This window comes from Pseudomonas sp. S2_B07 (assembly GCF_054668435.1).
This window is the reverse complement of sequence record NZ_CP162769.1, coordinates 3,472,501-3,527,306: the sequence shown is the minus strand read 5'-3', so window position 1 is coordinate 3,527,306 and position 54,806 is coordinate 3,472,501. Positions and strand designations below refer to the sequence as shown.

Here is a 54,806-nt window from a genome sequence, read left to right as displayed (position 1 = left end):
AAGGACGGTGTCACGGTCCAGCTGATCCGGCACGCCCATGTAGGAATGGGTCAGCGGGATGTAGGCCGCTTCGTTGGCTTGTACAGCGAAAGACAGGCCGACCAATTGCGCCTGCTGCGCATCAATGCCGGTGGTTTCGGTGTCGAAGGCGATCAGCTTGGCGTCGTTGAGTTTCTTCAGCCACAGGTCGAATTCAGCTTGGGTGAGGATGGTTGTGTAGTTGAGTTCAGTCTCGGTGGCGACTTCTTCAGCTACCGGCGCGGTGACTTCCTGCCCGGAACGCTTGGCGTCGCGCTGGTTGTCTTCGAACCAGCTCTTGAACTCCAGCAGGGTGTACAACTCGGCGAGCTTGTCGTGGTCCGGTTTGCCCATTTGCAGGTCATCGAGACCGATGTCCAGCGGCACGTCGATCTTGATGGTCGCCAGTTGATAGGAGAGGAAAGCCATCTCCCTGTGCTCTTCAAGCTTGGCCGGCAAGGTTTTCGCGCCGCGAATCGGCAGGGTCGGGACGATGTCGAGCTGTGCATACAACTCGGTCAGGCCGCCATTCACGCCCACCAGCAGGCCCGAAGCGGTCTTCGGGCCAATACCCGGAACGCCCGGGATGTTGTCGGAAGAGTCGCCCATGAGGGCCAGATAATCGATGATCTGCTCGGGAGCGACCCCGAATTTCTCCTTCACGCCCTCCACGTCCATGCTGCTACCGGTCATGGTATTGACCAAGGTAATGTGGCCGTCGACCAGTTGCGCCATGTCCTTGTCGCCGGTGGAGATGATTACCGGGCGATCCGCCGCCGCGCTGCTGCGGGCCAGGGTGCCGATCACGTCATCGGCCTCGACGCCTTCGACGCACAGCAGCGGGAAGCCCAAAGCGATCACGCTCTGGTGCAGCGGCTCGATTTGCACGCGCATGTCGTCGGGCATGCTTGGGCGGTTGGCCTTGTACTCGGCGAACATCTCGTCGCGGAACGTCCCGCCTTTGGCGTCGAACACCACGGCAAACGGACTGTCCGGGTACTGCTTGCGCAGACTCTTGAGCATATTCAGCACACCTTTGACCGCACCGGTCGGCAAACCTTTGGAAGTGGTCAGCGGCGGCAGGGCGTGAAAGGCGCGGTACAGGTAAGAAGAACCGTCCACCAGGACGAGGGGGGCTTGGCTCATGAGCAGGATCAACCTTTTCGGCGGGTCCGGCGCTAGAATAGCGGGACCGTTGACGACAAAGGGACAAGGTTATCATGCGCACACTAAATCGCCTGTTGCTGGCTGGCTTGTTTGCAACTGTTCCATTGGCCGCCATGGCGGCGGACGATGTTTCGAAACAGGAACCGCAAGTGACGATCCGCACGGAAGGGGACAAGGTCATTCAGGAGTACCGTCAAAATGGTTTTCTGTATGCCATCAAAGTCACGCCCAAAGGCGGCAAGCCGTATTTCCTCGTACGCGCCGATGGTACAGAGGCAAACTACATCCGCTCGGATCAGCCGGATATGCTGATTCCGGCGTGGGAAATTTTCACCTGGAAGTAGTTTCTTAATTTCAATCGGCGTCGGCTCACAAGCGGCGCCCGTACTGGCAGTTTAAACATGTCTGTGTTCACCCCCCTGGCTCGGCCCGAGCTGGAAGCTTTTCTCGCCCCTTATGGCCTCGGCCGCCTGCTCGATTTCCAGGGGATTGCTGCCGGTAGCGAAAACACCAATTTTTTCATCAGCCTGGAGCAGGGCGAATTCGTCCTGACCTTGGTCGAGCGCGGTCCGGTCGGTGAAATGCCGTTCTTCATTGAACTGCTCGACGTTCTGCACGAGGCCGATTTGCCGGTGCCTTACGCGCTGCGCACCACCGACGGCGTGGCCCTGCGCGAACTGGCCGGCAAGCCTGCCCTGTTGCAACCGCGATTGGCCGGCAAGCACATCAAGCAGGCCAATGCGCAGCACTGCGCGCAGGTCGGCGAGTTGCTTGCGCACCTGCATCTGGCGACCCAGGCCAACATGATCAAGCGCAAAACCGATCGTGGTCTGGACTGGATGCTGGAGGAGGGCACGCAGTTTCTTTCGCACCTGAACGCCGAACAAAGCGATCTGCTGAAACGGGCGCTGGATGAAATCGCCGAGCAGAAGGCAAAAATCCTGGCGCTGCCGCGGGCCAATATCCACGCCGACCTGTTCCGCGATAACGCGATGTTCGAAGGCACCCACCTGACCGGGTTGATCGACTTCTACAACGCCTGCTCGGGGCCGATGCTCTACGACGTGGCGATTGCCTTGAACGACTGGTGTTCGGACGATGACGGTTTGATCGATGGGCCGCGGGCGCGGGCATTGCTGGGGGCTTATGCGGCGTTGCGTCCGTTCACGGCGGCTGAAGCCGAGCTGTGGCCGACGATGCTGCGCGTGGCGTGCGTGCGGTTCTGGTTATCGCGGTTGATCGCGGCGGAATCGTTCGCCGGGCAGGACGTGTTAATTCACGACCCGATGGAATTTCAGCTGCGGTTGGCACAGCGGCAGAAGGTCAGCACACCGCTGCCGTTTGCCCTTTAAATTGTGACCAGGGGGCAAGCCCCCTCGCCACAGAGGTTCTGTGTTGGTTACAACGACTCCAGACACCCCGCCAAATCATTCCCCAGCTTCTCCAGCACCTGCTCATACCCCTGAGCAGTCGCTGGCGTGTACCCACCCAACGCATCCAGTTCCGCCAGTTTCACCGGCAAACCCGCGACCAGCGTCTCTGCCAGGCGCGGACGCAACGGCGGTTCGCTGAATACGCAGGTCTTGCCAACTTCCTGCAACCGCGTGCGCATCGTTGCGACGTGTTGGGCACCCGGCTGGACTTCGGCCGCAACGCTGAATACGCCTGTGTGCTTCAAGCCATAAGCGTCTTCAAAATAGTCGAACGCTTCATGGAACACGAAATACGGCTTGCCCGCGATCCCGGCGAGCCGTGCCTTCAGGCGCAGGTCCAAGGCATCCAACCGCTCGTCGAACGCCTTGAGGTTGCTCTGATAACGCGCCGCGTTGGCTGGATCCGCCGCACTCAGGTCGGCGGCCATCTTGGCGGCGATCACCCGGGCATTGACCGGTGACAACCACAAATGCGCGTCCAGGCTGCCAGGACGGTGATCGTGGTCATGCTCATCGGCTTCTTCCGCGTGGGAGTGACTGTCTTCGGCGAAGCGACGCAATGTCAGCCCCGGCAAATCCTGCACCGCAACGCTCGGCAGCGTCCGACCATTCAGCACGCGCGGCAGGAAACCTTCCATGTCCGGCCCGATCCAGTACAACAGATCGACCGATTGCACCTTCCGTACGTCGGAAGGGCGCAAGGCATAGTTATGGGGCGAAGCGCCCGGCGGCAGCAACACTTCCGGAATCGCCACGCCGTCCTGCACCGCAGCGGCAATCAACTGCAGGGGCTTGATGCTGGTGAGGACTTTGACCTCGGCGTGTGCCGAACCGATCAGCAGAAAACTGGCGACAAATGCGACAAAGATAGAAAAAAGTCGGGACACGATGACCACTCGAAGAGGCGAGAACGGGTAACATAATAACGTCTCTCACAAAACTCGTCGCCGCTCATGCCTAAAACACCGATTGCCAGCCGTCCCCACGACCACTCTCATTGCGTGCATAGCGCTCTGTCTGAGGCCGATGTCCTGTGCGCACGTCAGGGTCTGCGCCTGACTGCGTTGCGCCGGCGGGTGCTGGAACTGGTGTGGCAAAGCCACAAACCGCTGGGTGCCTACGACATTCTCGCGGTGCTCAGTGAGCAGGATGGCCGTCGTGCCGCGCCGCCCACCGTGTACCGCGCGCTGGATTTTCTCCTGGAAAACGGCCTCGTGCACCGCATCTCCTCCCTGAACGCCTTCGTCGGCTGCAATCATCCAGGCCATGCCCATCAAGGGCAGTTCCTGATTTGCCGCGAATGCCACGCCGCCATTGAGCTCGAACAGAAATCCATCAGCGACGCCATCGTTGGCAGCGCCAAGGAGGTTGGATTTATCGTCGAAGGCCAGACCGTTGAAGTGGTCGGTCTCTGCTCGGGCTGCCAGGGGGCTTGATGAGCAACGCGCTGATCCGCCTCGAGCAGGTTGCCGTCACGTTTGCCGGGCAATCCGTGCTGGATAACATCGAATTGAGCGTCGAGCCGGGGCAGATCGTCACCCTGATCGGCCCGAATGGCGCCGGCAAGACCACACTGGTGCGCGCGGTGCTCGGCCTGTTGAAACCGGACAGCGGCACGGTTTGGCGCAAGCCGAAGCTGCGTGTGGGTTACATGCCGCAAAAACTTCACGTCGACCCGACGCTGCCGCTCTCGGTGCTGCGCTTCTTGCGGCTGGTGCCGGGCGTGGACCGTGCCATGGCGTTGTCTGCGCTCAAGGAAGTCGGTGCCGAGCAGGTGATCGACAGCCCGGTGCAAAGCGTTTCCGGTGGTGAAATGCAGCGGGTGCTGCTGGCACGGGCACTGCTGCGCGAGCCGGAACTGTTGGTGCTCGACGAGCCGGTGCAAGGCGTCGACGTCGCCGGCCAGGCCGAGCTCTATAGCCTGATTACACGACTGCGCGACCGTCACGGCTGCGGCGTGCTGATGGTTTCCCACGATCTGCACCTGGTGATGAGCACCACCGACCAGGTGGTTTGTCTCAATCGCCACGTTTGCTGCTCCGGCCATCCTGAGCAAGTCAGCGGCGATCCGGCCTTCGTCGAGCTGTTCGGCAAGAACGCCCAAAGCCTGGCGATTTATCACCACCACCACGATCACGCCCATGACTTGCATGGCTCGGTCGTCACGGCGGCTCAACCCCACGTTCACGGAGATAGCTGCAAGCATGGCTGATTTTCTGCTCTACGCCCTGCTTGCAGGTTTGGCTTTGGCGCTGGTGGCGGGCCCGCTGGGATCGTTCGTGGTCTGGCGACGCATGGCTTATTTCGGCGACACCTTGTCTCACGCGGCGTTGCTCGGCGTAGCGCTGGGGTTCTTGCTGGACGTTAGCCCGACCGTGGCGGTGACCGTGGGCTGCTTGCTGTTGGCGGTGCTGCTGGTGACCTTGCAACAACGCCAGCCGCTGGCGTCTGACACCCTTTTGGGAATTCTCGCACCGAGCACGCTCTCTCTGGGCCTGGTGGTACTAAGCTTCATGCACGAAGTGCGGATCGACCTGATGGCGTATCTGTTCGGCGACTTGCTGGCGATCAGTCCGACCGATCTGGCCTGGATCCTCGGCGGCAGCGCGGCGGTACTGGCGCTGTTAGTGACGTTGTGGCGGCCGTTGCTGGCCATCACCGTCCATGAAGAGTTGGCCAAGGTCGAAGGGTTGCCGGTGGCGTCGTTGCGCCTGGCGCTGATGCTGCTGATCGCCGTGGTGATCGCGGTGGCGATGAAAATCGTCGGCGTTTTGCTGATTACCTCGCTGTTGATCATCCCTGCGGCTGCGGCACAACGTCACGCCCGGTCACCGGAGCAGATGGCACTGGGCGCGAGCCTGCTGGGCATGCTCGCGGTCTGTGGCGGGCTGGCACTGTCGTGGTTCAAGGACACACCGGCGGGCCCCTCGATTGTTGTGACGGCGGCCGCACTGTTTCTGCTGAGTTTTGTCCTGCCCCGTCGAGGGGTGTAGACTTGCTCGTTTTTTGCGCAAATAGAGAGTCGCAGGAATGAAGCCGTTCGCCTCACGTTATCTGCTCCTTGTCGCATTTTCCTTGCTGCTGGGCGCCTGCCAAAGCACGCCGCCGGCGGCCACCGAGGCCACGGACGCTCGAGCTACGGCCATCGCACAGCTGGAACAAAGCCTCGCCAGCAATGAGCTGGCCACTGCCGAGGATCAACTGGCTGCCTTGCAGGCCCAGTCCCCTAACGATCAATCCCTTGAGCAGTACCAACGGCAACTGGCCGAGGCCTACCTGCGCCGTAGCCAGATCGTGCTGCAGAAAGGTGATGTGAACGCCGCCGCCACCGCGCTGAGCCGTGCCCGGGTCCTGATGCCCAAAGCGCCGGCGCTGACCGGTGGGGTCAATAACGCCATCGTCACGGCCCGCAAAGCCGAGCTGGATAAAGCGGAAGCCGATCTGAAAGCCGCCGAAGCCAAACCCCAGGCGAAGGTGATTGATCCCACCGCTGAAAGCACCACGGTCGCGTTGAATCTCAACGATGTGGCGAAACTTCGCCGTCAACTGGATGCCATCGCCGCTGATGTAGTGAATTATCAGTGCGACGTGAGCATTCAGGCGCCACGCACCGACGATTACCCTTGGCTGGCCACGTTGCTGACCAAGCGGGTGAAGAAGCTCGATCCGGATTTCGATCTGAAGCTGGAAAAGCAGATCCTGCGCAACATTCCGGCGCAGATGGTCCTGAGTCCGCGTAAACCCTAAAAACATCGTGAGCAGGCTCACTCCTACATGGGTCACAAAACCCTGTAGGAGTGAGCCTGCTCGCGATAGCGTCCTAACTACTGATACAAATCCTCAAGCCGGAATCGCCTTGGCCTTAGGTTCCCGATCCCAAACCCGATGCTGCCCGATCGCTGCAAAAAACGGCTTGATCAACTTCGCATCCGCCCCAACGATCAACCCCGCATCAACCTGCAGTTTCAATACATCCAGCAATTGCTTCGCTTCGCCATGCAGCGCAATCGCCTTCAAGTGCTTGTACGCCTCCAGCAGGTAATGCAACGCCACACCATCACCGCTCAACGCCTTGATCGACGCCGCACCACCGGGCACAAACACCGCATCAAACGCCACCGAAGGCAAACCTTCCATCGACGCATCCACCGGCAACATTTTGCCATCGGCGGTTTTTACCGGTGCGGAGGTAGGCCCCAGCAATTTGGCGTGCGCACCTTCGGCCTGCAGCGCCTTCTTCATCACATCAATCGCTGCACCATCGACACCGTTGGCCGCAAGAATCGCCACTTTGCGGGTTTTTATATTGCCCGGCAGCAAATTCGCCTGACTCAGGGCTGGTGAGCGCTCCAGGGATATTTTTGGCACCTCTACCGTCCCGGCTTTCGGCGCTGGCAAGCCCAGGTTGGCGGCCACGCGTTTGGCCAGTTCCAGATCGATATTGGCCAGGATCTCGTTCACCTCACGCGCGCGAATGGCCTCACGCTCAACTTTGCCGAGTTCGAAGCTGTACGCCGAGATGATGTGTTCCTGCTCGTGCTTGCTCATGCTGTGGAAGAACAGTCGTGCCTGGGAGAAGTGGTCGCTGAACGATTCGCTGCGCTGCCGGATCTTGTTGGCATCAATGCGCTCCGGATAACTCTCGAAACCGCCGTCCTGCGCGGCGGGCGGTGTTTCTTTCGGCCAGCCGCCGTCAATGGAATTCGGCTCGTAGGATGCCCGCCCCTTGTCGATGGTGGTGCGGTGCATCGCATCGCGCTGACCGTTATGGAACGGTGCTACCGGCCGGTTGATCGGAATTTCATGAAAGTTCGGCCCGCCGAGTCGGCTGATCTGCGTATCGGTATAGGAAAACAGCCGACCTTGCAGCAACGGATCGTTGGAGAAGTCGATCCCCGGCACGATATGGCCCGGGCAGAACGCAACCTGCTCGGTTTCGGCGAAGAAGTTGTCCGGGTTACGGTTAAGCACCATTTTGCCCAGCGGGGTGATGGGGACGGTTTCCTCGGGAATCAGCTTGGTAGGGTCGAGGATGTCGAAGTCGAAACTGTGTTCGTTTTCCTCTTCGATGACCTGCACGCCCAGTTCCCACTCCGGGTAGTCGCCCATCTCGATGGCTTCCCAGAGATCGCGACGGTGAAAGTCGGTGTCTTTGCCGGCCAGCTTTTGCGCCTCATCCCACACCAGCGAACACGTGCCGGCAGTAGGGCGCCAGTGGAATTTGACGAAGCGCGATTTGCCTTCGGCGTTGATCAGCCGAAACGTATGCACACCGAAGCCTTGCATGCTGCGCAAGCTTTTCGGGATGGCCCGGTCGGACATGGCCCAGATCACCATGTGCGCCGATTCCGGTACCAAAGAGACGAAGTCCCAGAAGGTGTCGTGAGCCGAGCCGCCGGTAGGAATCTCGTTATGTGGCTCCGGTTTGACCGCATGCACGAAGTCCGGAAATTTGATGGCGTCTTGAATGAAGAACACCGGCATGTTGTTGCCCACCAGATCGAAGTTGCCTTCGTCGGTGAAGAACTTCACGGCGAAACCTCGTACGTCCCGCACGGTATCGCCTGACCCGCGTGGGCCTTGTACCGTGGAAAAGCGCGTGAACACGGGCGTCTTCTTGCCCGGATCCTGCAGGAAACCGGCCTTGGTCAGCACGGAGTGGTTTTCGTACGTCTGGAAGTAGCCGTGCGCGCCGGTGCCGCGGGCATGGACGATGCGTTCCGGGATGCGCTCATGGTCAAAGTGCGTGATTTTCTCACGCATGATGAAGTCTTCCAGCAGCGAAGGCCCGCGGGCGCCGACTTTCAGGGTGTTCTGATTGTCCGAAACCTTTACGCCCTGATTGGTGCGCAGGGCCTGTTCGGTGGCGTCGGAGCGAAATTTCTCCAGGCTGTCGAGCTTGGTATTGGTGTTGCCGCGGTCCAGGGTATCGGTACCGGCCAGAGCGCTTTTGCCGGGGGCAGGCTTCTTGTTACTCATCAGGCTAAACTCCTCGTTGCGATTCCCGCCGTAGCCAGGATTCTTGTGCATTCCCCAGGCACGGCACCGGGGGCGTTTTCGAGTTGCCTTATTAGTGACTGATGCGGTTTTTAGCCGTTCCTTTTTTATGACCTTTGATCGCGTTATTGCCAAATCGAAGGTTGAATGCGGAATAAATGCTAATAACCTCTATACGGACAGGCTAAAATGCGCGCCCGGCTAACCGCTGATCCTTTTCTAACGCGCCCCACAAGGTTCGCTACGTGATCGAGTTTCAAAACGTCCATAAAACCTACCGCGTCGCCGGTAAGGATATTCCCGCCCTGCATCCGACCAGTCTGACGATTGAGAACGGTCAGGTCTTCGGCCTGATCGGCCATTCCGGCGCGGGAAAAAGTACCCTGCTGCGTCTGATCAATCGCCTGGAGAATTCCAGTGGCGGCAAGATCTTCGTCGACGGCGAAGAAGTCACCGCGCTGGACGCCAATAGCCTGCGGCGCTTCCGTCAGCAAGTCGGGATGATCTTCCAGCACTTCAACCTGCTGGCGTCCAAGACTGTGGCTGACAACGTCGCGTTGCCGCTGACCCTGGCCGGCGAGCTGTCGCGCAGCGAGATCGATCTGCGCGTGGCCGAGTTGCTGGCGCGGGTCGGGTTGTCCGAGCACGCCAAAAAGTACCCGGCGCAGTTGTCCGGTGGCCAGAAGCAGCGCGTCGGCATTGCCCGCGCCCTGGCGACCAAGCCGAAAATCCTGTTGTGCGACGAAGCCACCAGCGCCCTCGACCCGCAGACCACGGCGTCGGTCCTGCAATTGCTGGCCGAGATCAACCGCGAGCTGAAGCTGACCATCGTCCTGATCACCCACGAGATGGACGTGATCCGCCGCGTTTGCGACCAGGTCGCAGTCATGGACGCCGGTGTAATCGTCGAGCAAGGTTCGGTGGCCGAGGTGTTCCTGCATCCCAAGCACCCAACCACCAAGCGCTTCGTGCAGGAAGACGAGCAGATCGACGAAAGCGAACAGCGCGATGACTTTGCTCACGTGCCGGGCCGCATCGTGCGTCTGACCTTCCAGGGCGAAGCGACCTACGCGCCGTTGCTGGGTACCGTCGCCCGGGAAACCGGTGTGGACTACAGCATCCTGGCCGGTCGTATCGACCGCATCAAAGACGTCCCTTACGGGCAACTCACCCTGGCCGTCACCGGTGGCGACATGGACGCGGCATTTGCCCGTTTCACCGCGGCTGACGTCCACATGGAGGTGCTGCGCTAATGGAAGCCCTGACTGCTTTCTTTGCCAATATCGACTGGTTCGAAATCTGGCTGGCCACCGGCGATACCTTGCTGATGCTCGGTGGTTCGTTGTTGTTCACCGTGTTGCTCGGCTTGCCGCTGGGCGTGCTGCTGTTCCTGTGCAGCCCGCGTCAGTTGCTGGAAGCCAAAGGCGTCTACGCGATGCTGTCGCTGGTGGTGAACATTCTGCGTTCGCTGCCCTTCATCATTCTGTTGATCGTGATGATTCCGTTCACCGTGCTGATCACCGGTACGTCGCTGGGTGTCGCTGGTGCGATTCCGCCGTTGGTGGTAGGCGCTACGCCGTTCTTCGCCCGCCTGGTGGAAACCGCGTTGCGTGAAGTGGATCGCGGCATCATCGAAGCGACTCAGGCGATGGGTGCGACGACGCGTCAGATCATCACCAATGCCTTGCTGCCAGAAGCCCGTCCGGGCATCTTCGCAGCGATTACGGTGACGGCGATTACACTGGTGTCCTACACGGCCATGGCCGGTGTGGTCGGCGCAGGTGGTCTGGGTGACCTGGCGATCCGCTTCGGCTACCAGCGTTTCCAGACCGACGTCATGGTGGTGACGGTGGTGTTGCTGCTAGTGCTGGTCCAGGTGCTGCAAACCGTTGGCGACAAATTGGTTGTGCATTTTTCCAGAAAATAAACAGTTCTCGTAAATAAGTCATGAGCCGGCCATTCGCTGGCAGGCGCCAAACGGGTGCCTCATATGGAGTTAGCTGAATGAAGAAACTACTCGTCGCGTTCGCTGCCGTTGCAGCCTTTTCCGCCCACGCCGACACCCTGACGGTCGCGGCGACCCCGGTTCCGCACGCAGAAATCCTTGAGTTCGTGAAACCGGCCCTGGCCAAAGAAGGCGTGGACCTGAAGGTCAAAGTCTTCACCGACTACATTCAGCCGAACGTGCAGGTGGCGGAAAAACGTCTGGACGCCAACTTCTTCCAGCACCAGCCATACCTCGATGAGTTCAACAAGGCCAAGGGCACCAACCTGGTCGCCGTTGCCGGTGTGCACCTGGAACCGCTGGGCGCTTACTCCAGCAAGTACAAGGCACTGACCGAATTGCCGGGCGGCGCCAACGTGGTGATCCCGAACGACGCCACCAACGGCGGCCGTGCGCTGTTGCTGCTGGCGAAGGCTGGCCTGATCAAGTTGAAGGATTCGAACAACATCCTGTCGACCGTGAAGGACATCACCGAGAACTCCAAGGACTTGAAATTCCGTGAACTGGAAGCCGCGACCATCCCGCGCGTGCTGACCCAGGTCGACCTGGCGCTGATCAACACCAACTACGCGCTGGAAGCCAAGCTCGATCCGTCCAAGGACGCGCTGGTCATCGAAGGCAGCGACTCGCCGTACGTGAACATCCTGGTGGCTCGTCCGGACGACAAGGACAGCGAGGCAATGAAGAAACTGGTTGCTGCGCTGCACAGCCCGGAAGTCAAAGCCTTCATTCTTGAGAAGTACAAAGGCGCGGTATTGCCAGCGTTCTGATCTGAAGCTTTAACAAAAATGGGGCGCATTGAATGCGCCCCATTTTTTATGTCCGAAACACCGTCCCCTGTGGGAGCGGGCTTGCCCGCGATGAGTCCTTGTCATTCAACATCAAGGTTGGCTGATGCACCGCCATCGCGGGCAAGCCCGCTCCCACAGGTTTTTCAGTGTCACTTACGGTTTAGCATTACCGGTAACTGCGCCACCAATTTCACGTTGTTCAACGGTGCCCGAATAAACCCGCGCTGCGTGCCGTCCGGCCCGATCACCGCCAGATTGCCGCTGTGATCCACCGTGTAATTGGGCTTGCTGGTGTCGGCCGGAATAAACGGAATGCTCACCGCATTGGCCAGCTTCTGAATGTCATCCACCGACGAGGCGGTCAGGCCTTTGAACTGCGGGTCGAAGTAGCCCAGGTACTGCTTGAGCTGAGCCGGGGTATCACGGTTCGGGTCGACGCTGACCAGAATGACCTGCAGCTTGGCCGCTGCTTCCGGTGGCAGCTCGCTCTTGATCTGACGCAGCTGGGCGAGGGTGGTCGGGCAGATGTCCGGACAGAAGGTGTAGCCGAAGAACAGCAGGCTCCACTTGTCTTTCAGCTGATTGACCGTCACCGGGTTACCGTCCTGATCGGTCATCTTCACGTCCGGCAGGTTGCGGCTTTGCGGCAGCAAGATAATGCCGGCATCGATCAGCGCCGTCGGGTCGCCCTGGCCTTTGCCGGACAGCACTTTGTTGATGGTCAGGCCCAGGACCAGTGCGATCAGGGCGACGAGAATGAAGACGGTTTTCTGGGTTCGAGTCATAGGTTCAACAGTAAGTAGTGGTCTACGAGCAGCGCGATAAACAGCAGGAACAAGTAATAAATAGAGTACTTGAACGTGTTGATCGCCGCGTGCGGCCGAGTGCCACGGTACAGCACCACGGCCCATTGCAGAAACCTTGCGCCCAGCCCCAGCGCGCAAATCAGGTAGAGCATGCCGCTCATGTGGATCACGTAGGGCATCAGGCTGACGGCCAGCAACGCGAAGGTGTAAAGCAGGATGTGAACCTTGGTGTAGTGCTCACCGTGGGTCACCGGCAGCATCGGAATGTCGGCCTTGGCGTATTCCTCTTTGCGATGGATCGCCAGGGCCCAGAAGTGTGGCGGGGTCCAGGCGAAGATGATCAGCACCAGCAGCAGGGGTTCGGCGCTGACGTGGCCGGTCGCAGCGGTCCAGCCCAGCAGTGGCGGGGCCGCCCCTGCCAGGCCGCCGATGACGATGTTCTGCGGTGTCGCGCGTTTCAGGAAACCGGTGTAGACCACCGCATAGCCCAACAGCGAAGCCAGGGTCAGCCACGCCGTCAGCGCATTGGTGAACGCGAGCAGCACGGCTTGGCCCAGCACGGCCAATACCAAGGCAAACGTCAGCGCCGCCGCCGGAGACACCCGGCCTTCGGCCAACGGACGTTTGTGCGTGCGGGCCATCACCGCGTCGATGCGCCGGTCCACCACATGGTTGACCGCCGCCGCACCGCCGGCACACAGGGCGATCCCCAGGTTGCCGAACACCAGCACCGTCCACGGCACCCCGGCGCGGGTCGCGAGGAACATGCCGACCAGCGAGGTGATGAGCATCAGCACCACCACTTTTGGCTTGGTCAGCTCCAGATAGTCGCGCCAGATTGCCTGACTGTGACGTTCGCCGATCAGAGTCGCCATGGCATCTCTCCTTTTATTGTTATGGGCCCGGCCGAGTGTTTACGCGGGCTGAACCGCCAGCGCGCGGGGGATTGCTGCTTGACCCGAACCAGACGGGTTCGCGCGTGATAATTGACCAGCACCATCGTCAGCAACAGGGCCGCGCCGCCGGCGTTGTGGGCGACGGCCACGGGCAGCGGCAGATGGAACAGCACGTTGCTGATACCGAGGGTGATTTGTGTGGCGAGGGCGACCAGCACCAGCCCCGCGAGGCGTGTCATGCCGACGACTTTCAGCTGCCAGGCGAGCCCGAGCAGCACGAGTGTGACCAAAAGCGCGCCGATGCGGTGCGTCAGATGAATCGCCGTGCGCGCGTCGCTGTCCAGTTGCCCGCCGAGATAATTCGGGCCGATGTGCTGAGTCAGATGGAAGCCATTGGCGAAATCGGCCGGTGGAATCCACTGCCCATGGCAGGTCGGGAAATCGATGCAGGCCACGGCGGCATAGTTGGAACTGACCCAGCCACCGAGGGCGATTTGCAGGATCACCAGCAGTAACCCGGCCGTTGCCCAGTACTGCAAACGTCGTGGCACGGTCAGCGCCGGCAGTACGCCGGACAACCTCAACGTCAGTAGAAACAGCAGACTCAGCGTGGCAAAGCCGCCGAGCAAATGCCCGGTCACCACCTGCGGCCAGAGCTTGAGCGTCACCGTCCACATGCCGAACGCGGCTTGGGCGAACACCACGGCCAGCAGAAACAGCGGCAACTTCACCGGTTGCCCCGGATGACGACGATGCACCCAGGCGCGACCGGCCAACACCGCGATCAGCATCCCCAGCGTGCCGGCAAAGTAACGGTGGATCATCTCGTTCCAGCCCTTGTGGGCCACCACCGGTGTATCGGGAAAATGCAGTTCGGCATGGGCCAGTTGGGCTTCGCTTTTCGGCACGCTGATAAAGCCGTAGCAACCCGGCCAATCCGGGCAGCCGAGGCCCGCGTGGGTCAGGCGGGTGTAGGCGCCGAGCAACACCACAATCAGTGCCAGCAAGGAGGCAAACAGCGCGAGGCGAAATCCAGGTTTGGCCATGACGATGCCCTTATCCGATGTTCGACAGTTTCAGCAGATGACGCAGGTCGTTGAGCAGGTCCTTACCCTTCACCGTCGGGTCATAGCGCAGCACCAGGTTGCCGTGGGGGTCGATGATCCACAGCTGCGGTGCGGTTTTGTCTCCGGTCGCCTTGCTGAAGGTGGTGAGGTCCATGGGGTAGCGTTGCAATTGCGGGTATTCGCGGGTCAGCTTGGCGTCGTAATCCGCCGTCAGCGGCTGTGCGGCGGCCAGTGCATGGCTGGCGCGGGACGCATCGCGGCCAAGGCCGATCTGAATCTGCCGCGCCAGGTACACCAGTTGCTGGCAATCCACCGAGCAATCCTTCGGCGCAGTCACCAGCATTTGCCAGCGATCCTCCTGGGCCTGCACACCGAGGTCGGCGCGGGTCTGACCGTTGCCGATCAATTCGCCGTGATAGCTGCGCCCGTCTGGCACCCAGAACTGCAGTTTGTACATGCCGGTGGCAAGGATCATCGGACCGATGACCCCGAGCAGAATCAACAGCAACTGCAAGCGACCCTTGCGTCGACTCGCCGGCGTTTTCGCTTCAGACATGCTGGGTGGATTCATGGCCGCTCCCATGGTGTTTCTCCTTTGCGTTGTGCCAACCGAGGTAGAGATAGAGGCCGAACAGGGCAAGCGACATGGCGAACCACTGCACGGCATAAGCGATGTGTTTTTCCGGGCCCATGGCGACGACTGGCCAATCGGCCTGGTACGTCGCGGGACCCGTTTCTGCGCGTAATTCGTAGGCAAACCCTTCACGGCCCAGCGCCGTCCAGAGCTTCGGCGGCTCGACGGCGGTGACTAATTCAGGCCAGGTGGTGGCGCTCGGATCGGCGTGCAGCTGAAAGGTCGCGCCGGGGGAAACGTAGACCCAGGCATCGAGACTCAAGGCCTGTTTGGGCGTGGTGAACTGCGGCGGTGTGCGCCGGTCCGGCCAAGGCAACCAGCCGCGATTGACCAGCAACCAGAGCCCGGTCGCCTGGTCCTGAAACGGTTGCAGCAGCTCCACGCCGACCTTGCCGTCGCGCTGGCGGTTGTCCAGCAACAGGCTGTGCGCGGCGTCGAACTGGCCATGCAGATGAACGCGGCGGAAGGCCAGGTCTTCGGTGAGTTGCAGTTCGGTGCTGGCCATCGGTTCGGCGGCACGGCGCTCGGCATAGCTTTGCAGCAGCGCGCTTTTCTCCGCGCCCCGGCTCAGTTGCCAGAACCCGAGCGACACCAGCAGCGGCAGCAACAGGGCGACCACCAGTGTCGGTACGATGCCCGGCCGGAAGCGCTTCATGGCGTGGCCAAAAAGTCGTGAGTCGCGATAGCTATACTCAAGTGCATCGCCTTTCCCCCGGAGTCTCACCATGCTCAAAGCAGCCATCGTCCTGATGCTGATTGCCACGGTTGTCAGCCTGTTCAGCGGCCTGTTTTTTCTGGTCAAGGACGACAGCAGCTCAAACCGCCTCGTCATTGCCTTGAGTGTCCGTGTTGCGCTGGCAGCCACCACCGTCGGCTTGATCGCCTGGGGTTTCTATAGCGGCCAGTTGGTCTCTACGGCGCCTTGGTAATGGCTCAGAGCACGTAGACGAAAACGAACAACCCGATCCACACCACGTCCACGAAGTGCCAATACCAGCTCGCCGCCTCGAAACCGAACTGGTGCTCGTTATCGAAGTGTCCGCGCATGATCCGCATCAGCATCACGAACAGGATGATGGTGCCGATGGTCACGTGGGCGCCGTGGAAACCGGTGAGCATGAAGAACGTCGCACCGTAGATGCCCGAACCCAGGGTCAGGCCCAGTTCGTGGTAGGCATGCATGTACTCTTCAGCCTGGAACCCGAGGAAACCACAGCCCAGCAACACGGTGATCGCCAGCCAGATTTTCAGTGCGCCCCGATGACCCTTTTTCAAGGCGTGGTGGGCGATGGTCACGGTCACGCTGGAGCTCACCAGCAAGATAGTATTGAGCAGCGGCAGGCCCCACGGGCTGATGACTTCCTTGGGCGGAGGAAAGAGTTTCGGGTCCGGGGTGTGCAGCAGCGGCCAGGTGAACTGGAAGTTCGGCCAGAGCATGTGGGCGATGCCTTTCGGGCCTTCGCCCCCGAGTGCGGGGCCTGAGATGTGCCGTACATAGAACAGCGCACCGAAGAAAGCGATGAAGAACATCACTTCCGAGAAGATGAACCAGCTCATGCCCCAGCGGAAGGAACGGTCCATCTGCGCGCTGTACAAGCCGCCGCGACTCTCCTTGATCACCGTGCCGAACCAGCCGAACAGCATGTACGCCAGCAACAGGCCGCCGACGAAAAAGATCAGCGGGCCGTGGGATTCCGGGCGTGCGGCTTTCAGATCGTTGAACCAGGTGGCCAGGCCGAACACGGTGGTGAGCATGCCGAGCGTGGCGATGATCGGCCATTTGCTCTGGGCCGGTACGTAATAGTGTTCATGAGTTGCCATTTATTGTTCTCCTTATCGGGCACGCATTAGCGCCTAGCCACCGGTACTGGCGGCAACCGCCACGGGTGGATGGCGTGCGGTGATATCGAACAGCGTGTAAGACAGCGTCAGGTGCTTCACATCCTTGGGCATGTCACGGTCAACGATGAAACGTACCGGCATCTCGATCCGTTGACCGGGCTGCAGCACTTGCTGGGTAAAACAAAAACATTCGGTCTTGTGGAAGTACGCCGCCGCGGTGCTGGGCGCGATGCTCGGCACGGCCTGGGCGCTCATCGGCTTGTCGGTCGGGTTGTGCGCGATGAAAATCATCTCGTTCACCGCCCCCGGATGGGCCGTCAGCTCTTCACTCTTTGGATAGAAATCCCAGGGCATGTCAGCGGTGTTGGTCGACAGGAACTGCACGCGCACTTGGCGCGAAGTGTCGACCGTTTGCTCGCCCTCGTACTGCCCGGCCGTCTTGCCGTTAATGCCGAACGCCTTGCACATCACGTCGTAGATCGGCACCAGGGCAAACCCGAAGACAAACATCGCCACCACCACCAGCAACAGGCGGGTGACCAGCTTTTTCATCGAAATCGAGTCAGCCATGGTGTAAGCCCTCAACACCGAACCCTGTGGGAGCGAGCTGGCTCGCGATAGCGGCGTATCTGGCACACCGCGTCGCCTGAATCGCGAGCAGGCTCACGCCTACAAGGGGCAGGGTATTCATTTGACTTCCGGCGGCGTGGTGAAGGTGTGATACGGCGCCGGTGACGGAATACTCCACTCCAGGCCTTCCGCGCCATCCCACGGTTTGGCCGGTGCTGGCGGGCCGCCGCGAATGGTCTTGATCACGATGAACAGGAAGAAGATCTGCGTCGCACCGAACATGAACGCGCCAATCGAGGAGACCATGTTGAAGTCGGCAAATTGCAGGTTGTAATCAGGAATCCGTCGCGGCATGCCCGCCAGCCCCACGAAGTGCATCGGGAAGAACGCCATGTTCATGCCGATGAACGAGAGCCAGAAATGCAGCTTGCCGAGGGTTTCGTCGTACATGTGGCCGGTCCACTTCGGCATCCAGTAATAGGCCGAGGCGAAAATCCCGAAGATCGCCCCGGGCACCAGTACGTAGTGGAAATGCGCGACCACGAAGTAGGTGTCCTGGTACTGGAAGTCCGCCGGGGCGATGGCCAGCATCAACCCGGAGAATCCACCAATGGAGAACAGGATCACGAACGCCACCGCAAACAGCATCGGCGTCTCGAAGGTCAGCGAGCCTTGCCACATGGTGCTGGCCCAGTTGAACACCTTCACCCCGGTCGGCACCGCGATCAGCAGCGTGGCGTACATGAAGAACAACTCGCCCACCAGCGGAATGCCGACCACAAACATGTGGTGCGCCCAGACGATGAACGACAGGAACGCGATGCTCGCCGTCGCATAGACCATCGAGGTGTAGCCGAACAGCGGTTTGCGCGAGAAGGTCGGGATGATCGAACTGACGGCACCGAAGGCCGGCAGGATCATGATGTACACCTCGGGGTGACCGAAGAACCAGAACACGTGCTGGAACAACACCGGATCACCGCCACCGGCGGCACTGAAGAAACTGGTGCCGAAGTGGATGTCCATCAGCATCATCGTCACGCACCCGGCCAGTACCGGCATCACCGCAATCAGCAGGAACGCGGTGATCAGCCAGGTCCAGACGAACAGCGGCATTTTCATCAGCGTCATGCCGGGGGCGCGCAGGTTGAGGATGGTCGCGATCACGTTGATCGCGCCCATGATCGAACTGATCCCCATCAAGTGGATGGCGAAGATGAAGAACGTCACGCTTTCCGGTGCGTAGGTCGTGGACAGCGGGGCGTAGAACGTCCAGCCGAAGTTCGGACCGCCACCGGGGGTAAACAGGGTCGACACCAACAGGATGAACGCCGCGGGCAGCAGCCAGAAGCTGAAGTTGTTCATCCGTGGCAGGGCCATGTCCGGCGCGCCGATCATCAACGGGATCATCCAGTTGGCGAGGCCGACGAAGGCCGGCATCACCGCACCGAAGACCATCACCAGGCCGTGCATGGTGGTCATCTGGTTGAAGAACGCCGGCTCGACGATTTGCAGTCCCGGCTGGAACAGTTCGGCGCGAATCACCATCGCGAACGAGCCGCCCAGCAGGAACATGGTGAACGCAAACCACAGGTACAACGTGCCAATGTCTTTGTGATTGGTGGTCAGCACCCAACGCATCAGACCTTTGGCGGGGCCGTGGGCGTGGTCGGCGTGACCGTGGTCATCGATAACAGCGCTCATGGCCTGTCTCCTGCAAACAGATGGGCTGGGCAGGCCGGGGCGCGCTGCCCCGACCAGTTCCTTACACGCGCAATAGACCGGGTCATTTGCTTTCCGCCTGTTTCAGCTCCAACACTTCTTTAGGAGTGACCATGTCGCCTTTGTTGTTGCCCCAGGCGTTACGTTCGTAGGTCACGACCGCCGCGATATCGACTTCCGAGAGCTGCTTGCCGAACGCCGCCATGGCGGTGCCGGGTTTACCGTGGAACACCAGGCTCAGGTGGCCCTCTTTCGGTCCGGTGGCGATTTTCGAGCCCTTGAGCGCCGGGAACATCGGCGGCAGGCCCTGACCTTCGGCCTGGTGACAGGCGACGCAGGTGGTGTGATAGATCTTGTCGCCGCGCTCCTTGAGCTCGTCGAGGGTCCATTCCTTGCTGGTCAGCTCTTTGAGTTGCAGGGCTTCAGCCTTGCGGTCAGCGAGCCATTTTTCGTAATCGGCCTTTTCCTTGACCTCGACCACAATCGGCATGAAGCCGTGGTCCTTGCCGCACAACTCGGCGCATTGGCCGCGGTAGATGCCGGGCTTGTCGATACGGGTCCAGGCTTCGTTGACGAACCCCGGGATCGCATCGCGCTTGACCGCGAAGGCCGGGACCCACCAGGAGTGGATGACGTCGGCGGAGGTCACCAGGAAGCGCACCTTCGCGCCGATCGGCAACACCAGCGGCTTGTCGACCTCGAGCAAGTAGTGCTCGCCCTTGGTTTCCTTGTTGTGGATCTGGTCGGCGGGGGTGGTCAGGTTGCTGAAAAACTCAACGTCCTGGCCCAGGTACTTGTAATGCCACTTCCACTGATAGCCGGTGATCTGGATGTCGATATCCGGCTCACTGGCGTCATACATCTTGATCAGGGTGGCCGTCGCAGGAACCGCCATGGCCACCAGGATCAGGAAGGGCACGATGGTCCATAGAATTTCGACGGTGGTGCTTTCATGAAATTTTGCGGCCACCTGCCCGGTCGAGCGGCGGTGGACCATCATCGACCAGAACATGGCGCCGAAGACGATGATGCCGATTACTACACAGATCCAGAAAATGGTCATGTGCAGGTCAAATACTGCGTGACTGATTTCAGTCGCTCCCGGCGCCATATTCACAGTCCAGGCGGCTTGCGCCTGACTGAAAATCGACCACAACAGGAGGCCCATCCAGACGTGTGGATGTCGCATCATTGCGGGTTCCCCTTATCGTTCTTGTTATCCCGCCGGCTTTCACCTGCGGCAAGGGAGCGGCTTTTTCAGACTACGAACTTGAATCGCCGGGCCTTGCTGCGTGTGCAGTCGGGCGTCATCAGCTAACTCCATTTCCAACCCGAGTATAGACAGCGACTGCGACCTCGCAATGTGATGGCGTAAATGATCTGAAACAGCTGGGACTTGCGTTCAAGGTCACGAATGGAGAAGGATGCAGACGAGTGGTGGCAAATCGATATAACGGAGGCGTCTCAAGGATGAAACAATTATGACAAATGCGTCTTAGCATTTTTCATAAGGCAGCTAAGTTATGTCTTCCCTATTTCATTGCCTTTGTTTCCTGGAGTTTTCATGAACACCGCCGCATTGCGCGAGCAGATCCAAAAAGCCCAAACACATGAAGCCGAGACCGGCCTGCTGACGCGTCAGCTGGGAAGCATACTGCCTCATCTGCATCCTGCCATCCAATTGCCTGAGGCGGACGCCAATGGCGTACTGACACGTTTTGTCGCCGCTTACATCGACGAAGTACCTGATCTGCTGGAAGCAGCCAATGAAGTGGCCAGGGAAGCCGGTATCGAGTCACAGATCAAGCCGGTGCTGAACATTGCCGAACAGTACTTCCTTCAGCCGCCGGACATCATGAACGGTCACGTCGGGCTCGACAGCCTGCTGGATGAAGCCTATCTGGCACACCGTTTTGTCGAAGAGGTCAACGACCTGTACATCAAGTATCTGGGCCAGCCATTGATCCCCTTGGACATGACTGTCGCCAACCTGATTGCCCACCAATTGATCGGTGAGGCGTTTGCCAACCAACTGGACGAAGTGGTGCATCACGCCCTGGACGAGATGCTCGACGACCAGAGCTTTGCCTTGGAATCGGTGGAAGCGTACCGCGAGAAACTCAGCAGCCCGGATACCGGTGCCGCGTGGAAACGCTGGCCGTGCATGTCGCGCCGCTTGGGCGTAGGCCTGGAGCTGGATCAGCCGGCGGTTTGATTCAACACAAAACCTGTGGGAGAGAGCTTGCTCGCGATTGCGTTGGGTCAGCCAACATTCATGTTGGATGATCTGGCCCCATCGCGAGCAAGCTTGCTCCCACAGGGTTATTTATCCGGCAGCACCTACGCCGGATGTAGTGCGCAACCGCCCCTCCAACCTGCGCTTCAACCCTCGCGCTTCAATCAGCAGCGTCGAACCCTTGGCTGCATTCGCCCGCCCCCATTCCTCCAGCAACTCCAGGCACGAGTGATCGATGTAGCTCAGGTTATTGAGCGGCACATGCACCGTCGCACCGGCGGGAATGGTGCCCAGCACCTGGGTCAAGGCTGGCACCTTGAGAAAGGTCGCGGCGCCAGTCAGCCGCAACTCCATTTCTCCATCCGCCGGCAGGTCGATCAGGCTGATTTTCAACCGTGAAGCCTTCCACGCCAGTTTCGCCAGCGTCAGGCCGAAGCCAATCAACACACCCGTGAGCAAGTCAGTAAAGATGATTGCCAGCGCAGTCGCCGCGTAGGTGAACATCGGCATCCGACCATAACGGCCCAAGCCTCGAAAGGCCTTGAGATCGACCAGTTTGAAGCCGGTGTAAACCAGCACACCCGCCAGGCTCGCTACCGGAATGCTCTGCAGCACGCTCGACAGCAACAACACGAACGCCAGCAGCCACAAACCGTGGAAGATCGCCGACAGTCGCGTGGTAGCACCGGCCTGCACGTTGGCCGAACTGCGCACGATCACGCCCGTCATCGGCAATGCACCCAATAAACCGCAGAGCATGTTACCCACGCCTTGCGCCGACAATTCCCGGTCGAAATCGGATCGTTGACCGCTGTGCATGCGGTCTACCGCAGCGGCCGACAGCAGGGTTTCGGCGCTGGCGATAAACGCCACGGCGAACGCGGCGACCAACAACGTCGGGTCCGCCAGATTGAGCAAGTCGGCGGGTTTCAGCCAATCGATGGCCTCGGCCAGGTTGGCGGGGACTTCCACGCGTTTGACCTGCAGCGCGAGCATCAGGCTGGCGACCGTCGCCATCCCTACGCCCAGCAGCGCACCCGGAACGAAGCGCAACGAATGAGGCCGGAATTTTTCCCACAACCACATCACCGCCATCGTCGACAGCCCGAGCAACCCGGCTTGCCAGCCGAGCGACGGCAGGGCTTGCATCACCGCGGCTGGAAAGGCCGCCAGGTTATCCAGCCCGGAAGGCTTGGGCACCCCGTCGAGCATGACGTGCACCTGCGACAGCACAATCAGCACGCCAATCCCGGCGAGCATGCCGTATACCACCGCTGGCGCCGTGACCCGAAACCAGCAGCCGAGCCTCAGGCGCCCGGCCACCAATTGCAGGAACCCCGCCAAAAGCAGAATGGGGCCGAGCATGGCGACGCCGTGCTGGCGAACCAGTTCAAACACCAGAACCGCCAAGCCCGCCGCCGGGCCGCTGACTTGCAGCGGAGAGCCGGCCAGCCAGCCCACGACCAGGCCGCCGATGATCCCGGTGATCAAGCCCTTGGCGGGCGGTAATCCTGAAGCGATGGCGATGCCCATGCATAGGGGCAGGGCGACCAGAAACACAACCACCGAGGCCAGCAGCTCCCGAGGCAAAACAGCTTTCAGTTGCGCAGCACGCATAGTGAAGCTCCCGACATTTTTCAGGCATGGCGAAGCCGGGCTGCTAAATCAGCAGCCTCGACTCAACCACACGGGGATTTAGGAGGTGTTAGAAACGCGCTTTGGGCGTTGCCACCGGAATCGGATGGCTGCCATCGAGCGGCAGGAAACACCCCTGGTCCGCGTCGTAAGCTTTGATTTCGCTGGTTTCGATGCTGTAGACCCAACCATGGATAAACAGCTGACCGTTGGCCATGCGCGAGGCCACCGATGGATGCGTGCGTAAATGCTGTAGCTGAGCGATCACATTCTCTTCGGTGAGGATGTGCATGCTTTCGTTTTCATCAGCGCAATGACAATTTTCCTGGACCATGGTTTTTGCCACTTCGGCATGACGCAACCAGGCTTTGACCGTCGGCATCTTTTCCAGGCTCTGCGGATTGAGTACCGCGCGCATCGCGCCGCAGTCGGAGTGCCCGCAAATGATGATGTGTTGCACACCGAGGGCGAGAACCGCGTACTCGATGGCGGTGGAAACACCGCCGTTCATTTGCCCGTAAGGTGGCACAACGTTGCCGACGTTACGGGTCACGAACAGATCGCCGGGGGCGCTTTGTGTGATCAGTTCAGGAACGATGCGCGAGTCGGCGCAGGCGATGAACATCGCCCGGGGGCTTTGGGCCGTGGCGAGTTTTTTGAAGAGCTCTTCCTGCTGTGGAAAGACCTCGTGATGGAAATGCAAAAAGCCGTCAACGATGTGCTGCAGCGCTGCATCGGCGGTTTCCGCCTCGGGTTGGGCTGAAGCCGACGCAGCCAACGGCTGTTTATCCTTGTCACTCATGAATTCATCCTCATAGGCGGAGCCAGGGAAGTGTCCCGATTTGTCCGGTGTGAAGCCAGTGGCTGTTTAAAAAACATTCAGGTCGCAAAATCCGACCCGTCAGTCACTCGATGAACAAGGTAGCGGTCGAAACTTAACTCAAACTGAATCAAGCGCTCTAGAACGTGTGTTCCAGGTCACAAAAAATGTGACCGGCCTGAGTGGGCTGTTCGTTTCCCACTACTCAACCATAGGTCAATTGTCCTCAAATCAATGACATCTGGCGACCCGGCGGACAGAAGGCTTCACAATCCAGATCGAAACCTTCCCGGCGATTGAGCCCCAGGCGTTTGACGGTTTTGGCAAACCGTTGCGCGAGCAGGTCGGCGAATGGTCCTTCACCGCGCATCCGGGAGCCAAATCGGCTGTCATAGAGTTCCCCGCCACGGCTCTGGCGGATCAGGCTCAACACATGGGCGGCACGCTGCGGATAGTGGGCCGCCAGCCATTCTTCAAACAGCGGCGCAACTTCCAGTGGCAGGCGCAACATCATATAGGCCGCACTCTGCGCACCGGCAGCATGGGCCTCGGTCAGCAGGCTCTCGAGTTCGCTGTCGTTGATCATCGGAATCATCGGCGAGCACAACACACCAACCGGAATACCCGCTTCACGCATCACGCGGATCGCCCGTAACCGGGCCTTGGGTGCGGCGGCGCGCGGTTCGAGGATGCGTTTGAGTTCATCGTCCAGCGTGGTGAGGCTGATCATCACCGCGACCAGTCGCTGGCTGGCGAGTTCGGCCAGCAGGTCCAGGTCACGAAGAATCAGCGAGCCTTTGGTGATGATCGTCACCGGATGACGGTAACGCAGCAGCACTTCGAGGGTATTACGGGTGATTTTGTGCTCGCGCTCGATGGGCTGATATGGATCGGTGTTGGAACCCAGGTTGATCGGCGCACATTGATAGCCGCGTTTGCTCAGCTGTTCTTCCAGCACCTCTGCGGCGTTGGTCTTGGCGATCAGTTTGGTTTCGAAATCCAGCCCCGGCGACATGTCCCAATAGGCGTGACTTGGACGCGCATAGCAATAGATGCAGCCATGTTCGCAACCGCGATAGGGATTGATCGAGCGATCGAAGGGCAAGTCCGGCGAGTTATTGCGGGTAATGATGGTTTTCGCCGTTTCGATGCGCACCTCGGTGCCTTGGGTGACCGGCGCTTCCTGATACCAGCCGTCATCCTCGACCACCGAACGATTCGGCGCGAAGCGGTTGTGCGGGTTGGTGGCGGTGCCGCGACCGCGAGGTGGCAAAGGGGTAGCCATCGACAAGATCCTTTAGCTGTATGTGCATACAGTATACGGCCTTGGCGCCATCGACCAGTGCCGTTCGGCACCTGACAACTTTCGCGCCTCGTCATTATGAGAAACATAAAGTGCGTGGCACTTTATTCTCTGTTGTCAGTATTCTTCGTTTCACACGAAGTTGTCGTGTGCTCACTATTAAAAGGATTTAATAAATGTCTGGCTACAATCAGCGCGGTGTGTTTTTACAACTACAGGCGCCTTCTATCGTTAGTCAAAAAGAAGTTAGGGTTTCCATGCAGTTTTCGTTAAAGGAAGAAGGTTATGACCCTGAAAACCAGGCGCTCACCTATTCTCTGTTGGACTCCAGCACCCGCGAGGCCGTGTCGAATGATGGAGGCGTCACCTTCACCATGACCAACACAGCTGATGTCAACGGGGATGGTGCAATCGACGCGCAAGACAAAGTTGTTTTGATTGCGTTGGCGAAGGCGTATGCAAAGATTATTAATCCTTGATTGCAGTTTGACCAGTGCAATCAATAACTATTGAAAAGCCACGGGTCCAGGGATGACTTCTAAAACGACACGGAACTTATCCGTGTCGTTTTTTTATGAGTGGAATTTATAGGCAACAAGAAGAAACGGGGGCCGCTGTTCAATTCACGATTCTTTGACGGATGGCTCACAGGCCTTTGACTGCTCACAGCAGAAGCTATGCAGTACTTATTCAACAGGGTTGTCCGAGCATGTCCCGACTGCGCCTCTTGCCTGCGACGTTTTTGCTTTCAATGGCTGCACTTTTCAACCTGACCCTGGCCCATGCGGATGACAGCGCTTCACCCCGCCCGGCTGAGTGGGCTCAATCGGTCGAGGTGCGATACAACCTCTTTCGAATGTCCCCGACGCTCTATCGCAGCGCATTGCCTGACCGTGGAGCCGTTCCTTTGCTGGAAAAGCTGAAGGTAGGAACCGTCATCAATTTCCTGCCCGAGTCGGATAAAAGCTGGCTGTCGACACCAGGGATCACCCAGGTCCAGTTGCCCTACCGCACCAATCACGTGGATGACGCAGATGTACTCAAGGCCCTTCGTGCCATTCAGGCGGCCGAGTCCCACGGTCCTGTGTTGATGCATTGCAAGCACGGTTCCGATCGTACGGGGTTGATGGCGGCCATGTACCGGGTCGTGATCCAGGGCTGGAGCAAGGAAGACGCCCTGAACGAGATGACTGAGGGCGGCTTTGGCGACAGTACTCATTTCAAGGATGGCGTGCGTTACATGATGCAGGCCGATGTCGACAAGCTTCGCACCGCGTTGGCCAATGGCGATTGCAGCACCAGCCCGTTCGCCATGTGTTCGATGAAGAGTTGGTTCAAGTCGGCCCATATTGAGTAACCGTGTGTTTAGCGGGCAATGGCCTCTGGCAACACCGCAAAAACGTCGTCGGTGACTGACCCTCCAAGGAACTCTTTCAGGGCGGTCAGCAGCGAGCGTGAGTCGCCCGGTGAAAAAAATACTTCACGAAAAGCCTTGCCTGTTTGCGGGTTAAAGACCCAATCCAGTTGAAACCGTTTGAACGCCTCGGTCGCCAGGACGCCCGACCACTGGTAGGCGTAAACCGAGGCTGCGTAACCGGTCACCATGTAATCGAACCCATTGGCGAACCGGCTGTACGACGGCAGTTGCAGGTCGGTAATCTCGCGTTGAACATCCTCGAACACTTGCTGAATGCTACGGCCATCACCCCGGCAGTGGTGCAATTCGAAGTCGAGCAAGGCGCCCATCAACAGGCTGGCTGTTTGCCGGCTGGTCTGTGTTTGAACAGCGGCCAGCGCTTTGTTGATTCGCTCCTCGCTCAAGCGCTCACCGGTTTGATAATGAGCCGCCAGCCACAGCAGAAATTCGCCTGACAGGCACCAAAGCTCGAACAATTGACCGGTAAACTCCGCGCTATCACGCCCCAGTTGGGAAATGCCGGAAAGGCTGTGGTGAGGCGAACGGGTCAGAACGTGTTGCAAGCAATGACCGAACTCATGGAAAAGTACCCTCAGATCCTGGTGCGCGAGCAGGCAGGGCTGCTTGTTGACGCCAGGTGTGAAGTTTCCATGGAGCACAGCGATTGGCCGCGTCAGTCGACCCTCGGCGTTTATCCGTCGATTGCGGCGGGTGGCGGTCCAGGGATAGTCCGCAGCCTCCTCTCGGTGGAAAGGATCAAGGTAGATGTACCCGATCACCTGCCCATGCTCGCTGACTTCGAAGAGGCGCACGCTGTTATGCCAATGACTGAACGTTGTCTGCTCGACGATCTGGATGGCAAATATGCGTTCACAGAACAGGCAGAGCCGCCGCAATGTGCCGTCCAGCGGAAAATAAGCACGCAGGTTTTTCAAGTCACCACCGATATTTTGCTGGCGGAACTGTTCGGCCAGAAATTCGTGGTCCCAGGCGCGGACTTCACTGATGCCGCGCTCCAGCGCAAATGCTTTGAGCGCCTGTGTGTCCTGCGCAAGCGCAGGTATCACCTGTGTCACCTGTCGACGCAGGAACGCGCTGACTTGCGTCGTGGACTCCGCCATCTCTGTTGCGAGGTTCAGATGCGCAAAGTTTTCATACCCGAGCAACCGGGCTTTCTGGTGACGAAGGGACAATAGGCGCTCAAGCACTGGTTCATTATCGAATTGCCCGGCGTCAGGACCTTGATCGGAAGCTCGAGTGGAGTAGGCGACAAAATACTCTTCGCGAAGTGCACGATTTTCGGCATACGTCATGATTCGATGATAGGTGTCCTGGTCCAGGTGGATCAGCCAGCCGGACTGCCCTGCATGCCGGGCATTGAGCGCAAGGCGATCCTGAGTGGCCTGGGTTAAGCCTTTGAGCTGCGTGACGTCGTCGATCTGCTTGCACCAGGCCGCACTGGCGCTTTGCAAATTGCTCAAGAACAAACGTTCGAGCAGGCCGATTTCGACGTTCAGTTGCTTCAGCTTCTGGTGTTGTTCGACGGACAACTCGATCCCTGACAAGTGAAACTCGCGCAGAATTTTGCTCAGGACCGCTTTGCGCGCGTCATCGTAATTCTGGGCGGCAGGACTTTGCGCGAGATCCCGGTAGGCTCGCCAAAGCGCGCGATGACCCATCTTCTCTGTTTTGTAATGCGCCAGGGCTTCGCCACACCGCAGACTCGCAGCGCCCCATGTGTTGTCGTCGTGTTTGACCGACATGAGCGTTTCGATGATACCCATGGCTTCATCCAGGCGCGCATCGAGGTCATCAATGGCCAGCACCAGATCATCCCAAGTCGGGAGAGCGGATTGGCTGGCCGTTATTTCAGCAATGATCCGGCGGTTGTCAGCAATGATTGTTTCGATGGCCGGCACCAGATGTTCAGCTCGGATGGCTGACCACGGCGGGAGGTCCCAGTATTGCAAAAAGGGGTTGGTATCAGGCATGGCGTCCTACTTGAATGGCGACTGAAGGATTCAGCCTAAGCAGGAAGCGCGGTGCAGGTGCGGTAGATAAATACCACCTTCCGCCCTTGAACGAGGGGAAGGTGGTGCTGACTCAGTGTTGCTCGTCCGGCTTTTTCTTTAGCTTGGGGTTCGGGAAAAACTGCACGGCCTGAACCTTGGCGTCCGGCACTTTCAGCGCCGACGTATTGACCCGCGTGCCCAATTCCTTGGGTACGGACAGACCTTGTTCATTCAACGTGTCGGAATAACCGCAGGCCACGCACTCGCGGTGCGGGACCTCGTCTTCGTTCCACATCATCAGTTTGTCCGGCTCGCTGCATGCCGGGCAGACCGCCCCGGCGATAAAGCGTTTTTTGGTAATCACAGGTCCCTCACTCATGCTGCCGCGTCCTCACTCAGGCCGCTGTGGCGCAAGAGTGCGTCAATCGAAGGCGCACGGCCACGGAAGTCGACGAACAGCACCATCGGCTCCTGGGAACCACCGCGGGCCAGGATGGCTTCGCGGAACGCTCGACCGGTCTCGGCATTGAGTACGCCTTCTTCTTCGAACTTTGAGAACGCATCCGCCGACAGTACTTCCGCCCATTTGTAACTGTAGTAACCCGCCGCGTAACCACCAGCGAAGATGTGCGCAAAGCTATTCGGGAAACGGTTGTAGGCCGGTGGACGCATGACCGACACTTCGTCACGCACCCCTTCGAGCACCTGAGCCACGCTGCGACCATCGCCATGGGTGGCGTGCAGTTCGAAGTCGAACAGCGAGAACTCCAGCTGACGCACCATCATCAGGCCGGACTGGAAGTTTTTCGCCGCGAGCATTTTCTGCAGCAGGTCTTGAGGCAGGGGCTCGCCGGTTTCGTAGTGACCGGAGATCAGCGCCAGGCCTTCCGGCTCCCAGCACCAGTTTTCCATGAACTGGCTCGGCAGCTCGACCGCATCCCAGGCCACGCCGTTGATGCCGGAAACGCCGGCGTGTTCGACGCGGGTCAGCAGGTGATGCAGGCCGTGACCGAATTCGTGGAACAAGGTGGTGACTTCATCGTGGGTCAGCAGCGCAGGCTTGCCGCTGTCGGCCGGGGTGAAGTTGCACACCAGGTTGGCCACCGGGTTTTGCAACACGCCTTCAGCGGTGCGGCGACGGTCACGGGCGCCGTCCATCCATGCACCGCCGCGCTTGTTGGCGCGGGCATAGAGGTCGAAGAAGAAGCGGCCGACGTGCTGGCCGTTTTCCTTGATTTCGAACAGGCGAACGTCCGGGTGCCAGGTGTCGAAGCCTTTCTGTTCGGCAATCTCGATGCCGTACAGACGCTGCACGATGGCAAACAGGCCGCCCAACACTTTGTCGATCGGGAAGTAGGCGCGAAGCGCTTCCTGGGCAACGCTGTAACGCTGCTCGCGCAGTTTTTCACCGTAGAAACCGCTGTCCCAGCTTTGCAGGTCCGGGCAGCCTTGTTCGGCGGCGTAGGCTTTGAGTTGTTCCAGGTCCTGCGCGGCGAATGGCTTGCTGCGCTTGGCCAGGTCGCGCAGGAAGCTGAGCACCTGATCGCTGGACTCAGCCATTTTGGTGGCCAGGCTCAGTTCGGAGAAGCTGGCGAAGCCGAGCAGTCTGGCCAGTTCCTGACGCAGGTCGAGGATTTCTTCCATGACCGGGCCGTTGTCGTTCTGACCGGCATTCGGGCCCTGGTCCGACGCACGGGTGCAGTAGGCGGCGTAGACTTCTTCGCGCAGGGCACGGTCTTGGGCGTAGGTCATCACCGCGTAGTAGCTCGGGAATTCCAGGGTGATCAGAAAGCCTTCCAGGCCCTTGGCCTGTGCGGCGGCGGCCATTTGCGCCTTGGACGAATCGGTCAGGCCGGCGAGGGTGGCTTCATCGGTGACGTGTTTGGTCCATGCCTGAGTGGCGTCGAGCAGTTGGTTGGAGAAACGGCTGCCCAGTTCCGAGAGCTTGCTCTGCACTTCGGCGTAGCGTTTCTGCTCGGCTTCCGGCAGATCTATACCCGACAGACGGAAGTCGCGCAGGGAGTGTTCCAGGATAGTTTTCTGCGCCACATCGAAACCGGCGGCTTCCGGGCTGTTGGCCAGGGCTTCAAAGGCTTCGAACAGTTCGCGGTTCTGGCCCAGCTCGGTGGAGTAGGCGCTCAAGGCCGGGAGGCAGGATTCGTAGGCTTCACGCAATTCGGCGCTGTTGCACACGGCATTCAAATGGCTGACCGGGCTCCAGGCGGCGCCCAGGCGATCATTGAGCTCGTCCATCGCCAGCACCAGGCCGGCCCAGGTCGGTTGTTTGCCCTGGGTCTTGAGGATCTCGATAATGGCGGCGCGGTTGTCAGCCAGGATCTGTTCAATGGCCGGTTGCACGTGTTCGGCACGGATCGCCGAGAACGGCGGCAGGTCGTAGGACTGCAAAAGAGGGTTGTTCACGCTCACGGTTGGCACCTTGGCTGGAAGAAACATGCGGCCATCTTAATTACAATCGACGCTCACCGCAGCTATCAGCAACAGAGAGAAACCCTATCGTGAACCTTCGCAAGTACCAGAACCACACGCCGCTGCTGGGCAAAGGCGCTTTTGTCGACGGATCGGCGGTGGTAATCGGCGACGTTGAAATCGGCGAAGACAGCTCTGTCTGGCCGCTGACAGTGATCCGCGGCGACATGCACCGCATCCGCATCGGCGCGCGTACCAGTGTTCAGGACGGCTGCGTGCTGCACATCACCCATGCCGGCCCGTTCAATCCCGATGGTTTTCCGTTGCTGATCGGCGACGATGTGACCATCGCGCATAAAGTCATGCTGCACGGGTGCAGCGTGGGCAGCCGGGTGCTGATCGGCATGGGCAGCATCGTCATGGACGGTGCAGTGGTCGAGGATGACGTGATCATCGGCGCTGGCAGCCTGGTGCCACCGGGCAAACGTCTGGATAGCGGCTTCCTGTATGTGGGCAGCCCGGTGAAACAGATCCGCCCGCTGACCGACAAGGAAAAAGCCTTTTTTACCTACAGCGCGGCGAATTACGCGAAGCTCAAGGATTTGCATCTGGCTGAAGGTTACGACCAGCTCTGACTCCGCCCCGCTATTGCCCAGGATTATTCATGCATTACCCAACCGTTTTATTCGACCTCGATGGCACCCTGACCGACCCGCGCGAGGGCATCACACGTTCGATCCAGTTTGCCCTGAGCAAACTGGGCATCGATGAGCCTGACCTGACCAAGCTGGAACACTTCATCGGCCCGCCGTTGTTGCAGGCGTTCATGCAGTTTTACGACTTCGATGAGCCCAAGGCCTGGGAGGCGGTGAGTTTTTATCGCGAACGTTTCAAGGTCACCGGCCTCTACGAGAACCGCGTGTTCGACGGCGTCACCCCGCTGCTGGAAACCTTGGGTGGGCAAGGGCGTCAGTTATACATCGCGACGTCCAAGCCATGGGTCTTTGCCCGGGAAATCGCCCGGCACTTTGATTTCGCGAAGCACTTCAAGGTGATCTACGGCAGTGAGCTGGATGGCACGCGGACGAATAAGGTCGAGTTAATTGCGCATTTGATGGCTGAAGAGGGGCTGGATCCTGCCAATACCCTGATGATTGGCGATCGTAAGCATGACCTGATCGGTGCGCGCAGTAATGGGCTGGACTCGGCGGCTGTGGGGTATGGGTTTGGTAGCCACGAAGAGTTGAGTGCAGAAGCACCGACTTATCACTTTGAAACGCTGGATGAGATGCATCGGGCGTTTTTGCAGCGCTAGTTGGATCGCCATCGCGAGCAAGCTCGCGATGAGGCCGCTCAGCCAGCAAAAGCTCCAGATTCTGCCAACGCCTTCAACGCCGCCTTCCGCTCCCCAACCGGCAACACCCCTAGCTTCTCGACCGCCGCATAGAACCTCACCCAATCTCCACCCTCGTGCCGAAACAACGCCGCAAACCCCGGCACCCATTGGTCATACAACCCAAACGGCACCAGCCGGGCATTGTTCATCGGCGCATTAACCCAGGCGTCATAGCGTCTGTCCCCCGCCCATTGGCTGTCACGTAACTGCCGGTATTCGCTGCGCAGTCGCTCGAACTCAGCGGCCTTGCGTTGGCGCATCTGATCCACAGGCAAGGGCAGGGCGTAAAGCGTTTCAAGGCGCGTGCGAGTCTCCAGCACCAATCGGGTGAATTGATCCCGGCGCCGCACCTGGGCGCCGTTGTCCGGTGGCAGGCCTCGGGATGCGCGCCATTGGCGCGTGCCTTCCTGCTCGACAAAGCTGGCGAAAGACTCGTTGAACTCGGTGTCATCCTTCACATAAACACGTTGATGCGCCAGCTCATGGAAAATCAGGGTCGCCAGCCGCTCGTCGCCCCAGCCCATCATTGAGCTGATGATCGGATCGTTGAACCAGCCAAGCGTCGAGTACGCCTCGACACCCCCAATCGAAACGTCCATACCTTGCAGGCGCTGCACGGCGGCCTCGCCTCGGGCGGCGCTCTGGCTGTAGTAGCCGCGATAGGCGACGCAGCCGGCGATCGGGAAGCAATGGTTTTGCGGCTTCAGGGAAAATTCCGGGGTGACGAAGACATTCCAGACCACGAACGGACGGCCTATATCGGCGTACAGGCGATAGCTTTGATTGTCCGGCAGGTGCAGATGCTCACTGGCGAATGTCCGGGCTTTTTGCGATTGGGCCAGGTGCGCACGAAGTTTCTGATCGCGGGATGGATCGGCAATCACCTCGGCAACCGGCTCACGGGCCCGCAGCAATTGCAGCTGGCCACTGGCCAATTGGCCGTAATAGCTGACGCTGGCACAACCGTTGAGCAACAAAAGCAACACACCCGGAAACAAAACGCGCAAAACGCGATCAAGTAACCCAAGGCTTGGAAACGGCCTGATCAAAATAAAATCATCCCTGGAAAGTCTGCCCGCAAGACTATCCCGCCTGACTGGAGCTGCGCTATGCACAAGTTGATGCTGACGGGGGGCCTGTTGTTGCTGACGGGCTGTGCTGGATTCGGATTCCCTCACCACGATCCGGCGCAAGCGTGGATTGACCTGGAATCAAAACAGCAAGACACGGCACTGCAAGCAGTGGAAGTCGATGACAAAGCCTCCGACGACAAGCGCTATTTCCAGGTGCAGCCCGGTAGTCATGAGCTGACGGTGCGCTACCAGTTCGCGGTTCAGCCGACCAACATCGGTCCTGACGCCGAGCCGTTGTGGCGTGACTGCCAGCTGAATGTGAAATTCAGCGACTTCAACGCTGGTGAACGCTATCAGCTGCAAGCGGGGAACATCGGTTTTCGGCCGTGGGCAAAACTCTATAACCAACAGCGAAAAGTGATTGGCCAAGGCACACCGGCAGGCTGCCAACACACCTGATCAGCGTTATGCTGAATGTCCGAATCAGTGGGACATTCATCATGCGCAGGTTGATGCTGTTGCTCGCCGCCAGTGTGATTGCTGGCTGTCAGAGCCCATTGCCGGCGGTTAATCCGCAGATGGCCTGGGTCGACTTTTCTACGCCATTCCCGAACGACAAGTTGTTGATGGCCGAGCGACTGGATAAACAGCGGTTGAACGACGGGCGTTTTTTCCAGGTTACGCCCGGCAGCCACGTCTTGCTCGTTCGATTCGACTTTGAAATCCCCGGTGGTGGCGGGTTGGGGGTCATGGACGGTCCAACGGAACGGCTGTGCTACCTGACCATCAAGTACGATCATTTCGAAGCCGGTCAGCGTTATGTGCTGGTCGGCCAGTCGATCGTGTTTACGCCTGGTGCCCGGTTGTACAACGCCAAGCGCGAGATCGTCGCTGAAGACAGTGAGTCCTATTGCCTGATGTGAGGCGAATCAGCGGTCATTTTTTTGATAGATGATGGCTTTGGTACCGTTGTCACACGTGCCGACAATCATCGCAATGTCGTGCTTCTCGGCTTCTTCCTTCGAGACAATTTCCAGCGTGTAGGAGGGCACGGCGTTTGCCTGAATCTTGATTTCGATCTCGTTCTTGAGTTCTTCACACGATTTCGGCGCTGCAAAGGCCGATGTAGCCAGTGCGCAACAGATAACCGTCAAGGCAAAACGTTTCATGGTTGAAGCTCCTTTGAAGCAGTGCGCAGGGTAATGCGCTTTCACTGCTGTCATTTATTCGACCACATTTTCGCGGGTCAGGTTTTGTCCGAGCGCAAAAAAAGACCGCAACCTGCTTGAGGCTGCGATCTTTTATCCGAGACTGCGGCTCAGCTGAGCAGCGTCGCATCCAGACTGATTTTCGCATTCAACACTTTGGAAACCGGGCAGCCTTCTTTGGCTTTATTGCTCAGTTCCTCAAATTGCGCCTGAGTCGCCCCAGGGATTTTCGCCTTTAGGATCAACTTCACGGCGGTGATCGCAAAACCGCCGTCCACCTGATCCAGGGTGACTTCGGCGTTGGTGTCGATGCTGTCAGCCTTGAGACCGGCATCGCCCAGAATCATTGAAAACGCCATCGAGAAACAGCCCGCGTGTGCGGCACCGATCAACTCTTCCGGATTGGTGCCCTTGCCGCCTTCGAAGCGCGCCTTGAAGCCGTAAGGCGCTTCTCTGAGCACGCCGGTTTCAGTGGAGATCGAGCCGATGCCGGTTTTCAGGTCACCTTCCCAATGAGCCGATGCTTTCTTCGTAATAGCCATATCTGCCTCCTCAAGTTCCCGGCACGAGCGTCGCGCCTTCGTGGTTTTCGGTTGCTAAGGGTTCTGAGGATAGTCGGCGGTGCAAAGTTCACCCGATCGGGTTAATTCCTACCGTTTACGTAGGTTTTTTTGCCTTGGCTATTGAAACTCGGGTATATGCCCTTATTGATGAAACACGCTTATGGATTCGGCAGGTTTTCGTTTACGAGAAAAAACCTGCGACCTCAATTGGAGTAGCAGGTTTATGAAACGACTGTCCGACATCAAGTTCTCGACCCTTGATCTGGTGCCCGTGCGTGAAAACGGCAGCGCGGCCCAGTCGCTGCGCAACTCCCTGGACCTGGCGCAACACGTCGAAAAATTCGGCTACAACCGCTTCTGGGTCGCCGAACACCACAACATGGACGGCATCGCCAGCTCGGCGACGTCGGTGTTGCTGGGTTATCTGGCGGGTGGCACGTCGACCATTCGGGTCGGTTCGGGTGGCGTAATGCTGCCTAACCACGCGCCGTTGGTGATCGCCGAGCAGTTCGGCACTCTGGAAAGTCTGTATCCGGGGCGTATTGACCTGGGCCTGGGCCGCGCGCCCGGTTCCGATCAAATGACTGCCCGCGCGCTGCGCCGCGAACGTTCCGGCAGCGCCGACGATTTCCCGGAAGACGTGGCCGAACTGATGCGTTACCTCGGCCCGCGCACCCCGGACCAGCGGATCATCGCCATGCCCGGCACCGGCACCAATGTCCCGGTCTGGCTGCTGGGCTCCAGTCTGTTCAGTGCACAACTGGCCGGCGAGCGCGGGTTGCCCTACGCCTTCGCCTCCCATTTCGCACCGCGTTTCATGCATGAGGCGATTCGCGTCTACCGCAATCACTTCAAGCCTTCAGCGGTATTGGATAAACCCTACGTGATGCTCGGCGTGCCACTGGTGGCGGCGGATACCGATGAGCAGGCCGATTACCTGGCGACGTCGGTTTATCAGCGGATTCTCGCGTTGATGCGTGGACAGAGTCTGGTGCAACGTCCGCCGGTGAAAACCATGGACGGGTTGTGGTTGCCGCATGAGCGCGAAGCGGTCAGTGATTTCCTCGGATTGGCCATGGTGGGCAGCCCGCAGAAAATCCGCGCCAAGCTGGATGTGCTGGTTGAGCAGACCCAAGCCGACGAGCTGATTTTTACCTGCGATCTGTATGAGCACGCCGACCGTGTCCACTCCTATGAACTGCTGGCACAGGTCATGAAGGGCTGAGATTAAAGCGCCCATAAAAAAGCCGACGCAGTGCGTCGGCTTTTTCATTTAAAGCGCAATCAGGTTACTTCTTGTAGACGATGACCTTGGTGCCCGCTTCGCATTTGCCGACAATTTTCCCGCCGGCAGCGGCACCTTTATCGACGATTTCCAGCGAGTAACCGGCAACGCCCTTGGCATCCAGCTTCGCAGCGATTTCGGCTTTCAGCTCTTCGCACGATTTGCCGCCCGCAAACGCAGTACCCGCAAGGCTCAACAAACCAACTGCCAACATAAATTTCTTCATCGGTCGCATTCCCTGGTCGGATCAATAGGGGCATCCAGCGATTCGCCGGATACACACATGTAGCGCTTTGCCATTCCCTATGGCACTCGGCCAGCGCGCAAGTTCAGAAGACTAGCTCAAACTCAGCTGCTGGCAATCCGGAACCCGACTTTGAGCGTCACCTGAAAGTGCGCCGCCTTGCCGTCTTTGATGTGCCCGCGGGTTTCGGTCACTTCAAACCATTCCATGTACTTGAGGCTTTTGCTGGCTTCGGCCAGTGCGTTATTGATGGCGTCTTCAATGCTGCTGGTGGACGAGCCGACCAGTTCGACTTTTTTGTAGGTGTGATGGTCAGTCATGGCGTTCTCCTCAGGGTGTGAATTACAGCCTAGCAGTGATTTTTCGTCTTACTGGCGTCGGCCAATCTGAAAGGGACGTGCAGATTTACTGCACTTTCTCCAACCCCTGAAGTCCCAACCAACACACGCCACTCAATCAATGCAGGAGAGCCACCATGGCCAACACTTCATTACGTAAAGCCTCATTGCAAAGCATGGAAGCCGAAATCGAGAGTCTGCTGAAATCGTTGGAAAGCCTGAAGGACGATGCGTCGGACGAGTCGCGTAGAACCCTCAAAACCCTGAAAGCCAACGCCGAAAGCGCGCTGAAACATTCCCGTCATCTGCTCAGCGATGCGTACGAAGACGTCAAAGTCAAAACCCGTGAAACCGGGATCGCCACTCGGGACTACGCCCAGGAACACCCTTGGACGACGGCCGGTGTTGCCGTGGGTGCGTTGGGTCTTCTAGCGGCCTACCTGCTGTGCAAACGCGGGAATTAATCCGCTCGGTGCAGTTCGTTCTTGAGCCACTGCGCCAGTTGCCGAGCCCGCCCGTCCGCGGCGCGCTTGGGTAGCCACAATGCCAGTTGCGCCGGGGTTTCACTGAAGCCCCATGGCGCAACCAGGCGACCGGCCTTCACGTCCTCGGCCACCAGTGGCTCCGGCGCAATCGCCACTCCAAGTCCGGCCACAGCGGCTTCCAGCAAGTAATACAAATGCTCAAATCCCTGACCGTACTTCAACGCCTTGGCGTCGAGGCCGCTTTGCTGCGCCCAACTCGGCCACGCTTGGGGTCGTGAGGTGGTGTGAAGCAACGGTTCGTTCAGCAGCGCTGTGGCCGGCGCGCCTTGCAACCTTTCGTAGCCGGCGAATCGCGGGCTCATGACCGGGCCGATCCGCTCACTGGTCAATTCATAGACCTGCATGTCCGCGGGCCATGGCGGCTCCGCAAACACCAGCAATGCATCAAGCCCCGGCCGACGTGGATCGAGATCGCCTTCGCCGGCGGACAGGTGCAGGCGCAGATCTGGCAGGTCTGCATTCAGCCGTCCCAGGCGTGGAATAAACCAGCGTGCGAGCAAACTTCCCGAGCAGCCGAGCACGAAGGGCGCATCGGCGGTGCTTCGCGTCAGCTCCGCACACACCGTGCGTAACCGCTCGAACGCTTCGCCGCTGGCGTCGCGCAATCGAATGCCGGCATCTGTGAGTTTAAGGCCGCGACCGTCCTTGACGAACAGGCTGACCCCGAGGTGTTCTTCGAGCACCTTGAGCTGGCGGCTGACCGCGCCATGGGTGACGTGCAGCTGTTCGGCGGCCTGACTGACGCTGTTCAGACGAGCAGTGGCTTCAAAGGCGCGAAGGGCGTTCAGCGGGGGAAGGTCGTGGCTCATGTGATCTGTGAGTTTTCCTGACAGGTTGCGGCGATCTTATCGGTTTTCAGGTCGGGGCGTCAGGGGTAGAGTTAAGTCCATTGTCATCTCACGCATTCACTGGAGCGACCCATGACCCAGACTAATCTGCGCACCGGCCCCGACGCCAACGGCCTGTTTGGCGCGTTCGGTGGCCGCTACGTCGCCGAAACCCTGATGCCGTTGGTCCTTGACCTGGCCCGCGAATACGAAGCGGCCAAGGAAGATCCGGCATTCAAAGAAGAATTGGCCTACTTCCAGCGTGATTATGTCGGACGTCCAAGCCCTCTTTACTATGCCGAACGCCTGACCGAGTTCTGCGGCGGCGCGAAGATTTACCTCAAGCGCGAAGAGCTGAACCACACTGGCGCGCACAAGATCAACAACTGCATCGGCCAGATCCTGCTGGCGCGGCGCATGGGCAAGAAACGCATCATCGCTGAAACTGGTGCAGGCATGCACGGCGTGGCCACTGCCACCGTGGCCGCGCGTTTTGGCCTGGATTGCGTGATCTACATGGGCACCACCGACATCGAACGTCAGCAAGCCAACGTGTTCCGCATGAAGCTGTTGGGCGCCGAAGTGATCCCGGTAGTATCCGGCACCGGTACGTTGAAAGACGCGATGAACGAAGCCCTGCGTGACTGGGTGACCAACGTCGACAACACCTTCTACCTGATCGGCACCGTGGCCGGTCCGCACCCTTATCCGGCGATGGTTCGCGACTTCCAGGCCGTGATCGGCAAGGAAACCCGTGAACAGCTGCAAGCCCAGGAAGGCCGTCTGCCGGACAGCCTGGTGGCGTGCATCGGCGGCGGTTCCAACGCCATGGGCCTGTTTCACCCGTTCCTTGACGACAAGAGCGTCGAGATCATTGGTGTTGAAGCCGCCGGTTACGGCATCGAAACCGGCAAGCACGCGGCCAGCCTGAATGGCGGCGTACCGGGCGTGCTGCACGGCAACCGTACTTTCCTGTTGCAGGACGACGATGGTCAGATCATCGACGCCCACTCGATTTCCGCCGGCCTCGACTACCCGGGTATCGGCCCGGAACATGCGTGGTTGCATGACATCGGCCGCGTTCAGTACACCTCGGTGACCGACGACGAAGCCCTCGATGCGTTCCACAAATGCTGCCGCCTGGAAGGGATCATTCCTGCACTGGAAAGCGCCCACGCCTTGGCCGAAGTGTTCAAACGCGCACCGACCCTGCCGAAAGATCACCTGATGGTGGTCAACCTGTCCGGCCGTGGCGACAAAGACATGCAAACCGTGATGCACCATATGGAACAATCGACGCAGGAGAAACACTGATGAGCCGCCTGCAAACGCGCTTTGCCGAACTCAAGGAACAGAACCGCGCCGCCCTCGTGACCTTCGTCACCGCCGGCGACCCGAGCTATGACACTTCCCTGGCGATCCTTAAAGGCTTACCCGCGGCGGGCGCTGATGTGATCGAGTTGGGCATGCCCTTCACCGATCCGATGGCCGATGGCCCGGCGATTCAGCTGGCCAACATCCGCGCCTTGGGCGCCAAGCAGAACCTGGCGAAAACCCTGCAAATGGTTCGCGAGTTCCGTGAAGGCAATACCGAGACGCCGCTGGTGTTGATGGGTTACTTCAACCCGATCCACATGTATGGCGTGCCGCGTTTCATTGCCGACGCCAAAGAGGCCGGCGTTGATGGTCTGATCGTGGTCGACTTGCCGCCGGAACATAACGGCGAGTTGTGCGACCCGGCTCAGGCTGCGGGCCTGGACTTCATTCGTCTGACCACGCCGACCACCGATGACGTGCGCCTGCCGACCGTTCTGAACGGCAGCTCCGGCTTTGTTTACTACGTGTCGGTGGCGGGTGTGACCGGCGCGGGCGCGGCGACGCTGGAACACGTTGAAGAGGCGGTTGCCCGTCTGCGTCGCCACACTGATTTGCCGATCAGCATCGGTTTCGGCATTCGGACTCCAGAGCAAGCCGCGTCCATTGCGCGTCTGGCGGACGGTGTTGTGGTGGGCTCGGCATTAATCGATCACATCGCCAATGCTTCAACGCCTGATCAGGCGATTGATGGCGTGTTGAGCCTTTGCGCGGCGCTGGCAGAAGGCGTGCGTAAGGCTCGCGTCAGCTGAAGGTAAAGTTCCTGATACAGAGGAATTAGCGCCACGCGGCACAGACTAAACAGCAAGACCGAGGGCTTCAGGACTACGTTCTGAAGCCCTTTTTGCTGTAGGTGCCGTGAGGAAAGACCCGATGAAAATGCCGAAACGTCTGATTGCCAGCCTGGGCGTGCTGATGCTGAGCGCGACCCCGTTGCTGCACGCGAACGCCGATCAGCGCGACAATCACGACCACGGCGGCCCGCAACAGGGTCAGTACGATAACCATGGCGACAATCATGGTGATGATCACCGCGATCATCAGGACAACCATCGCGGTGGCCCTCCGCCGCGCGACTTCGGTCCGGTGCGTCAGACGATCCACGAACACCACGAGTATTTCGTGCGCGGTGCGCCGCCACCTCCAGGCATTCATCTGGAGCGCGGCCGGCCATTGCCTCACGGCTATTACGGTGAGCGTCTGGACAATCGAGCGCTGGGTCGCCTGCCGTATTACCCGGGGTACGAATGGCGCCGGGCAGGGGGCGACATTGTGCTGATCGCCGTTGGCACCGGGATTGTGTACGAAGTTCTGGAAGGGGTGCTTTGATCTAACGTGCAAAAAAAGGGCTTCGCGGATTTTCCACGAAGCCCTTTTTCTTATGGCAGTTCCAACCCGCCGGCTGCTTTGTGCAGCTTGCGTAGATGTTCGCCAACCTGCTTCAGGTTGGCTTCATTGGCGGCCATTTCCGCTGCACGATCCGGTTCGAGCAGTGCGCGCACTTCCTTGTCCAGATCGCCCGTCAGCGTCAGTAATTGCTTTTGGCGCAGGCTGCTTTCCGATTCCAGGCGTTGCCATTCACTCGGTTGGGGCAACCCGTAACCGCCGCTGCCAAGCAGTTCAGCCGGGCGACTGAGGTAGCCGCTATTGGCGAGGAGCTGTTGCAAGGTCGCATTGGCCTTGTCCATGCCGCCGTTTTCCAGATTTCGCGCGCCGAGGTAGCGTTGCTTCACTTCGTCCTGGGCCAGCAGCAATTGTTGGCGGAAGGCAGCTTGTTCCAGCAACAGCAATGCCGCGCTGGTGCGCAGGTCCGCCTGCTCGAACCATTGCCGGCGCTCGACCGCTTTCAATGCCAGCCAGTCCTCGACTTTGTCCTGCTTGATCGGCAAGCGCTTTTTCAGGACGTCAAACATGGCTTGATAGCGGTCACGGAAGGAGTCGAAGCGATAGCCCAGTCGTAGCGCTTCGCGTGGATCGTCCAGCACGCTGGTGTCGGCCAGCCCTCGGCCTTTCAGCACCGCCAGCAAGCCGTTGGGCATGATGTTATCGAGCCCGACCAGTTTTGGGTTGTTGGTGCCGCCTCGCAGCAGTTTCAGCTCTTCCACCGCGCAATTGTTGGAGAGGAAGAAGTAGTTGCCGTCGTAACTCCAGTGCATCTCGGCGGCACGTTCCACCACATCTTCGATCTCGTTGCGCGACAGGTTCAGCGGCACCGAAGCCAGGCTGCGCAGTTCGGTCTTGGTGTACTCGTCGATAACCTGGGCGAGCGGCAGGACAAACAGGCGCGACGGGTATTTGCCGACCAGTCCGTCCCAACTCGAGAGCTGCACATCACCAACGAAGGCGCGGTAGGACAAGACCAGATGCTGGTCCAGATCGAGACGGCAGTCGGGGCCTCGTGGTCGTCCCGGCGCACAGATCACCAGCCGCAACATGCTGTGACCCCAGCGACTGACCCAGTTCTGATTGGCTTCGGCCAGCAAGTAGTCGACGGCATAGACCCGTTCCGGATCAACCTGCCCGAGGGGTGTTTTGGCAAAGTCATTGCCGGCGTTGAGGAAGGCGAAGGTTTTGGCGCAGGTGTCTTTCGCCGCCGGCGCCCAGCCGAAGTGTTCCTGGTAGTAGCGGTACAGCGCCGGACGACGGCAGGCGTAGCTCGGGTCGAGGAGGAAATACTCCATGTTGACCGCAACGAACTCTTTGGGGCTGTCCGTTTCGTAAATGTCCGGGCTGCGCGCTATCTGCCGGTTGTGCTGTTCACGTTCACCGCGACGGCCGACGTATTGTTGCCAGCCAGCGAGGTCGAGCAGGCGCGGATCGTCGCTGAGGGTGAAGCGCCGATCATTCTGGCCACGGCACTGATCGGGAATTCCCACCAGTCCGGCGCTGTTGCTACGTCGGGTGCAGTGTTGAATCAGTTTGCGCTCGGCATCTGGCCAAAGGCGCGAACGGTCATAGATGTGAGTCAGTTCGTGCAGCACCGTGGCGAGCATTTCGCGGCGGACGGTGCCGTGGGGGCGATTGGTTTTGCGGGTCGCGGCGCTGCCGTCGGTGAGGCTGGCGAGCAGGTTGCGATTCAAGTCGAGTTCGGACACCAGCGTCGCCTGGCCGTAGGCGTTGCTCGGCATGTCGTCGGTCCAGCCGACATCGATACGCCGGTCCAGTTGCTCGATGAACCGTGGCGGCAGCGCCTGCATGGCTTCATCGAGCAATGCCTGGCTGGCTTGCTGTTGTGCGGGGCTGAGGCCTTCAGTCTTGAGCTGTAATTGCAGGCTGGCGTGGGCCGTGCTGCCGATTAGCATCATGACCCCGGCCAGCAGCCAGGCGGCTGACGGCCTCACAGTGCGAGGATGGCTTCGGCGAGTACCTGGTCACTGGCATCCCGGGCTTCCGGCACGCGAATGCGTAGGGTATTGAAGGCCGCTTCGAGGTGCGCGCCGCGGATATCGCCATCGCTGGCGACGAAACTGGCGGCGTCATCGTGGGCTTCGCGAATGATCTTCGAGTCACGGATGGAGGTGGTGGTGTCCGAGGTGAAATCAAGCGTGCGCTGAGTGGCACGAATGAGCATGTTACTGGTGGCAACCAGGGTATGGGCCTGGGCCACGTCAGCCAACAACAGCAGGCCAAGGGTGGCGGCAATCAGCGGGTTACGCATGGAACAACTCCGGAGAAACAAGGATAACTATTGGACGAGAATTGCTTGTGCCAGTTCAAGGTCGCTTGCATGAAGTTTTGGCCGGGAATGGCGCAGGTAAATCAGGGCCGATTCCAGCTGTGCTCCGCGCAATTGGCCGTCACTGGCGATGAAGGCCGCGGCATCATCGTGCGCGGCGAGCAGCAGTTTACGGTCGAAGGGCGCGGAGGTCACCAGACTGGAGCCATAACCACTGGCGACAGTGCCTTGTGTAGAAAGATTGAAGGCATCGAAAGCGTGTGCCAAGCCCGACCAGCAGGCCACAAGCAATAGGGGTGTGAACAGCAACCTTGAATGAAAATGCATGAGACTCGTTAGCTGAAAGCGAGTCCCAAGGCTAGCGCAACACCCGGGCTAGAGCCAGCGCCGAAACATAGGGACACGTTGGGCGTGTCCCGCGTCAGGAGTGTCGCTTAGATGGTCAGGATGGCTTGTGCCAGTTGTGCATCGGATGCGTTCAGCTGTGGCGACTGGTGGCGAATGTAATCGAGTGCACTTTCCAGTTTTACGCCACGGATGGCGCCTTCGCTGGCGACGAAGCTGGCGGCATCATCGCGAGCTTCACGCACAATCTTGTTGTCCTTGAACGAAGATGAAACGACGTCGGTGGTTGCATCGGATGTGGCCTTTAACGCTCTGACGACAGAGTCAGTGGTCACGATAAAGCTGGAGGCGTGAGCATTGGCAGCCACGGCAAGCAGGGCTGCGACACTGAGAAAGCGAAGACGGGACATGGTGTAACTCCTTTGTAAAACCGATTGAGAGGTGGCGAGGTATCTGCGGGATCAGACGTCTGTCCTACAGCGCTCGCCACGTTCTGATCGAATATTAGGCGCTTTTATCCATTCAAACAGCCCCGTCTGTACTGGCAGAACATTAGCGCCAGAACGGTTTATCCAGTTCGTTGAGGCGGTCGGCGTGGCTGATGCCCAGGTCAGACAATTGCTGCGCGTCGAGTCGCCCCAACAAGCGCCGGGTTCTGGCCCGTTCCAGGCAACGGGAGAGCGCTGTCCACGCATGTTGAAGTGTGGTGAAACGAGGTTTCGATTGCGGCGCAAGAGCGGAAACATCTTGTAAGTTATTCATGGCGCGATCCTTGTGCTTGGAATGAGATTCCATGGTGATCCCCTCTGTTCTTGCGAAACAGGCACACCGCGCTGAAATTGTACTTGTACAATGTCAGTTATTAACTAACTGTACTGGTTTTATAGAGCTCTCTTTGTTTTTCGGATTTCACGGACCCAAAACGACAAAGCCCGTCGTGGTTTCCCACGACGGGCTTTGTTTTTTCAATCTGGGATGCTGGCAGTGGACCCGATGGGTCAGGGCCAGCGACGCTAAGTTAGCGCCAGAACGGCTTGCTCAGCTCTTCGTAGCGTTGTGCTTCGCTAATCCCGGCGTCAGCCAGCAGACGCGAATCCAGGCGAGCCAGTTGGTGGCGGCTGGAGATGCGGCGCTGCCACAGCATCAGGTTGGCGATAACGCGCAGAGGCATGGAAGCCTGGGTTTTTGCAGCAGTGTCTTCGAAGAACAGGTCGGAACTGAGTGTACGTTCCATGATTGACATCCTTCCGCTTGTGGCGGGATTAGGTAGTGGTTTAACTGGTGCCCATGATCCTCTCGTTTGCCTAGTCTCTGTAGATACAGTTCACCTGTATTGTGAGGGACCAGTTAACTGTTAATAGTGGGTGTACTGGTCGAAATTGAGGCAACTGTACCTGTCCGCACCGATATCGTGCATTTTTGCTCGTTTGGTCTGAAAAGGTAGGTATTTACGGTAGGAAATGACCAGTACAGCAGTACAGTTTTAAACAGATTTTTCGTTGGCAACGGCAGGCTGACGAAATTGTGTTTGCGTCAGCCTCCATCTGTACCAATTACGCCCTGAGCATGCGCCCGGTTTCTTCCAGGTTGATGTGCCAGCTCAGTGCGTCACGCAGGATATGTGGCGTATGCCCGCCAATCGCGCAAGCGGCGGTGAAGTAGTCGTCCAGGGCCTGGCGATAGTCCGGGTGCACGCAGTTGTCGATGATGACTCGCGCCCGTTCCCGGGGTGCCAGTCCACGCAAGTCGGCGAGGCCGATCTCGGTAACGAGGATGTCGACGTCATGTTCCGTGTGGTCAACGTGGCTGACCATCGGCACGACACTGGAGATCGCGCCGCCCTTGGCGATCGATTTGGTGACGAAGACGGACAAATGCGCATTGCGCGCGAAGTCGCCCGAGCCGCCAATGCCGTTCATCATCCGTGTGCCGCAGACGTGGGTGGAGTTGACGTTGCCGTACAGGTCGAACTCCAGCGCCGTGTTGACGCCGATGATACCCAGTCGGCGCACGACTTCAGGGTGGTTGGAGATTTCCTGTGGGCGCAGGACCAGTTTGTCCTTGTAGCGCTCGAGGTTGCCAAACACGTCAGCGTTGCGACGACTCGACAAGGTAATCGAGCTGCCGGATGCGAAGCTCAGTTTGCCGGCGTCGATCAGGTCGAAGGTCGAATCCTGCAGCACCTCGGAGTACATGGTCAGGTCTTCGAACGGCGAATCAATCAGGCCGCACATCACCGAGTTGGCAATGGTGCCGATGCCGGCCTGCAGCGGGCCGAGCTTGGTGGTCATGCGCCCGGCGGCCACCTCTTGCTTGAAGAAGTTGATCAGGTGGTCCGCGATGGCTTGGGTATCGGCGTCGGGTGGCAATACGGTGGACGGCGAGTCCGGCTGATTGGTGATCACGATCGCGACGATTTTCTCCGGCGGGATCGGGATGGCGGTGCTGCCAATACGGTCATCAACTTTCACCAGCGGAATCGGCGTGCGGGTCGGGCGATAAGTCGGGATATAGATGTCGTGCAGGCCTTCGAGATTCGGGTTGTGCGCCATGTTGATCTCGACGATCACGTGTTTGGCGAAAATCGCGAAGCTGGCTGAGTTGCCAACCGACGTGGTCGGCACGATATGGCCGTGCTCGGTGATTGCCACCGCTTCAATCACCGCGATGTCCGGCAGCTTGAGTTGCTGGTTGCGCAGTTGCTCCACGGTTTCCGAGAGGTGCTGGTCGATGAACATCACCTCGCCCGCATTAATAGCCTTGCGCAGGGTGCTGTCGACCTGGAACGGCATGCGTCGCGACAGTACGCCGGCTTCGGTGAGCTGTTTATCGAGGTCGTTGCCCAGGCTGGCGCCGGTCATCAGGGTGATTTTCAGCGGCGAGACCTTGGCGCGCTCGGCCAATGCCTGGGGGACGGCTTTGGCTTCGCCGGCGCGGGTGAAGCCACTCATGCCGACGGTCATGCCGTCTTCAATCAGAGCAGCGGCGTCGGCGGCGCTCATCACTTTATCCAACAAGGAAGGCAGGCGAATACGGTCACGGTACATGGATTGTTATCTCGGGCAACGGGAAGCAGGATGCGCAGTCTAGTGAATTACACCGGCTCCTGTCCCGCTACCAAGGTCGCAAACGAGGCGTCTATTTCGGGCCTTTTGAGCAAAACACCATTACCGGATCGGTAACAAAAGCGTAGTTTTGTTGGACGATTTGCGCAAACAAAAACGCCCCGACGAGTCGGGGCGTTCTGTGTGCCGATGAGGGTTACTCGACGGCTTTGACCATGTCTTCGATGACTTTCTTGGCGTCGCCAAAAACCATCATGGTCTTGTCCAGGTAAAACAGTTCGTTGTCCAGACCGGCATAGCCGCTGGCCATCGAGCGCTTGTTGACGATGATGGTCTTGGCCTTGAACGCTTCCAGGATCGGCATGCCGGCAATCGGCGATTTCGGATCGTTCTTCGCGGCCGGGTTGACCACGTCGTTGGCGCCCAGCACCAGCACCACGTCGGCCTGACCGAACTCGGAGTTGATGTCTTCCATCTCGAACACCTGGTCGTAAGGCACTTCGGCCTCGGCCAGCAATACGTTCATGTGGCCAGGCATCCGACCGGCAACCGGGTGGATCGCGTACTTCACGGTCACGCCACGATGGGTCAGCTTCTCGGTCAGTTCTTTCAGCGCGTGTTGCGCCCGTGCCACCGCCAGGCCGTAGCCGGGAACGATGATCACGGTGTCGGCGTTGGTCAGCAGGAACGTCGCGTCGTCAGCCGAGCCGGATTTCACCGGGCGGGCTTCCTTGGCGCCGGCCGGACCCGCATCGGCTGTGTTGCCGAAGCCGCCAAGCAGCACATTAAAGAACGAACGGTTCATCGCCTTGCACATGATGTACGAGAGGATCGCACCGCTGGAGCCCACCAGCGAACCGGCGATGATCAGCATCGAGTTGTTCAGCGAGAAGCCGATACCCGCCGCCGCCCAGCCGGAGTAGCTGTTGAGCATCGACACGACGACCGGCATGTCCGCGCCGCCAATCGGGATGATGATCAGCACGCCAAGCACGAAGGCCAGGGCCAGCATCAAGGCGAAGGCACTCAGATTGCCCGTCAGCATGAAGGTCACGCCGAGGCCCAGCGTTGCCAGGCCCAACAGCAGGTTCAGCTTGTGCTGGCCGCCGAACTGTACCGGTGCGCCCTGGAACAGGCGGAACTTGTACTTGCCCGACAGCTTGCCGAAAGCGATCACCGAACCGGAGAAGGTGATTGCACCGATGGCTGCGCCGAGGAACAGCTCCAGACGGTTACCCGCCGGAATGGCGTCGCCCAGTTGCTTGACGATGCCCAGGGACTGCGGCTCAACAACCGCAGCAATGGCGATGAACACGGCGGCCATACCAATCATGCTATGCATGAAGGCGACCAGTTCCGGCATCTTGGTCATCTCGACGCGCTTGGCCATGATCGAGCCGGCGGTGCCGCCGACCAGCAGGCCGACGATGACGTAACCGATACCGGCAGTGGCCAGCTCGGCGCCCAGCTTGTAGATGAGGCCAACGGTGGTGAGGATCGCCAACGCCATGCCGAGCATGCCGTACACATTGCCGCGCCGGGACGTGGTTGGGTGCGACAGGCCTTTAAGGGCCTGGATGAAGCAGATCGACGCGATCAAGTAGAGCGTCGTGACAAGGTTCATGCTCATTACTTGGGCGCCTCTTCTTTTACGACTTTCGGGGCTTTTTTCTTGAACATCTCAAGCATCCTGCGGGTTACCAGGAAGCCACCAAACACGTTCACCGCCGCCAGGGCCACCGCGAGGGTCCCCATGGTTTTGCCCAGGGGCGTGACGGTCAGCGCCGCCGCCAGCATGGCGCCGACGATAACGATGGCCGAGATGGCGTTGGTCACGGCCATCAATGGCGTGTGCAGTGCAGGTGTAACGTTCCAGACCACGTGATAACCGACATAAATCGCCAGCACGAAGATGATCAGGTTGTAGATACCGGGGGAGATAAGCTCTTCCATCGTCTGAATCCCTGCTTAGGCGTTTTTGCGGATGACTTGGCCGTCGCGGCACATCAGGCACGCGGCGACGATATCGTCTTCGAGGTTCACTTCGAACTGGCCGTCTTTGTTGAAGACCAGCTTCAGGAAGTCCAGCAGGTTGCGTGCATACAGCGCCGAAGCGTCTGCCGCCACTGCACCGGCCAGATTGGTCGGGCCGCAAATGGTCACGCCATTCTCGACTACGACCTGATCCGCCACGGTCAGTGGGCAGTTGCCGCCCTGAGCCGCCGCGAGGTCGATGACCACTGAGCCCGGCTTCATCTGCGCCACGGTTTCCGCGCTCAACAGCGTCGGGGCCTTGCGGCCGGGAATCAGTGCGGTGGTGATGACGATGTCAGCCTGCTTGGCGCGTTCATGCACGGCCAGGGCCTGACGTTGCATCCAACTGGCGGGCATTGGCCGCGCGTAACCGCCGACACCGACGGCGCATTCGCGCTCTTCATCGGTTTCGTACGGCACGTCGACGAACTTCGCACCCAGGGATTCGATTTGTTCCTTCACCGCCGGACGTACGTCCGAGGCCTCGATCACCGCGCCCAGACGCTTGGCAGTCGCAATCGCCTGCAAGCCGGCCACGCCCGCGCCGAGAATCAGCACGCGCGCCGCTTTCACGGTGCCCGCAGCGGTCATCAGCATCGGCATGAAGCGCGGATAGTGATGAGCGGCCAACAACACGGCTTTATAGCCGGCGATGTTCGCTTGCGAGGACAGCACATCCAGGCTCTGCGCACGGGAGGTGCGTGGCGCGGCCTCCAGGGCGAAGGCGGTGATGCCGCGGTCGGCCAGCTTGGCGATGGTTTCATTGCTGAACGGATTGAGCATGCCCACGACAACGGTGCCGCTTTTAATCTGCGCCAGTTCGCTGTCGCTGGGAGCGACCACCTTGAGAATCAGCTCGGCACCAAACGCATCGTTGGCGCTGCCAATCGTTGCGCCTGCCGCTTCATAAGCACTGTCGACAACGCTGGCATTAATGCCGGCGCTGCTTTGCACAGTGACTTTATGACCCTGGCCGATCAGCTTCTTGATGGTTTCCGGGGTTGCAGCAACCCGTGTTTCACCCGTCTGGGTTTCGAGAGGAACACCAATGTGCACGTCAAATCTCCTGCGTGATCTTATTGAGTAAACCCAGGCACTTCGGATGGTGCGGCTGGGGCGGCCGATCAGCACGATCCCGCCGAATCAGGGCGGGGCGCGGCATTTTGCAGGCGAACTTTGTGCCCTTCAAGGGATTATGACGGGTGACGGAAAATTAACTACAAGTCACCCCGTGACCGAATGTCGCAACTAACTGGCTCAAGCCCTTGCAGGCCGTGACTTGTAAGGGACTTTGTTGAAAATTGACAAATTACATATCTTTACTGTGAATAAGGCGTCATTGCCCGCCGATAGCGGCGCAAAGCCACGTCATCAGGCGCTTGTGGGACGTTTGTGCTGCTTGTCCACACAGTCTGTGTATATGCGACATATAGTTATATCTGTAGGGCTTTTATTATGCTGACTACGGGGTCAGCTAATTGGCTGAACCCTTTAACCCTCTAGGTTGTAGCTGTGCGCCTGATTGAGCAGCCAGTCGCGAAATGCCTTTAAGGACGCCGATTCCACCTTTCGCTCGGGAATCATCAGGTAATAAGCCTTGATGCTCGACAGTGCCTGCGGGTTGGCAATCACCAGGCGCTTCTCGGCCAATTCACGCTGAATCAGGAACGGTGGAATCAGCGCGATGCCCATGTCATGCATGGCCGCTTGGGCAAGCATGGAGAATAGCTCGTAGCGCGGTCCTGTCATGTCCCGTGGGATATTGAGGTGCTGCGAGTTGAACCACTGACGCCATGCATAAGGGCGGGTGGTCTGCTGCAGAAGGGGGAGTTCGGCGATCTCAGCGGATGTCAGATTTGTCTTCTTGCCCAATAGGGCAGGGCTGCACACTGGCATCGGATTTTCGCCCATCAACCTGTGGGATTCGGTACCGGACCAGTCGGCGTCACCGAAGTAGATCGCTGCGTCGAAGTCAGTGTCGGCAAACAGAAAGGGCCGGGTACGGTTTGTAAGGTTAACCGTCACTTCTGGATGCTTCTGCTGGAAGTCCTTGAGTCGTGGCAGCAGCCACTGGGTGCCAAAGGTCGGAACCACTGCCAGTTCGATCACGTTGGCGCCCTGTTGCCCCATCACCGACAACGTGTCCCGCTCCACCGCATCGAGTTGCGTGGCGACGCGACGGCTGTAGGAAAGTCCGGCTTCTGTCAGCTTCACACCACGCCGCGAGCGTCGGAACAGTTCGACGCCAAGGAATTCCTCCAGGCTGGCAATCTGTCGGCAAATGGCACCCTGGGTCAGCGAAAGCTCCTGGGCAGCCTTGGTGAAGCTTTCGTGGCGTGCAGCCGCTTCAAAACTGATCAGGGCCGTTGTGCTGGGGATTTTCCTGCGCATGTACGTCAACCTCACTAATCCATCGCATAAAGGCTATTTTGCGATGTTACGGAGTGAGAAATTAGCACAACAGTATGCAAAATCCTCGTTTGCCGTAACGCCGAACCCGGCCTAGGATCAGTCCACGCAATTTGACCCGATTCGAGAGGACACACTCATGGGCGGTAAAGCTAGCTTCAACTGGATCGATCCTCTGCTGCTGGATCAACAGCTCACTGAAGAAGAACGCATGATTCGCGACACTGCCGAGCAATTCGCTCAGCAGAAGCTCGCACCGCGCGTTCTCGAAGCTTTCCGTCATGAGAAGACTGATCCGGCGATCTTCCGTGAAATGGGCGAAGTCGGCCTGTTGGGCGCGACCATCCCTGAGCAGTACGGCGGCAGCGGCCTCAATTATGTCAGCTACGGTCTGATCGCTCGTGAAGTCGAGCGAGTCGATTCCGGCTATCGCTCGATGATGAGCGTGCAGTCCTCGCTGGTGATGGTGCCGATCAATGAATTCGGCACTGAAGCCCAGAAGCAGAAGTACCTGCCGAAACTGGCTACCGGTGAATGGATTGGCTGCTTTGGTCTGACCGAGCCTAACCACGGCTCCGACCCGGGCGCGATGATTACTCGTGCACGCAAAGTGGAAGGCGGATACAGCCTGACCGGCAGCAAGATGTGGATCACCAACAGCCCGATCGCTGATGTGTTCGTGGTCTGGGCCAAGGATGACGCCGGCGACATCCGTGGTTTCGTTCTGGAGAAGGGCTGGAAAGGCCTGAGCACTCCGGCGATTCACGGCAAGGTTGGCTTGCGCGCGTCCATCACTGGCGAAATCGTCATGGACAACGTGTTTGTTCCTGAAGAGAACATCTTCCCGGACGTCCGCGGTTTGAAGGGGCCGTTTACCTGCCTCAACTCCGCACGCTATGGCATTTCCTGGGGCGCGCTGGGGGCTGCCGAGTTCTGCTGGCACACCGCTCGCCAATACACCCTGGATCGTCAGCAATTCGGTCGTCCATTGGCTGCCACTCAGTTGATCCAGAAGAAACTCGCTGACATGCAGACCGAAATCACCATGGCGCTGCAAGGCTGCCTGCGTCTGGGGCGTATGAAGGACGAAGGCACTGCGGCGGTCGAGATCACTTCGATGATGAAGCGCAACTCCTGCGGCAAGTCCCTGGACATCGCTCGTATGGCGCGCGACATGCTGGGCGGCAACGGCATCTCCGATGAGTTCGGTGTCGCGCGCCATCTGGTCAACCTGGAAGTGGTGAATACCTATGAAGGTACGCATGACGTCCACGCACTGATTCTCGGTCGCGCGCAAACCGGCATCCAGGCGTTCTATTAATAGGAGAACGTCCATGGGCGCGCTTTCGCATCTGCGGGTACTGGATTTATCGCGGGTACTGGCTGGGCCTTGGTCCGGGCAGATCCTGGCTGACCTTGGCGCTGAGGTGATCAAGGTCGAGCGCCCGGGCAATGGCGATGACACGCGCGCTTGGGGGCCTCCTTTTCTAAAAGACGCCTATGGCGAGAACACCAGCGAGGCCGCCTATTACTTGTCGGCCAATCGTAACAAGCAATCGGTCACCATCGACTTCACGCGTCCGGAAGGTCAGAAGTTGGTGCGTGATTTGGCCGCCAAATCGGACATCCTGATCGAGAACTTCAAGGTCGGTGGGTTGGCGGCTTATGGGCTGGACTATGCGTCGCTTAAAGCCATCAATCCGAATCTGATCTATTGCTCGATTACCGGGTTTGGTCAGACCGGTCCTTACGCCAAGCGTGCCGGTTATGACTTCATGATCCAGGGGCTTGGCGGCCTGATGAGCCTCACGGGGCGGCCGGAAGGGGATGAGGGCGCCGGCCCGGTGAAGGTCGGTGTGGCGCTGACAGACATTTTGACCGGGCTCTATTCGACGGTGGCGATTCTGGCAGCACTTGCGCATCGGGATCACGACGGCGGCGGTCAGCACATCGACATGGCGTTGCTGGATGTTCAGGTCGCCTGTCTGGCTAACCAGGCGATGAACTACCTGACGACGGGCAATGCGCCCAAGCGCTTGGGTAACGCGCACCCGAACATCGTGCCTTATCAGGATTTTCCTACGGCGGACGGCGACTTCATCCTTACCGTTGGGAACGATGGTCAGTTCCGCAAGTTTGCTGAAGTGGCCGGGCAACCGCAGTGGGCGGATGACCCACGCTTTGCGACTAATAAGCTGCGAGTGGCGAACAGGGCTGTGTTGATTCCGCTGATCCGCCAAGCGACAGTCTTTAAGACCACTGCTGAATGGGTCTTACAGCTCGAGCAGGCTGGGGTGCCCTGCGGCCCGATCAATGACCTGGCGCAGATGTTTGCGGATCCTCAGGTCAAGGCGCGTGGGTTGGCGATTGAAATGCCCCATGCGTTGGCAGGGATGGTGCCGCAGGTGGCGAGCCCTATTCGTCTGTCCGAGACCCCGGTGGAATACCGCAATGCTCCTCCATTGCTGGGGGAGCATACGGAGGAGGTTCTGCAGCGAGTGTTGGGTCTCGGGGCTGATGCCGTGGCTGCTTTCAAAGAGGTTGGGGTGCTCTGAGGGCTTCCTCTATATAGAAGGGAGCAGTTTCCCCTTCTATATAGAGAGGAATCGGGTGGTTTTGCACCGTTCGGCAAGTTATTGATGGATAAGCCAAATCATTGCTTGACGGCAGATTCTGGATGTCTATAATTCGCCCCACTTCCGGCGCAGTCGAAACGGAAAACTCCTTGGTAAACAAAGAGTTACGCAGTTTTCGGCAGCAAGCGGCTTCAGGTCATCGAAGCGCGAAAGGAGTTGAAAAAGAGGTGTTGACAGCAGCGTGTAACGCTGTAGAATTCGCCTCCCGCTACCGAGTGATCGGAAGCGCAAGTGGTTGAAGTTGTTAGAGATTTCCAAGCGAAACTTTGAAAACTTCTGAAAATAACCGCTTGACAGCAACAGAGGCTGCTGTAGAATGCGCGCCTCGGTTGAGACGAAAGATCTTAACCAACCGCTCTTTAACAACTGAATCAAGCAATTCGTGTGGGTGCTTGTGGAGTCAGACTGATAGTCAACAAGATTATCAGCATCACAAGTTACTCCGCGAGAAATCAAAGATGTAACCAACGATTGCTGAGCCAAGTTTAGGGTTTCTTAAAAACCCAAAGATGTTTGAACTGAAGAGTTTGATCATGGCTCAGATTGAACGCTGGCGGCAGGCCTAACACATGCAAGTCGAGCGGTAGAGAGAAGCTTGCTTCTCTTGAGAGCGGCGGACGGGTGAGTAATGCCTAGGAATCTGCCTGGTAGTGGGGGATAACGCTCGGAAACGGACGCTAATACCGCATACGTCCTACGGGAGAAAGCAGGGGACCTTCGGGCCTTGCGCTATCAGATGAGCCTAGGTCGGATTAGCTAGTTGGTGAGGTAATGGCTCACCAAGGCGACGATCCGTAACTGGTCTGAGAGGATGATCAGTCACACTGGAACTGAGACACGGTCCAGACTCCTACGGGAGGCAGCAGTGGGGAATATTGGACAATGGGCGAAAGCCTGATCCAGCCATGCCGCGTGTGTGAAGAAGGTCTTCGGATTGTAAAGCACTTTAAGTTGGGAGGAAGGGTTGTAACCTAATACGTTGCAATCTTG

Annotated in this window: 59 protein-coding genes and 1 rRNA gene (2 of these 60 only partly in view); 25 read left to right on the top strand and 35 right to left on the bottom strand. The window is 59.1% G+C overall.

The annotated features are described in order from the left end of the window. Positions 1-1,164 carry the 5' portion of a DNA polymerase I gene (gene polA, locus AB4N43_RS16215; protein WP_059181883.1) on the bottom strand. The gene continues 1,608 nt to the left of window position 1, outside the view, so the window shows 1,164 of its 2,772 coding nt (coding positions 1-1,164); it begins with the start codon at positions 1,162-1,164; its stop codon lies beyond the left edge, outside the window. A gap of 74 nt (positions 1,165-1,238) precedes the next feature. On the opposite strand from polA, the gene AB4N43_RS16210 reads away from it, so the two are divergent. Both AB4N43_RS16210 and AB4N43_RS16205 read left to right on the top strand, forming a co-directional pair. After that, on the top strand, positions 1,239-1,529 hold the full coding sequence (locus tag AB4N43_RS16210; protein ID WP_027926149.1) for a DUF2782 domain-containing protein: 291 nt from the start codon (positions 1,239-1,241) through the stop codon (positions 1,527-1,529). Positions 1,530-1,586: 57 nt separating this feature from the next. Beyond that, positions 1,587-2,537, top strand: a complete 951-nt coding sequence (locus AB4N43_RS16205; protein WP_410921123.1) for a homoserine kinase — start codon at positions 1,587-1,589, stop codon at positions 2,535-2,537. Between the two features lie 47 nt (positions 2,538-2,584). Here AB4N43_RS16205 and AB4N43_RS16200 read toward each other — a convergent pair whose 3' ends face one another. Then, the gene (locus tag AB4N43_RS16200) at positions 2,585-3,505 is read right to left on the bottom strand and encodes a zinc ABC transporter substrate-binding protein ZnuA (RefSeq protein WP_027926147.1); all 921 of its coding nucleotides are present in this window, start codon (positions 3,503-3,505) and stop codon (positions 2,585-2,587) included. A 66-nt stretch (positions 3,506-3,571) separates the two neighbouring features. Between AB4N43_RS16200 and zur the strand changes: the two genes are divergently transcribed. Genes zur through AB4N43_RS16180 form a run of 4 tightly spaced genes read left to right on the top strand, consistent with a single transcriptional unit; the run spans position 3,572 to position 6,365 of the window. Then, positions 3,572-4,054: a zinc uptake transcriptional repressor Zur gene (gene zur, locus AB4N43_RS16195; protein ID WP_027926146.1), complete on the top strand. Its 483-nt coding sequence runs from the start codon at positions 3,572-3,574 to the stop codon at positions 4,052-4,054. Then, a complete protein-coding gene (gene znuC / locus AB4N43_RS16190; RefSeq protein ID WP_027926145.1) occupies positions 4,054-4,830 on the top strand; it encodes a zinc ABC transporter ATP-binding protein ZnuC in 777 nt (258 codons plus the stop codon). The genes zur and znuC overlap by 1 nt, the downstream gene beginning before the upstream one ends. Next, positions 4,823-5,611 (top strand): zinc ABC transporter permease subunit ZnuB, encoded by a 789-nt coding sequence (gene znuB / locus AB4N43_RS16185; RefSeq protein WP_027926144.1) that lies wholly within the window; start codon positions 4,823-4,825, stop codon positions 5,609-5,611. The genes znuC and znuB overlap by 8 nt, the downstream gene beginning before the upstream one ends. 37 nt (positions 5,612-5,648) lie before the next feature. Continuing rightward, positions 5,649-6,365 (top strand): PA5502 family lipoprotein, encoded by a 717-nt coding sequence (locus AB4N43_RS16180; RefSeq protein WP_460151710.1) that lies wholly within the window; start codon positions 5,649-5,651, stop codon positions 6,363-6,365. Positions 6,366-6,458: 93 nt separating this feature from the next. On the opposite strand, the gene katE is transcribed toward AB4N43_RS16180, so the two are convergent. Continuing rightward, complete coding sequence (katE, locus tag AB4N43_RS16175) at positions 6,459-8,597, bottom strand: catalase HPII (protein ID WP_027926142.1); 2,139 nt, start codon at positions 8,595-8,597, stop codon at positions 6,459-6,461. Between the two features lie 263 nt (positions 8,598-8,860). Here katE and AB4N43_RS16170 point away from each other — a divergent pair, with 263 nt between their 5' ends. The 3 genes from AB4N43_RS16170 (at position 8,861) to AB4N43_RS16160 (ending at position 11,390) form a co-directional block, all read left to right on the top strand. Next, complete coding sequence (locus AB4N43_RS16170; protein ID WP_027926141.1) at positions 8,861-9,868, top strand: methionine ABC transporter ATP-binding protein; 1,008 nt, start codon at positions 8,861-8,863, stop codon at positions 9,866-9,868. Continuing rightward, positions 9,868-10,542, top strand: a complete 675-nt coding sequence (locus AB4N43_RS16165) for a methionine ABC transporter permease (protein ID WP_027926140.1) — start codon at positions 9,868-9,870, stop codon at positions 10,540-10,542. Before AB4N43_RS16170 ends, AB4N43_RS16165 begins: the two co-directional genes overlap by 1 nt. A 77-nt stretch (positions 10,543-10,619) precedes the next feature. Beyond that, complete coding sequence (locus AB4N43_RS16160) at positions 10,620-11,390, top strand: MetQ/NlpA family ABC transporter substrate-binding protein (RefSeq protein ID WP_027926139.1); 771 nt, start codon at positions 10,620-10,622, stop codon at positions 11,388-11,390. 170 nt (positions 11,391-11,560) lie between these two features. On the opposite strand, the gene AB4N43_RS16155 is transcribed toward AB4N43_RS16160, so the two are convergent. Genes AB4N43_RS16155 through AB4N43_RS16135 form a run of 5 tightly spaced genes read right to left on the bottom strand, consistent with a single transcriptional unit; the run spans position 11,561 to position 15,469 of the window. Further along, positions 11,561-12,196 (bottom strand): SCO family protein, encoded by a 636-nt coding sequence (locus AB4N43_RS16155; protein ID WP_059181882.1) that lies wholly within the window; start codon positions 12,194-12,196, stop codon positions 11,561-11,563. Further along, the gene (cyoE, locus tag AB4N43_RS16150) at positions 12,193-13,092 is read right to left on the bottom strand and encodes a heme o synthase (RefSeq protein WP_059181881.1); all 900 of its coding nucleotides are present in this window, start codon (positions 13,090-13,092) and stop codon (positions 12,193-12,195) included. The genes AB4N43_RS16155 and cyoE overlap by 4 nt, the downstream gene beginning before the upstream one ends. Beyond that, the gene (locus AB4N43_RS16145; protein ID WP_410921118.1) at positions 13,080-14,159 is read right to left on the bottom strand and encodes a COX15/CtaA family protein; all 1,080 of its coding nucleotides are present in this window, start codon (positions 14,157-14,159) and stop codon (positions 13,080-13,082) included. Before AB4N43_RS16145 ends, cyoE begins: the two co-directional genes overlap by 13 nt. Positions 14,160-14,169: 10 nt before the next feature. Further along, positions 14,170-14,763, bottom strand: coding sequence for a hypothetical protein (locus AB4N43_RS16140; RefSeq protein ID WP_027926135.1), 594 nt, complete (start codon positions 14,761-14,763; stop codon positions 14,170-14,172). After that, positions 14,729-15,469 (bottom strand): SURF1 family protein, encoded by a 741-nt coding sequence (locus AB4N43_RS16135; RefSeq protein WP_460151705.1) that lies wholly within the window; start codon positions 15,467-15,469, stop codon positions 14,729-14,731. The genes AB4N43_RS16140 and AB4N43_RS16135 overlap by 35 nt, the downstream gene beginning before the upstream one ends. Before the next feature lie 70 nt (positions 15,470-15,539). Between AB4N43_RS16135 and AB4N43_RS16130 the strand changes: the two genes are divergently transcribed. Beyond that, entirely contained in the window at positions 15,540-15,743 is a 204-nt protein-coding gene (locus AB4N43_RS16130; RefSeq protein WP_027926133.1) for a twin transmembrane helix small protein, read from the top strand. A 4-nt stretch (positions 15,744-15,747) separates the two neighbouring features. Here the strand turns inward: AB4N43_RS16130 and AB4N43_RS16125 are convergent, their stop codons facing one another. The 4 genes from AB4N43_RS16125 to coxB form a co-directional block, all read right to left on the bottom strand. Further along, the gene (locus AB4N43_RS16125; RefSeq protein ID WP_027926132.1) at positions 15,748-16,635 is read right to left on the bottom strand and encodes a cytochrome c oxidase subunit 3; all 888 of its coding nucleotides are present in this window, start codon (positions 16,633-16,635) and stop codon (positions 15,748-15,750) included. A gap of 33 nt (positions 16,636-16,668) precedes the next feature. After that, positions 16,669-17,226 (bottom strand): cytochrome c oxidase assembly protein, encoded by a 558-nt coding sequence (locus tag AB4N43_RS16120; protein WP_027926131.1) that lies wholly within the window; start codon positions 17,224-17,226, stop codon positions 16,669-16,671. Positions 17,227-17,343: 117 nt separating this feature from the next. Further along, a complete protein-coding gene (gene ctaD, locus AB4N43_RS16115; protein WP_027926130.1) occupies positions 17,344-18,930 on the bottom strand; it encodes a cytochrome c oxidase subunit I in 1,587 nt (528 codons plus the stop codon). Between the two features lie 82 nt (positions 18,931-19,012). Further along, positions 19,013-20,140: a cytochrome c oxidase subunit II gene (coxB, locus tag AB4N43_RS16110; RefSeq protein ID WP_027926129.1), complete on the bottom strand. Its 1,128-nt coding sequence runs from the start codon at positions 20,138-20,140 to the stop codon at positions 19,013-19,015. A 372-nt stretch (positions 20,141-20,512) separates the two neighbouring features. On the opposite strand from coxB, the gene AB4N43_RS16105 reads away from it, so the two are divergent. Next, entirely contained in the window at positions 20,513-21,163 is a 651-nt protein-coding gene (locus AB4N43_RS16105) for a hypothetical protein (RefSeq protein WP_460151701.1), read from the top strand. A gap of 111 nt (positions 21,164-21,274) precedes the next feature. On the opposite strand, the gene AB4N43_RS16100 is transcribed toward AB4N43_RS16105, so the two are convergent. The 3 genes from AB4N43_RS16100 to AB4N43_RS16090 all read right to left on the bottom strand — a co-directional run bounded on the left by AB4N43_RS16100 (position 21,275) and on the right by AB4N43_RS16090 (position 24,924). Beyond that, positions 21,275-22,801: a SulP family inorganic anion transporter gene (locus tag AB4N43_RS16100; protein ID WP_194940533.1), complete on the bottom strand. Its 1,527-nt coding sequence runs from the start codon at positions 22,799-22,801 to the stop codon at positions 21,275-21,277. 88 nt (positions 22,802-22,889) lie between these two features. Beyond that, positions 22,890-23,621, bottom strand: coding sequence for a carbonic anhydrase (locus AB4N43_RS16095; RefSeq protein ID WP_027926126.1), 732 nt, complete (start codon positions 23,619-23,621; stop codon positions 22,890-22,892). Between the two features lie 244 nt (positions 23,622-23,865). After that, on the bottom strand, positions 23,866-24,924 hold the full coding sequence (locus AB4N43_RS16090; RefSeq protein ID WP_194940534.1) for a PA0069 family radical SAM protein: 1,059 nt from the start codon (positions 24,922-24,924) through the stop codon (positions 23,866-23,868). A 194-nt stretch (positions 24,925-25,118) separates the two neighbouring features. On the opposite strand from AB4N43_RS16090, the gene AB4N43_RS16085 reads away from it, so the two are divergent. Continuing rightward, positions 25,119-25,421 (top strand): hypothetical protein, encoded by a 303-nt coding sequence (locus tag AB4N43_RS16085; RefSeq protein WP_460151699.1) that lies wholly within the window; start codon positions 25,119-25,121, stop codon positions 25,419-25,421. A gap of 230 nt (positions 25,422-25,651) precedes the next feature. Further along, entirely contained in the window at positions 25,652-26,299 is a 648-nt protein-coding gene (locus AB4N43_RS16080) for a dual specificity protein phosphatase family protein (RefSeq protein WP_027926123.1), read from the top strand. A gap of 8 nt (positions 26,300-26,307) precedes the next feature. On the opposite strand, the gene AB4N43_RS16075 is transcribed toward AB4N43_RS16080, so the two are convergent. From AB4N43_RS16075 to prlC, 3 genes are all read right to left on the bottom strand, one after another. Continuing rightward, positions 26,308-28,350, bottom strand: coding sequence for a M3 family metallopeptidase (locus tag AB4N43_RS16075; RefSeq protein WP_460151697.1), 2,043 nt, complete (start codon positions 28,348-28,350; stop codon positions 26,308-26,310). A gap of 112 nt (positions 28,351-28,462) precedes the next feature. After that, entirely contained in the window at positions 28,463-28,750 is a 288-nt protein-coding gene (locus AB4N43_RS16070) for a YheV family putative zinc ribbon protein (protein WP_008152496.1), read from the bottom strand. Further along, positions 28,747-30,825 carry an oligopeptidase A gene (gene prlC / locus AB4N43_RS16065; RefSeq protein ID WP_172825922.1) on the bottom strand — a complete coding sequence of 693 codons (2,079 nt, stop codon included), beginning with the start codon at positions 30,823-30,825 and terminating at the stop codon, positions 28,747-28,749. The genes AB4N43_RS16070 and prlC overlap by 4 nt, the downstream gene beginning before the upstream one ends. A 62-nt stretch (positions 30,826-30,887) precedes the next feature. Between prlC and AB4N43_RS16060 the strand changes: the two genes are divergently transcribed. Beyond that, positions 30,888-31,433 carry a gamma carbonic anhydrase family protein gene (locus tag AB4N43_RS16060; RefSeq protein ID WP_027926120.1) on the top strand — a complete coding sequence of 182 codons (546 nt, stop codon included), beginning with the start codon at positions 30,888-30,890 and terminating at the stop codon, positions 31,431-31,433. 29 nt (positions 31,434-31,462) lie between these two features. Then, positions 31,463-32,113 (top strand): HAD family hydrolase, encoded by a 651-nt coding sequence (locus AB4N43_RS16055; RefSeq protein WP_027926119.1) that lies wholly within the window; start codon positions 31,463-31,465, stop codon positions 32,111-32,113. A 38-nt stretch (positions 32,114-32,151) separates the two neighbouring features. Here the strand turns inward: AB4N43_RS16055 and AB4N43_RS16050 are convergent, their stop codons facing one another. Then, positions 32,152-33,243: an aminopeptidase gene (locus tag AB4N43_RS16050; RefSeq protein ID WP_460151694.1), complete on the bottom strand. Its 1,092-nt coding sequence runs from the start codon at positions 33,241-33,243 to the stop codon at positions 32,152-32,154. A gap of 60 nt (positions 33,244-33,303) precedes the next feature. Between AB4N43_RS16050 and AB4N43_RS16045 the strand changes: the two genes are divergently transcribed. Then, complete coding sequence (locus tag AB4N43_RS16045) at positions 33,304-33,726, top strand: PA0061/PA0062 family lipoprotein (RefSeq protein WP_027926117.1); 423 nt, start codon at positions 33,304-33,306, stop codon at positions 33,724-33,726. Positions 33,727-33,767: 41 nt separating this feature from the next. Next, positions 33,768-34,190: a PA0061/PA0062 family lipoprotein gene (locus AB4N43_RS16040; protein WP_059183043.1), complete on the top strand. Its 423-nt coding sequence runs from the start codon at positions 33,768-33,770 to the stop codon at positions 34,188-34,190. Positions 34,191-34,196: 6 nt separating this feature from the next. Here AB4N43_RS16040 and AB4N43_RS16035 read toward each other — a convergent pair whose 3' ends face one another. Beyond that, positions 34,197-34,436: a DUF1161 domain-containing protein gene (locus AB4N43_RS16035; protein WP_027926115.1), complete on the bottom strand. Its 240-nt coding sequence runs from the start codon at positions 34,434-34,436 to the stop codon at positions 34,197-34,199. Positions 34,437-34,585: 149 nt separating this feature from the next. Beyond that, positions 34,586-35,017, bottom strand: coding sequence for an OsmC family protein (locus AB4N43_RS16030; protein ID WP_027926114.1), 432 nt, complete (start codon positions 35,015-35,017; stop codon positions 34,586-34,588). Positions 35,018-35,261: 244 nt separating this feature from the next. Here AB4N43_RS16030 and AB4N43_RS16025 point away from each other — a divergent pair, with 244 nt between their 5' ends. Continuing rightward, a complete protein-coding gene (locus AB4N43_RS16025) occupies positions 35,262-36,263 on the top strand; it encodes an LLM class flavin-dependent oxidoreductase (protein ID WP_027926113.1) in 1,002 nt (333 codons plus the stop codon). A 64-nt stretch (positions 36,264-36,327) separates the two neighbouring features. Here the strand turns inward: AB4N43_RS16025 and AB4N43_RS16020 are convergent, their stop codons facing one another. Then, positions 36,328-36,549: a DUF1161 domain-containing protein gene (locus AB4N43_RS16020; RefSeq protein ID WP_027926112.1), complete on the bottom strand. Its 222-nt coding sequence runs from the start codon at positions 36,547-36,549 to the stop codon at positions 36,328-36,330. A 122-nt stretch (positions 36,550-36,671) separates the two neighbouring features. Then, a complete protein-coding gene (locus AB4N43_RS16015) occupies positions 36,672-36,887 on the bottom strand; it encodes a dodecin (RefSeq protein WP_008027736.1) in 216 nt (71 codons plus the stop codon). A 155-nt stretch (positions 36,888-37,042) separates the two neighbouring features. Here AB4N43_RS16015 and AB4N43_RS16010 point away from each other — a divergent pair, with 155 nt between their 5' ends. After that, positions 37,043-37,369, top strand: a complete 327-nt coding sequence (locus tag AB4N43_RS16010; protein ID WP_027926111.1) for an ElaB/YgaM/YqjD family protein — start codon at positions 37,043-37,045, stop codon at positions 37,367-37,369. Here the strand turns inward: AB4N43_RS16010 and AB4N43_RS16005 are convergent. After that, positions 37,366-38,259, bottom strand: coding sequence for a LysR family transcriptional regulator (locus AB4N43_RS16005; RefSeq protein ID WP_027926110.1), 894 nt, complete (start codon positions 38,257-38,259; stop codon positions 37,366-37,368). The two genes, AB4N43_RS16010 and AB4N43_RS16005, sit on opposite strands and share 4 nt — an antisense overlap. A gap of 111 nt (positions 38,260-38,370) precedes the next feature. On the opposite strand from AB4N43_RS16005, the gene trpB reads away from it, so the two are divergent. From trpB to AB4N43_RS15990, 3 genes are all read left to right on the top strand, one after another. After that, on the top strand, positions 38,371-39,591 hold the full coding sequence (gene trpB / locus AB4N43_RS16000) for a tryptophan synthase subunit beta (RefSeq protein ID WP_027926109.1): 1,221 nt from the start codon (positions 38,371-38,373) through the stop codon (positions 39,589-39,591). Continuing rightward, positions 39,591-40,403, top strand: a complete 813-nt coding sequence (gene trpA / locus AB4N43_RS15995; protein ID WP_027926108.1) for a tryptophan synthase subunit alpha — start codon at positions 39,591-39,593, stop codon at positions 40,401-40,403. Before trpB ends, trpA begins: the two co-directional genes overlap by 1 nt. A gap of 121 nt (positions 40,404-40,524) precedes the next feature. After that, complete coding sequence (locus AB4N43_RS15990; protein ID WP_059181873.1) at positions 40,525-40,980, top strand: anti-virulence regulator CigR family protein; 456 nt, start codon at positions 40,525-40,527, stop codon at positions 40,978-40,980. A gap of 50 nt (positions 40,981-41,030) precedes the next feature. Here the strand turns inward: AB4N43_RS15990 and AB4N43_RS15985 are convergent, their stop codons facing one another. From AB4N43_RS15985 to AB4N43_RS15935, 11 genes are all read right to left on the bottom strand, one after another. After that, the gene (locus AB4N43_RS15985; protein WP_027926106.1) at positions 41,031-42,992 is read right to left on the bottom strand and encodes a DUF7844 domain-containing protein; all 1,962 of its coding nucleotides are present in this window, start codon (positions 42,990-42,992) and stop codon (positions 41,031-41,033) included. Next, entirely contained in the window at positions 42,989-43,309 is a 321-nt protein-coding gene (locus AB4N43_RS15980) for a DUF2388 domain-containing protein (protein WP_027926105.1), read from the bottom strand. The genes AB4N43_RS15985 and AB4N43_RS15980 overlap by 4 nt, the downstream gene beginning before the upstream one ends. Positions 43,310-43,336: 27 nt before the next feature. Next, positions 43,337-43,654, bottom strand: a complete 318-nt coding sequence (locus tag AB4N43_RS15975; RefSeq protein ID WP_027926104.1) for a DUF2388 domain-containing protein — start codon at positions 43,652-43,654, stop codon at positions 43,337-43,339. A 107-nt stretch (positions 43,655-43,761) separates the two neighbouring features. After that, positions 43,762-44,082, bottom strand: coding sequence for a DUF2388 domain-containing protein (locus tag AB4N43_RS15970; protein WP_027926103.1), 321 nt, complete (start codon positions 44,080-44,082; stop codon positions 43,762-43,764). Positions 44,083-44,224: 142 nt separating this feature from the next. Then, positions 44,225-44,434: a DUF1127 domain-containing protein gene (locus AB4N43_RS15965; RefSeq protein ID WP_027926102.1), complete on the bottom strand. Its 210-nt coding sequence runs from the start codon at positions 44,432-44,434 to the stop codon at positions 44,225-44,227. A gap of 256 nt (positions 44,435-44,690) precedes the next feature. Beyond that, positions 44,691-44,843: a DUF1127 domain-containing protein gene (locus AB4N43_RS15960; RefSeq protein ID WP_370694728.1), complete on the bottom strand. Its 153-nt coding sequence runs from the start codon at positions 44,841-44,843 to the stop codon at positions 44,691-44,693. Positions 44,844-45,225: 382 nt separating this feature from the next. Continuing rightward, a complete protein-coding gene (locus AB4N43_RS15955; RefSeq protein WP_027926101.1) occupies positions 45,226-46,719 on the bottom strand; it encodes an acetyl-CoA hydrolase/transferase family protein in 1,494 nt (497 codons plus the stop codon). Positions 46,720-46,933: 214 nt separating this feature from the next. Further along, positions 46,934-48,367, bottom strand: coding sequence for an NAD(P)(+) transhydrogenase (Re/Si-specific) subunit beta (locus tag AB4N43_RS15950; RefSeq protein ID WP_027926100.1), 1,434 nt, complete (start codon positions 48,365-48,367; stop codon positions 46,934-46,936). Beyond that, complete coding sequence (locus AB4N43_RS15945) at positions 48,367-48,690, bottom strand: NAD(P) transhydrogenase subunit alpha part 2 (RefSeq protein WP_007947884.1); 324 nt, start codon at positions 48,688-48,690, stop codon at positions 48,367-48,369. The genes AB4N43_RS15950 and AB4N43_RS15945 overlap by 1 nt, the downstream gene beginning before the upstream one ends. Before the next feature lie 15 nt (positions 48,691-48,705). Next, positions 48,706-49,827, bottom strand: a complete 1,122-nt coding sequence (locus AB4N43_RS15940; RefSeq protein ID WP_460151689.1) for a Re/Si-specific NAD(P)(+) transhydrogenase subunit alpha — start codon at positions 49,825-49,827, stop codon at positions 48,706-48,708. A gap of 435 nt (positions 49,828-50,262) precedes the next feature. Further along, a complete protein-coding gene (locus tag AB4N43_RS15935; RefSeq protein ID WP_027926098.1) occupies positions 50,263-51,162 on the bottom strand; it encodes a LysR family transcriptional regulator in 900 nt (299 codons plus the stop codon). Positions 51,163-51,319: 157 nt separating this feature from the next. Here AB4N43_RS15935 and AB4N43_RS15930 point away from each other — a divergent pair, with 157 nt between their 5' ends. From AB4N43_RS15930 to AB4N43_RS15920, 3 genes are all read left to right on the top strand, one after another. Beyond that, positions 51,320-52,501 (top strand): acyl-CoA dehydrogenase, encoded by a 1,182-nt coding sequence (locus tag AB4N43_RS15930; protein WP_027926097.1) that lies wholly within the window; start codon positions 51,320-51,322, stop codon positions 52,499-52,501. A gap of 13 nt (positions 52,502-52,514) precedes the next feature. Further along, positions 52,515-53,735 (top strand): CaiB/BaiF CoA transferase family protein, encoded by a 1,221-nt coding sequence (locus tag AB4N43_RS15925; protein ID WP_460151687.1) that lies wholly within the window; start codon positions 52,515-52,517, stop codon positions 53,733-53,735. 596 nt (positions 53,736-54,331) lie between these two features. Further along, a 16S ribosomal RNA gene (locus AB4N43_RS15920) occupies positions 54,332-54,806 on the top strand (it continues 1,062 nt past the right edge of the window).

Coding starts and splice junctions, on each gene's coding strand:
- AB4N43_RS16210 (WP_027926149.1), top strand. CDS start 1,239: ATGCGCACACTAAATCGCCTGTTGCTGGCTGGCTTGTTTGCAACTGTT.
- AB4N43_RS16205 (WP_410921123.1), top strand. CDS start 1,587: ATGTCTGTGTTCACCCCCCTGGCTCGGCCCGAGCTGGAAGCTTTTCTC.
- zur (WP_027926146.1), top strand. CDS start 3,572: ATGCCTAAAACACCGATTGCCAGCCGTCCCCACGACCACTCTCATTGC.
- znuC (WP_027926145.1), top strand. CDS start 4,054: ATGAGCAACGCGCTGATCCGCCTCGAGCAGGTTGCCGTCACGTTTGCC.
- znuB (WP_027926144.1), top strand. CDS start 4,823: ATGGCTGATTTTCTGCTCTACGCCCTGCTTGCAGGTTTGGCTTTGGCG.
- AB4N43_RS16180 (WP_460151710.1), top strand. CDS start 5,649: ATGAAGCCGTTCGCCTCACGTTATCTGCTCCTTGTCGCATTTTCCTTG.
- katE (WP_027926142.1), bottom strand. CDS start 8,597: ATGAGTAACAAGAAGCCTGCCCCCGGCAAAAGCGCTCTGGCCGGTACC.
- AB4N43_RS16165 (WP_027926140.1), top strand. CDS start 9,868: ATGGAAGCCCTGACTGCTTTCTTTGCCAATATCGACTGGTTCGAAATC.
- AB4N43_RS16160 (WP_027926139.1), top strand. CDS start 10,620: ATGAAGAAACTACTCGTCGCGTTCGCTGCCGTTGCAGCCTTTTCCGCC.
- AB4N43_RS16155 (WP_059181882.1), bottom strand. CDS start 12,196: ATGACTCGAACCCAGAAAACCGTCTTCATTCTCGTCGCCCTGATCGCA.
- cyoE (WP_059181881.1), bottom strand. CDS start 13,092: ATGGCGACTCTGATCGGCGAACGTCACAGTCAGGCAATCTGGCGCGAC.
- AB4N43_RS16145 (WP_410921118.1), bottom strand. CDS start 14,159: ATGGCCAAACCTGGATTTCGCCTCGCGCTGTTTGCCTCCTTGCTGGCA.
- AB4N43_RS16140 (WP_027926135.1), bottom strand. CDS start 14,763: ATGGGAGCGGCCATGAATCCACCCAGCATGTCTGAAGCGAAAACGCCG.
- AB4N43_RS16135 (WP_460151705.1), bottom strand. CDS start 15,469: ATGAAGCGCTTCCGGCCGGGCATCGTACCGACACTGGTGGTCGCCCTG.
- AB4N43_RS16130 (WP_027926133.1), top strand. CDS start 15,540: ATGCTCAAAGCAGCCATCGTCCTGATGCTGATTGCCACGGTTGTCAGC.
- AB4N43_RS16125 (WP_027926132.1), bottom strand. CDS start 16,635: ATGGCAACTCATGAACACTATTACGTACCGGCCCAGAGCAAATGGCCG.
- AB4N43_RS16120 (WP_027926131.1), bottom strand. CDS start 17,226: ATGGCTGACTCGATTTCGATGAAAAAGCTGGTCACCCGCCTGTTGCTG.
- ctaD (WP_027926130.1), bottom strand. CDS start 18,930: ATGAGCGCTGTTATCGATGACCACGGTCACGCCGACCACGCCCACGGC.
- coxB (WP_027926129.1), bottom strand. CDS start 20,140: ATGATGCGACATCCACACGTCTGGATGGGCCTCCTGTTGTGGTCGATT.
- AB4N43_RS16105 (WP_460151701.1), top strand. CDS start 20,513: ATGAACACCGCCGCATTGCGCGAGCAGATCCAAAAAGCCCAAACACAT.
- AB4N43_RS16100 (WP_194940533.1), bottom strand. CDS start 22,801: ATGCGTGCTGCGCAACTGAAAGCTGTTTTGCCTCGGGAGCTGCTGGCC.
- AB4N43_RS16095 (WP_027926126.1), bottom strand. CDS start 23,621: ATGAGTGACAAGGATAAACAGCCGTTGGCTGCGTCGGCTTCAGCCCAA.
- AB4N43_RS16090 (WP_194940534.1), bottom strand. CDS start 24,924: ATGGCTACCCCTTTGCCACCTCGCGGTCGCGGCACCGCCACCAACCCG.
- AB4N43_RS16085 (WP_460151699.1), top strand. CDS start 25,119: ATGTCTGGCTACAATCAGCGCGGTGTGTTTTTACAACTACAGGCGCCT.
- AB4N43_RS16080 (WP_027926123.1), top strand. CDS start 25,652: ATGTCCCGACTGCGCCTCTTGCCTGCGACGTTTTTGCTTTCAATGGCT.
- AB4N43_RS16075 (WP_460151697.1), bottom strand. CDS start 28,350: ATGCCTGATACCAACCCCTTTTTGCAATACTGGGACCTCCCGCCGTGG.
- AB4N43_RS16070 (WP_008152496.1), bottom strand. CDS start 28,750: ATGAGTGAGGGACCTGTGATTACCAAAAAACGCTTTATCGCCGGGGCG.
- prlC (WP_172825922.1), bottom strand. CDS start 30,825: ATGTTTCTTCCAGCCAAGGTGCCAACCGTGAGCGTGAACAACCCTCTT.
- AB4N43_RS16055 (WP_027926119.1), top strand. CDS start 31,463: ATGCATTACCCAACCGTTTTATTCGACCTCGATGGCACCCTGACCGAC.
- AB4N43_RS16045 (WP_027926117.1), top strand. CDS start 33,304: ATGCACAAGTTGATGCTGACGGGGGGCCTGTTGTTGCTGACGGGCTGT.
- AB4N43_RS16040 (WP_059183043.1), top strand. CDS start 33,768: ATGCGCAGGTTGATGCTGTTGCTCGCCGCCAGTGTGATTGCTGGCTGT.
- AB4N43_RS16035 (WP_027926115.1), bottom strand. CDS start 34,436: ATGAAACGTTTTGCCTTGACGGTTATCTGTTGCGCACTGGCTACATCG.
- AB4N43_RS16030 (WP_027926114.1), bottom strand. CDS start 35,017: ATGGCTATTACGAAGAAAGCATCGGCTCATTGGGAAGGTGACCTGAAA.
- AB4N43_RS16025 (WP_027926113.1), top strand. CDS start 35,262: ATGAAACGACTGTCCGACATCAAGTTCTCGACCCTTGATCTGGTGCCC.
- AB4N43_RS16020 (WP_027926112.1), bottom strand. CDS start 36,549: ATGAAGAAATTTATGTTGGCAGTTGGTTTGTTGAGCCTTGCGGGTACT.
- AB4N43_RS16015 (WP_008027736.1), bottom strand. CDS start 36,887: ATGACTGACCATCACACCTACAAAAAAGTCGAACTGGTCGGCTCGTCC.
- AB4N43_RS16010 (WP_027926111.1), top strand. CDS start 37,043: ATGGCCAACACTTCATTACGTAAAGCCTCATTGCAAAGCATGGAAGCC.
- AB4N43_RS16005 (WP_027926110.1), bottom strand. CDS start 38,259: ATGAGCCACGACCTTCCCCCGCTGAACGCCCTTCGCGCCTTTGAAGCC.
- trpB (WP_027926109.1), top strand. CDS start 38,371: ATGACCCAGACTAATCTGCGCACCGGCCCCGACGCCAACGGCCTGTTT.
- trpA (WP_027926108.1), top strand. CDS start 39,591: ATGAGCCGCCTGCAAACGCGCTTTGCCGAACTCAAGGAACAGAACCGC.
- AB4N43_RS15990 (WP_059181873.1), top strand. CDS start 40,525: ATGAAAATGCCGAAACGTCTGATTGCCAGCCTGGGCGTGCTGATGCTG.
- AB4N43_RS15980 (WP_027926105.1), bottom strand. CDS start 43,309: ATGCGTAACCCGCTGATTGCCGCCACCCTTGGCCTGCTGTTGTTGGCT.
- AB4N43_RS15975 (WP_027926104.1), bottom strand. CDS start 43,654: ATGCATTTTCATTCAAGGTTGCTGTTCACACCCCTATTGCTTGTGGCC.
- AB4N43_RS15970 (WP_027926103.1), bottom strand. CDS start 44,082: ATGTCCCGTCTTCGCTTTCTCAGTGTCGCAGCCCTGCTTGCCGTGGCT.
- AB4N43_RS15965 (WP_027926102.1), bottom strand. CDS start 44,434: ATGAATAACTTACAAGATGTTTCCGCTCTTGCGCCGCAATCGAAACCT.
- AB4N43_RS15960 (WP_370694728.1), bottom strand. CDS start 44,843: ATGCCTCTGCGCGTTATCGCCAACCTGATGCTGTGGCAGCGCCGCATC.
- AB4N43_RS15955 (WP_027926101.1), bottom strand. CDS start 46,719: ATGTACCGTGACCGTATTCGCCTGCCTTCCTTGTTGGATAAAGTGATG.
- AB4N43_RS15950 (WP_027926100.1), bottom strand. CDS start 48,367: ATGAGCATGAACCTTGTCACGACGCTCTACTTGATCGCGTCGATCTGC.
- AB4N43_RS15945 (WP_007947884.1), bottom strand. CDS start 48,690: ATGGAAGAGCTTATCTCCCCCGGTATCTACAACCTGATCATCTTCGTG.
- AB4N43_RS15935 (WP_027926098.1), bottom strand. CDS start 51,162: ATGCGCAGGAAAATCCCCAGCACAACGGCCCTGATCAGTTTTGAAGCG.
- AB4N43_RS15930 (WP_027926097.1), top strand. CDS start 51,320: ATGGGCGGTAAAGCTAGCTTCAACTGGATCGATCCTCTGCTGCTGGAT.
- AB4N43_RS15925 (WP_460151687.1), top strand. CDS start 52,515: ATGGGCGCGCTTTCGCATCTGCGGGTACTGGATTTATCGCGGGTACTG.